This window comes from Kribbella sp. NPDC006257 (assembly GCF_040613535.1).
Classification (GTDB): Bacteria; Actinomycetota; Actinomycetes; order Propionibacteriales; family Kribbellaceae; genus Kribbella.
This window is the reverse complement of record NZ_JBEXSJ010000007.1, coordinates 228376-277716: the sequence shown is the minus strand read 5'-3', so window position 1 is coordinate 277716 and position 49341 is coordinate 228376. Positions and strand designations below refer to the sequence as shown.

45 protein-coding genes and 1 riboswitch (1 of these 46 only partly in view) are annotated in these 49341 nt (G+C 67.5%); of the genes, 29 read left to right on the top strand and 16 right to left on the bottom strand.

Going from position 1 to position 49341, the window contains the following annotated elements:
- Nucleotides 1–192: 192 nt before the first annotated feature.
- The gene (locus tag ABZ004_RS11775; protein WP_355679778.1) at nt 193–1038 is read right to left on the bottom strand and encodes a PAC2 family protein; all 846 of its coding nucleotides are present in this window, start codon (nt 1036–1038) and stop codon (nt 193–195) included.
- Nucleotides 1039–1241: 203 nt separating this feature from the next.
- On the opposite strand from ABZ004_RS11775, the gene ABZ004_RS11770 reads away from it, so the two are divergent.
- From ABZ004_RS11770 to ABZ004_RS11740, 7 genes are all read left to right on the top strand, one after another.
- Nucleotides 1242–1892, top strand: a complete 651-nt coding sequence (locus tag ABZ004_RS11770; RefSeq protein WP_355679770.1) for an HAD family phosphatase — start codon at nt 1242–1244, stop codon at nt 1890–1892.
- A gap of 105 nt (nt 1893–1997) precedes the next feature.
- Nucleotides 1998–3563: an ABC transporter substrate-binding protein gene (locus ABZ004_RS11765; protein WP_355679769.1), complete on the top strand. Its 1566-nt coding sequence runs from the start codon at nt 1998–2000 to the stop codon at nt 3561–3563.
- 240 nt (nt 3564–3803) lie between these two features.
- Complete coding sequence (locus ABZ004_RS11760) at nt 3804–4802, top strand: ABC transporter permease (protein WP_355679768.1); 999 nt, start codon at nt 3804–3806, stop codon at nt 4800–4802.
- A gap of 61 nt (nt 4803–4863) precedes the next feature.
- Nucleotides 4864–6624 (top strand): ABC transporter substrate-binding protein, encoded by a 1761-nt coding sequence (locus tag ABZ004_RS11755; protein ID WP_355679767.1) that lies wholly within the window; start codon nt 4864–4866, stop codon nt 6622–6624.
- A gap of 90 nt (nt 6625–6714) precedes the next feature.
- Nucleotides 6715–7728, top strand: coding sequence for an ABC transporter permease (locus ABZ004_RS11750; RefSeq protein ID WP_355679766.1), 1014 nt, complete (start codon nt 6715–6717; stop codon nt 7726–7728).
- Nucleotides 7725–8786, top strand: a complete 1062-nt coding sequence (locus ABZ004_RS11745) for an ABC transporter ATP-binding protein (protein ID WP_355679765.1) — start codon at nt 7725–7727, stop codon at nt 8784–8786. The genes ABZ004_RS11750 and ABZ004_RS11745 overlap by 4 nt, the downstream gene beginning before the upstream one ends.
- Before the next feature lie 52 nt (nt 8787–8838).
- Nucleotides 8839–9897 carry a dipeptide ABC transporter ATP-binding protein gene (locus ABZ004_RS11740; RefSeq protein WP_355679764.1) on the top strand — a complete coding sequence of 353 codons (1059 nt, stop codon included), beginning with the start codon at nt 8839–8841 and terminating at the stop codon, nt 9895–9897.
- Here the strand turns inward: ABZ004_RS11740 and ABZ004_RS11735 are convergent.
- Nucleotides 9863–12274 carry a tetratricopeptide repeat protein gene (locus ABZ004_RS11735; RefSeq protein WP_355679763.1) on the bottom strand — a complete coding sequence of 804 codons (2412 nt, stop codon included), beginning with the start codon at nt 12272–12274 and terminating at the stop codon, nt 9863–9865. The two genes, ABZ004_RS11740 and ABZ004_RS11735, sit on opposite strands and share 35 nt — an antisense overlap.
- Nucleotides 12275–12402: 128 nt before the next feature.
- Here ABZ004_RS11735 and ABZ004_RS11730 point away from each other — a divergent pair, with 128 nt between their 5' ends.
- Nucleotides 12403–12957, top strand: a complete 555-nt coding sequence (locus ABZ004_RS11730; protein ID WP_355679762.1) for a hypothetical protein — start codon at nt 12403–12405, stop codon at nt 12955–12957.
- Between the two features lie 84 nt (nt 12958–13041).
- Here ABZ004_RS11730 and ABZ004_RS11725 read toward each other — a convergent pair whose 3' ends face one another.
- From ABZ004_RS11725 to ABZ004_RS11700, 6 genes are all read right to left on the bottom strand, one after another.
- Nucleotides 13042–14193, bottom strand: coding sequence for a hypothetical protein (locus tag ABZ004_RS11725; protein ID WP_355679761.1), 1152 nt, complete (start codon nt 14191–14193; stop codon nt 13042–13044).
- Nucleotides 14190–14717 (bottom strand): SigE family RNA polymerase sigma factor, encoded by a 528-nt coding sequence (locus tag ABZ004_RS11720; RefSeq protein WP_355679760.1) that lies wholly within the window; start codon nt 14715–14717, stop codon nt 14190–14192. Before ABZ004_RS11720 ends, ABZ004_RS11725 begins: the two co-directional genes overlap by 4 nt.
- 103 nt (nt 14718–14820) lie before the next feature.
- Nucleotides 14821–15486 (bottom strand): response regulator transcription factor, encoded by a 666-nt coding sequence (locus tag ABZ004_RS11715; RefSeq protein WP_355679759.1) that lies wholly within the window; start codon nt 15484–15486, stop codon nt 14821–14823.
- On the bottom strand, nt 15483–16667 hold the full coding sequence (locus ABZ004_RS11710; protein WP_355679758.1) for a histidine kinase: 1185 nt from the start codon (nt 16665–16667) through the stop codon (nt 15483–15485). Before ABZ004_RS11710 ends, ABZ004_RS11715 begins: the two co-directional genes overlap by 4 nt.
- Before the next feature lie 27 nt (nt 16668–16694).
- Nucleotides 16695–17462 carry an ABC transporter permease subunit gene (locus ABZ004_RS11705; protein WP_355679757.1) on the bottom strand — a complete coding sequence of 256 codons (768 nt, stop codon included), beginning with the start codon at nt 17460–17462 and terminating at the stop codon, nt 16695–16697.
- Complete coding sequence (locus ABZ004_RS11700) at nt 17459–18181, bottom strand: ATP-binding cassette domain-containing protein (protein WP_355679756.1); 723 nt, start codon at nt 18179–18181, stop codon at nt 17459–17461. Before ABZ004_RS11700 ends, ABZ004_RS11705 begins: the two co-directional genes overlap by 4 nt.
- Before the next feature lie 223 nt (nt 18182–18404).
- Between ABZ004_RS11700 and ABZ004_RS11695 the strand changes: the two genes are divergently transcribed.
- Genes ABZ004_RS11695 through ABZ004_RS11685 form a run of 3 tightly spaced genes read left to right on the top strand, consistent with a single transcriptional unit; the run spans nt 18405 to nt 22570 of the window.
- Nucleotides 18405–19262: an MIP/aquaporin family protein gene (locus ABZ004_RS11695; protein WP_355679755.1), complete on the top strand. Its 858-nt coding sequence runs from the start codon at nt 18405–18407 to the stop codon at nt 19260–19262.
- Nucleotides 19263–19289: 27 nt separating this feature from the next.
- Entirely contained in the window at nt 19290–20807 is a 1518-nt protein-coding gene (glpK, locus tag ABZ004_RS11690) for a glycerol kinase GlpK (RefSeq protein ID WP_355679754.1), read from the top strand.
- Nucleotides 20808–20857: 50 nt separating this feature from the next.
- Complete coding sequence (locus tag ABZ004_RS11685) at nt 20858–22570, top strand: glycerol-3-phosphate dehydrogenase/oxidase (RefSeq protein ID WP_355679753.1); 1713 nt, start codon at nt 20858–20860, stop codon at nt 22568–22570.
- Nucleotides 22571–22707: 137 nt separating this feature from the next.
- On the opposite strand, the gene glpK (ABZ004_RS11680) is transcribed toward ABZ004_RS11685, so the two are convergent.
- Complete coding sequence (gene glpK / locus ABZ004_RS11680; protein WP_355679752.1) at nt 22708–24225, bottom strand: glycerol kinase GlpK; 1518 nt, start codon at nt 24223–24225, stop codon at nt 22708–22710.
- Nucleotides 24225–24983 (bottom strand): IclR family transcriptional regulator, encoded by a 759-nt coding sequence (locus tag ABZ004_RS11675; protein ID WP_355679751.1) that lies wholly within the window; start codon nt 24981–24983, stop codon nt 24225–24227. The genes glpK (ABZ004_RS11680) and ABZ004_RS11675 overlap by 1 nt, the downstream gene beginning before the upstream one ends.
- A gap of 262 nt (nt 24984–25245) precedes the next feature.
- On the opposite strand from ABZ004_RS11675, the gene ABZ004_RS11670 reads away from it, so the two are divergent.
- Nucleotides 25246–27882 (top strand): PKD domain-containing protein, encoded by a 2637-nt coding sequence (locus ABZ004_RS11670; RefSeq protein WP_355679750.1) that lies wholly within the window; start codon nt 25246–25248, stop codon nt 27880–27882.
- A gap of 102 nt (nt 27883–27984) precedes the next feature.
- Here the strand turns inward: ABZ004_RS11670 and ABZ004_RS11665 are convergent, their stop codons facing one another.
- Nucleotides 27985–29670, bottom strand: a complete 1686-nt coding sequence (locus ABZ004_RS11665) for a ribonuclease J (RefSeq protein WP_355679749.1) — start codon at nt 29668–29670, stop codon at nt 27985–27987.
- Between the two features lie 103 nt (nt 29671–29773).
- The gene (locus ABZ004_RS11660) at nt 29774–30661 is read right to left on the bottom strand and encodes a PD-(D/E)XK nuclease family protein (protein ID WP_355679748.1); all 888 of its coding nucleotides are present in this window, start codon (nt 30659–30661) and stop codon (nt 29774–29776) included.
- Between the two features lie 147 nt (nt 30662–30808).
- Here ABZ004_RS11660 and ABZ004_RS11655 point away from each other — a divergent pair, with 147 nt between their 5' ends.
- From ABZ004_RS11655 to ABZ004_RS11635, 5 genes are all read left to right on the top strand, one after another.
- Nucleotides 30809–31678: an intradiol ring-cleavage dioxygenase gene (locus tag ABZ004_RS11655; protein WP_355679747.1), complete on the top strand. Its 870-nt coding sequence runs from the start codon at nt 30809–30811 to the stop codon at nt 31676–31678.
- A gap of 199 nt (nt 31679–31877) precedes the next feature.
- On the top strand, nt 31878–33029 hold the full coding sequence (locus ABZ004_RS11650) for a site-2 protease family protein (RefSeq protein WP_355679746.1): 1152 nt from the start codon (nt 31878–31880) through the stop codon (nt 33027–33029).
- Nucleotides 33030–33258: 229 nt separating this feature from the next.
- Nucleotides 33259–34215, top strand: coding sequence for a tRNA (adenine-N1)-methyltransferase (locus tag ABZ004_RS11645; protein ID WP_355679745.1), 957 nt, complete (start codon nt 33259–33261; stop codon nt 34213–34215).
- Nucleotides 34216–34284: 69 nt separating this feature from the next.
- Nucleotides 34285–36030 carry a proteasome ATPase gene (gene arc / locus ABZ004_RS11640; RefSeq protein WP_355679744.1) on the top strand — a complete coding sequence of 582 codons (1746 nt, stop codon included), beginning with the start codon at nt 34285–34287 and terminating at the stop codon, nt 36028–36030.
- A gap of 430 nt (nt 36031–36460) precedes the next feature.
- On the top strand, nt 36461–36802 hold the full coding sequence (locus tag ABZ004_RS11635; RefSeq protein ID WP_355679743.1) for a hypothetical protein: 342 nt from the start codon (nt 36461–36463) through the stop codon (nt 36800–36802).
- Here ABZ004_RS11635 and ABZ004_RS11630 read toward each other — a convergent pair whose 3' ends face one another.
- The 4 genes from ABZ004_RS11630 to ABZ004_RS11615 all read right to left on the bottom strand — a co-directional run bounded on the left by ABZ004_RS11630 (nt 36803) and on the right by ABZ004_RS11615 (nt 39569).
- Complete coding sequence (locus ABZ004_RS11630) at nt 36803–37615, bottom strand: hypothetical protein (RefSeq protein WP_355679742.1); 813 nt, start codon at nt 37613–37615, stop codon at nt 36803–36805. It abuts the gene before it with no gap.
- Nucleotides 37612–38256 carry an RNA polymerase sigma factor gene (locus ABZ004_RS11625; RefSeq protein WP_355679741.1) on the bottom strand — a complete coding sequence of 215 codons (645 nt, stop codon included), beginning with the start codon at nt 38254–38256 and terminating at the stop codon, nt 37612–37614. The genes ABZ004_RS11630 and ABZ004_RS11625 overlap by 4 nt, the downstream gene beginning before the upstream one ends.
- 72 nt (nt 38257–38328) lie before the next feature.
- Entirely contained in the window at nt 38329–39072 is a 744-nt protein-coding gene (locus ABZ004_RS11620; protein WP_355679740.1) for a phosphotransferase, read from the bottom strand.
- Nucleotides 39069–39569, bottom strand: a complete 501-nt coding sequence (locus ABZ004_RS11615) for an NUDIX domain-containing protein (protein WP_355679739.1) — start codon at nt 39567–39569, stop codon at nt 39069–39071. The genes ABZ004_RS11620 and ABZ004_RS11615 overlap by 4 nt, the downstream gene beginning before the upstream one ends.
- A 73-nt stretch (nt 39570–39642) precedes the next feature.
- Between ABZ004_RS11615 and dop the strand changes: the two genes are divergently transcribed.
- The 12 genes from dop to der all read left to right on the top strand — a co-directional run.
- Nucleotides 39643–41163, top strand: coding sequence for a depupylase/deamidase Dop (dop, locus tag ABZ004_RS11610; protein WP_355679738.1), 1521 nt, complete (start codon nt 39643–39645; stop codon nt 41161–41163).
- Between the two features lie 58 nt (nt 41164–41221).
- Nucleotides 41222–41431, top strand: a complete 210-nt coding sequence (locus ABZ004_RS11605) for a ubiquitin-like protein Pup (RefSeq protein WP_112238945.1) — start codon at nt 41222–41224, stop codon at nt 41429–41431.
- Nucleotides 41432–41439: 8 nt separating this feature from the next.
- Complete coding sequence (gene prcB / locus ABZ004_RS11600; RefSeq protein WP_355679737.1) at nt 41440–42279, top strand: proteasome subunit beta; 840 nt, start codon at nt 41440–41442, stop codon at nt 42277–42279.
- A 48-nt stretch (nt 42280–42327) separates the two neighbouring features.
- The gene (gene prcA / locus ABZ004_RS11595) at nt 42328–43206 is read left to right on the top strand and encodes a proteasome subunit alpha (RefSeq protein ID WP_355679736.1); all 879 of its coding nucleotides are present in this window, start codon (nt 42328–42330) and stop codon (nt 43204–43206) included.
- On the top strand, nt 43203–43808 hold the full coding sequence (locus tag ABZ004_RS11590; RefSeq protein WP_355679735.1) for an NUDIX hydrolase: 606 nt from the start codon (nt 43203–43205) through the stop codon (nt 43806–43808). The genes prcA and ABZ004_RS11590 overlap by 4 nt, the downstream gene beginning before the upstream one ends.
- Nucleotides 43809–44127: 319 nt before the next feature.
- Complete coding sequence (locus ABZ004_RS11585; protein WP_355679734.1) at nt 44128–44868, top strand: class I SAM-dependent methyltransferase; 741 nt, start codon at nt 44128–44130, stop codon at nt 44866–44868.
- 5 nt (nt 44869–44873) lie between these two features.
- Nucleotides 44874–44966, top strand: a riboswitch (ZMP/ZTP riboswitch).
- Between the two features lie 30 nt (nt 44967–44996).
- Nucleotides 44997–45836, top strand: a complete 840-nt coding sequence (locus tag ABZ004_RS11580) for a bifunctional 5,10-methylenetetrahydrofolate dehydrogenase/5,10-methenyltetrahydrofolate cyclohydrolase (protein WP_355679733.1) — start codon at nt 44997–44999, stop codon at nt 45834–45836.
- 89 nt (nt 45837–45925) lie between these two features.
- Nucleotides 45926–46294, top strand: coding sequence for a chorismate mutase (aroH, locus tag ABZ004_RS11575; protein ID WP_355679732.1), 369 nt, complete (start codon nt 45926–45928; stop codon nt 46292–46294).
- Complete coding sequence (locus ABZ004_RS11570; RefSeq protein ID WP_355679731.1) at nt 46291–47361, top strand: prephenate dehydrogenase; 1071 nt, start codon at nt 46291–46293, stop codon at nt 47359–47361. The genes aroH and ABZ004_RS11570 overlap by 4 nt, the downstream gene beginning before the upstream one ends.
- A 10-nt stretch (nt 47362–47371) precedes the next feature.
- The gene (gene cmk / locus ABZ004_RS11565; protein ID WP_355679730.1) at nt 47372–48061 is read left to right on the top strand and encodes a (d)CMP kinase; all 690 of its coding nucleotides are present in this window, start codon (nt 47372–47374) and stop codon (nt 48059–48061) included.
- Entirely contained in the window at nt 48058–48786 is a 729-nt protein-coding gene (locus tag ABZ004_RS11560) for a lysophospholipid acyltransferase family protein (RefSeq protein WP_355679729.1), read from the top strand. Before cmk ends, ABZ004_RS11560 begins: the two co-directional genes overlap by 4 nt.
- A protein-coding gene (gene der / locus ABZ004_RS11555; protein ID WP_355679728.1) for a ribosome biogenesis GTPase Der crosses the window boundary here: on the top strand, nt 48779–49341 show its 5' end (the start). It continues 820 nt past the right edge of the window; 563 of the gene's 1383 nt are visible here — the first part of the coding sequence; its start codon is at nt 48779–48781; its stop codon lies off the right edge, out of view. Before ABZ004_RS11560 ends, der begins: the two co-directional genes overlap by 8 nt.

Genomic DNA, 49341 nt, shown 5'->3' with positions numbered 1-49341 from the left:
ACGGGGCTACTCGGGGCGAGCGGGTGAGCTTCGCCGTACGGGGCTACTCGGGGCGAGCGGGTGAGCTTCGCCGTACGGGGCTACTCGGGGCGAGCGGGTGAGCTTCGCCGTACGGGGCTACTCGGGGCGAGCCGGTGAGCCTCGCCGTACGGGGCTTCCCGGGGCGGGCGCGTGAGCCTTCGCCGTACGAGGCTACTCAGGCCGGTCGGTGTTGCGGCGGCGCAAGTAGCGTTCGAACTCGGCGGCTATCGCGTCGCCGGACGCTTCAGGGAGGTCCGTCGTTTCGCGTTGTTCCTCCAGCGACGCGACGTACTCGGCGACCTCGGGGTCTTCTTCACTGAGTTCGTCGGCGCCGCGTTGCCAGGCGCGGGCGAGTTCCGGGAGATCGCCTTCGGGAATTGGGAGGTCCAAAAGGGCCTCGATCTTGCCGAGGAGGGCGAGCGACGCCTTCGGGCAGGGGGTGCCGGCGATGTAGTGCGGGATCGCGGACCAGATCGAGACCGACGGTACGCCGAGGGTGCCGCAGAGGTCGGCGAAGACGCCGGTGATGCCGGTGGGACCTTCGTACGTCGACGGCTCCAGGCTCCAGGACGCCGTCAGCTCCGGGTCGGACGACGATGCGCTGACCGGGATCGGCCGGGTGTGCGGGGCGTCGGCGAGCAGAGCGCCCAGTACGACGACCAGCTGGGCGTTCGAGTCGTCGACCAGCTCCAGGAGTTCGCGGCAGAACCCACGCCAGCGCATGTTCGGCTCGATGCCGCGGATCAGCAGGACGTCGCGGCCGGTGTCGGTCGGCCGGGCGAGGAAGACCCGGGTGGTCGGCCAGGTGAGCCGGCGGACGCCGTCGGAGTCGAACCCGACCTGCGGCCGGTTGACCTGGAAGTCGTAGTAGTCCTCCGGGTCGATCGCGGTGACGAGCTCGGCGTCCCACTCGTCGATGAGATGGTCGACTGCGCCGGTGGCCGCCTCGGCGGCGTCGTTCCAACCTTCGAACGCGGCGATCACGACCGGGTCCCTCAGGTTCGCGAGATCTACCACTCCCGCCACCCCCTTGTCCTAGTCGTCTGTAGTGGCTCCCGGCCCGGCCGGGAGCAGAGTGCCAGCCTACGTCCATCGCCGAGCCGACGCGGGTGCTTTCACGAGGAGCGGAAGTGTCGCCGTACGCCGGGCAGGCGCGAGAAGGCCGGCCGGATCGCGGACCCGCTGCATCGCGCCCGACAGCAGCAAGGGAAACTTGGCGCATGACTCTGCGCGCTGTGCTCTGGGACATGGACGGCACGCTGGTTGATTCGGAGCCGGTCTGGGCGCGGGTTCAGATGGAGTTGCTGGGCAGCCTCGGTGCGACCTGGACGATCGAGGACTGCGTTAGCCTGGTCGGCAGCGACCTGAGCGACGCGGTCGACGCGTGGATGGCGCGGATCCCGGCCGGCGCGATCGAGCGTGACGAGCTCGCCGAGCGGATGTACGGCGAGGTGGTCGGCGTCCTGAAGCAAGAGGTCGTCTTCCGGCCGGGTGCGGTCGAGCTCCTCCAGGCACTCAAGGCCGAAGGCATCCCGTGTGCTCTGGTCTCGGCGTCGTACCGGGTGATGATCGACGCCGTGCTCTCGCACCTGCCGCCTGACCTGTACGACGTGGTGGTGGCCGGCGACGAGGTCCGCAACGGCAAGCCGCATCCCGAGCCGTACCTTACCGCAGCCCGCGAACTGAAGGTGGATCCCGCCGACTGCATCGTGATCGAGGACTCGCTGGGCGGCACGGCCTCGGGTACTGCGGCCGGCGCCTTCGTCCTCGCCGTACCGCAGTGGATCGCGATCCCTGCCGCACCGCGCCGGCTGGTCGCCGAGTCGCTCGAACCGTTCACGCCGCAGTCTCTGCGCGACCTGCTCGGCTGAACCCTCCCGCCGGTGGTGCGCCTGCCGCGCAGTACCGTCTTGGTGCGGAAGTCGCGTTGCGGGGTCGCACAGCGTGTTCGGTGCGAAGGCGAGAGGGTGGAATTGGTGAAAGCGGTGAAGCGCCGGGCGGTGGCCGGCGTACTGGTGGGGTCGCTGGTACTCGCAGGATGTGGCAAGAACGACCACCCGGTCGGCCAGGGCGGTTCACCCGCGGTGCCGAAGCAGATGGTCTTGAAGGTCGCCACCGCCGACACCGTCACCTCACTGGATCCGGCCGGGCCGTACGAGATCGGCTCGCGCACTCTGCAGGCGAACGTCTTCCAGACACTGCTCACCATCACACCGGACAAGCCGACGCCGGTGCCGGACGCGGCTGATTGCCAGTACGACGCTCCGACGATCTACACCTGCAGCCTGAAGAAGGGACTCACCTTCCCGAACGGGCACGAGCTGACGTCCTCTGATGTGAAGTTCAGCTTCGACCGGATGCTCAAACTCAAGACCCCTGGTGGCCCGGCCGGACTGTTCAGTTCGGTCGCGTCGGTGACGACACCCGATGAGCTGACGGCCGTATTCAACTTGAAGAAGCCGGACGCGCGACTGCCGTACCTGCTCACCACCACAGCCGCCTCGATCGTCGACGAGCAGTTCTATCCGACGACGAAGCTGCTGAACGACACGGCGATGGGCAGTGGGCCGTACGAGCTCACGTCGTACAAGGCGGGCCGGCAGGCCGTGCTGACCAAGTTCAAGGGGTACCGCGGTGCGCGGGGCGCGCTGAACGACGGCGTTGACCTCAGCTTCGTCCGCGACTCGGCCGCGCTGACCCAGGCAGTCAGTACCGGCAAGGTGGACCTCGCGCTGCACGGGTTCGGGCCGAGCGACCTCGCGAAGCTGCGGACCGGTGAGACGGTCCAGGTCGTCGAGGCCGAATCCGCGGAGACCCGGTTCTTCTCCTTCAACTTCAAATCGGCGATCGCCCGCAGACCCGCCGTACGCCGAGCCGTCGCGCAGCTCGTCGATCGCCCGGCGATCGTCAAGAAGGCGTACGCCGACAGCGTGACGCCCTTGTATTCCGTGGTGCCGCCGGGGTTCGGCGGCCATCTGGACTCCTTCAAGACGGAGTACAAGGAGCCGAACAAGGCGGCGGCGACCGCGATCCTGCGCGAGGGCGGGATGATCGGCGCGGTCACCTTGACGATCGGCTGGACCCCCACCCACTACGGGCCAGGGGCGAAGGCCGAGGCACTGGAGCTGAAACGGCAGCTGGACGCCTCGGGGCTGTTCAAGGTCAATCTGCGGGGGCTCGAGTGGCCGCAGTACCAGCAGCAGATCCGGGCCGGCGCGTTCGACGCGTATCTGGCCGGATGGACGCCGGAGTATCCGGACAGTGACGACTACCTGGTCCCGATCGTGCGCGAGGGCGCGGTGTTCCAGAACGCGTATCGGTCACAGACTGCGAACAAGCTGATGGATCAGGAGATCGCCGAGCAGAACCAGCTCGACCGGGAGCGGTTGCTGGAGAATCTGCAGGGGGTCCTGGCGCACGACGTACCGGCGTTGCCGACCTGGCAGGGACGGTTGACGGTGGTCGCCGGCCGGGACGTCGAGAACGTCGGCGCCACGCTCAATCCGCTGTCTTTCGTGTACTTCTCAGCGCTGCGGAAGTGACCCCGCGGCCACGCAGAATATGGCCCTGGATGTGACACTGCGCGAGCCGATCGCGACTGCCAGTGTCACATCACGCTGGAAGGCCGAATTGTCCACGATACGGGACGGTTTCCTAGTCATCACGATCGGGCAACGCACCCATTCCGGCGTTTGACTCCGCAACGTAATGGCGGCAGGTTTAGGCGGCAGCCGCTGCGTGCGGCTGGCGGACCAACACACTCGGACAGGGGTAGCTATCGCGTGACGACACCACTCGAGGTCGAGCCCGGGGGAGCGGCGGCGGGAGATCCGGAAGCCATCCTGCAGGGCACCACCCGGATCGAGGGACGTTCGCTGTGGCGGATCTCCTGGACGAGGCTGAAGCGGGACAAGGTCGCGATGGTCGGCGCCGTGGTGATCGTGCTGCTCATCCTGATGGCCGTCTTCGCGCCGCTGATCGTGAAGCTGCTCGGTGACCCGCCGAACGAGTTCCACCAGAACCTGATCGACACCAAGACCGGCACCCTGGCGCCGATCGGCACCTTCGGTGGGATCAGCTGGCACCACCTGATGGGCCTGGAGCCGGTGAACGGCCGGGACATCTTCAGCCGGGTCGTCTACGGCTCGCGGATCTCGCTGCTGATCGCCTTCTTCGCGACGCTGCTGTCGGTCGCCATCGGCACCACGATGGGCATCATCGCCGGCTTCTTCGGTGGCTGGGTCGACGCCGTGATCAGCCGCTTGATGGACATCTTCCTGGCCTTCCCGCTGCTGGTCTTCGCGATCGCGCTGGCCGGTGTGATGCCGGACGAGGCGTTCGGGCTGAAGGGCAACACGCTGCGGATCTGCCTGCTGATCTTCATCGTCGGCTTCTTCAACTGGCCCTACATCGGCCGGATCATCCGCGGCCAGACGCTGTCACTGCGCGAACGCGAGTACGTCGACGCGGCGCGGAGCCTCGGCGCCAAGCGGCCGTACATCCTGTTCACCGAGATCCTGCCGAACCTGATCGGCCCGATCCTGGTCTACGCCACGCTGCTGATCCCGACGAACATCCTGTTCGAGGCGGCGCTGAGCTTCCTGGGCGTCGGTATCCGCCCGCCGACGGCGTCCTGGGGCGGCATGCTCTCCGACGCCGTGAGCTTCTACACGATGCCGCACTTCATGTTGTGGCCCGGCCTGGCCATCTTCATCACGGTTCTGGCCTTCAACCTGTTCGGTGACGGTCTGCGCGACGCCCTGGACCCGAAGGCCCATTAGTTTCACCAAAAGTAGTCCCCGTTTGACCTAGCTCCTGAGAAGAAGGGGTGGATCGGAAACGATGAACACCAGACGAATCAAGACAGCGGTCGCCGCTACCGTGGTGCTCGCTCTGTCGTTGTCTGCCTGTGGGGGCAGCAACAACAACAGCGGCGGCTCGTCGGGCGGTGACACCGCGAAGGCCGAGTTCAACGCAGCGATGACGAAGGTGTTCAACGCCTCCGACAAGAAGGGCGGCATCGTCAAGTTCGCCGACGAGAGCGCCCCCGACTCGGTGGACACCGGTGACACCTACTACGCCACCCAGTGGAACATGGTGCGCCTCTACGCGCGCTCGCTGACCATGTTCACGGTCGCGCCGGGCGACGCCAGCAACAAGCTGGTGGGTGACCTGGCCGAAGGCCTCGGTACGCCGAGCGACGGCGGTAAGACCTGGACCTACAAGATCCGCAAGGGCCTGAAGTTCGAGGACGGCACGCCGATCACCTCCAAGGACGTCAAGTACGGCGTCTCGCGGTCGACCGACAAGACCGTCTTCCCCGACGGCCCGGCGTACTTCGACTCGATGCTGAACTGGCCGGCCGGTTACAAGGGCCCGTACAAGTCGAAGGGCGTGAACACGGACTCGGCGATCTCGACGCCGGACGACAACACCATCGTGTTCCACCTGAAGGCGCCGTTCGCCGGCTTCGACTACCTCGCCATGACGCCGCAGTCGGCGCCGGTGCCGGAGGCGAAGGACCAGGGCGCGAAGCAGAAGCAGCACGTCATCTCGTCCGGTCCATACATGTTCGCCTCGTACGCCGACGGCAAGAGCTACACGCTCAAGCGCAACCCGAACTGGGACCAGGCGTCGGACCCGAACCGCAAGGCGCTGGCCGACGGCTACGACATGCAGATGAACGTCGACGCCGAAGACATCGACAACCGGCTGATCTCCGGTGACGTGGACGTCGCGCTCGCCGGTACTGGTGTCACCGCGGCGACCCAGAGCCGGGTGCTGGGCGACCCGACCCTGAAGGCCCGCGCCGACAACCCGACGCTGGCCCGTCTGTGGTACACCTCGATCAACCCGACGGTGAAGCCGTTCGACAACATCGAGTGCCGCAAGGCGATCGAGTACGCGATGGACCGTACGTCGTACCAGACCGCGTACGGCGGCGAGTTCGCCGGTGGCGCGCTGGCGACGACGATCCTGCCGCCGGTGATCCCGGGCTACAAGCAGTTCGACCTGTACCCGACCAAGGACGGCAAGGGCGACCTGGACAAGGCCAAGGAGTCGCTGACCAAGTGCGGTCAGGCGGGCGGCTTCTCGACCAACATCTCCTACCGCAACGAGCGGCCGAAGGAGAAGGCGACCGCCGAGGCGTTCCAGCAGCAGCTGGCCAAGATCGGCATCAAGGTCACCCCGAAGGGCTTCCCGAAGAAGGACTACTTCTCGACGTACGCCGGCAACCCGCCGTACGTGGCGAAGAACGGTCTCGGCCTGGTCGTCAACGGCTGGGGCGCGGACTGGAACGACGGCTACGGCTTCCTGTCCCAGATCACCGACTCCCGGGTCATCCGCGAGACCGGTGGTTCCTCGAACACCAGTGTGCGGATCCCCGAGGTCGACCAGCTGCTGGACCAGGCGCAGGGCGAGCTCGACACCGCCAAGCGTGAGGCCGACTGGGCGACCATCGACCAGAAGGTGATGGAGCAGGCGGTCATCTACCCGGGCGTCTACGCCAAGAGCCTGTTGCTGCGGGGCAAGAACCTGTCGAACGTCTTCGTCAACACGCAGTTCGGGATGTACGACTACCTGTCGCTGAGCAAGCCGTAAGTCGTTCCGTCTTCTTCAGATTAGGTAGGTGAAGGCACTTGGTGGCCGGTCCGGAAGGCTCTTCCGGACCGGCCACCGACGCCGAGGTCTGTGATCACATACATCATCAGGCGGCTGATCGCCGCGGTCGGTCTGCTGTTCGTCGTGAGCGCCATCACGTTCTCGATCTTCTACCTGGTTCCGAGACTGGCCGGCGCGACGCCGGAGACTCTCGCGACCAGGTACGTCGGCCGGACGGCGACCGCGGAGACCGTCAAGCTGACGGCGCAGAACCTCGGCTTCTACGACCCGATCGTGGTGCAGTACGGGCACTGGGCGAAAGGCATCTTCGTCGGTGAGAGCTACAACATGGGCACCGAGATCGAGCACTGCCCGGCACCGTGCCTGGGGTACTCGTTCATCACCCGCCAGCCGGTCTGGCCGGATCTGCTCGACAGAGCGCCGGTCACCCTCTCGCTGGCGGCCGGCGCATCGATCCTCTGGCTGATCGGCGGTGTCTCGATCGGGGTGCTGTCCGCCTTGCGCCGAGGGTCGCTGTTCGACCGGGCGGCGATGACGCTGGCGCTGGCCGGTGTCTCGATGCCGATCTTCTGGACCGGCCTGATGTCGCTGACCTATCTCAGTTACAAACTCGGCTGGTTCAAGGCCGGTGGAAGTTATGTGCCGATCACCCAGAATCCGATCGAGTGGGCGCAGTCGCTGTTGCTGCCCTGGATCACGCTCGCGTTCCTGTTCTCCGCGCAGTACGCGCGACTGACCCGGGCCGGCATGCTCGAGACGATGAACGAGGACTACATCCGGACGGCCCGGGCGAAGGGTCTGAAGGAGAACGTCGTCGTGGTCCGGCACGGTCTGCGGGCCGCGCTCACGCCGATCCTGACCATCTTCGGTCTGGACCTCGGTCTGCTGCTCGGCGGCGCGATCCTGACCGAGAAGGTGTTCAGCCTGAACGGTCTCGGCAAGTACGCCGTGACCGGCATCTCCGATCAGGACATGCCGAAGATCATGGGCGTCACGCTGCTCGCGGCCTTCTTCATCGTGGTTTCCAACCTGGTCGTCGACATGCTGTACGCCGTCGTCGACCCGAGAGTGCGGCTCCAGTGACCGAGCAAAGCGCAGTACAGGACAGCACTGCCCGCAACGACGCGTTCCTCCAGGTGCGCGATCTGAAGGTGCATTTCCCGACCGACGACGGTGTGGTCAAGTCCGTCGACGGGCTGACGTTCAGCCTGGACCGGGGCAAGACGCTCGGCATCGTGGGCGAGTCCGGCTCCGGCAAGAGCGTCACCAGCCTGTCGATCATGGGCCTGCACAAGGCCGGTACGGCGAAGATCTCCGGCGAGGTGCTGCTCGACGGTCAGGACCTGATCAGCTCCAGCCGCGAGGAGGTTCGGCTGCTCCGCGGCAAGCGGATGGCGATGATCTTCCAGGACCCGCTGTCGGCGATGCACCCGTACTACACGGTGGGCGCGCAGATCATCGAGGCCTACCGGGTGCACAACAAGGTGACCAAGGCGGTCGCCCGCAAGCACGCGATCGAGATGCTCGACCGGGTCGGCATCCCGCAGCCGGACAAGCGCGTCGACGCCTACCCGCACCAATTCTCCGGCGGGATGCGGCAGCGCGCGATGATCGCGATGGCGCTGTCCTGTGACCCGGACCTACTGATCGCCGACGAGCCGACCACCGCACTCGACGTGACGGTCCAGGCGCAGATCCTGGACCTGATCCGGGACCTGCAACGCGAGTTCAACTCGGCCGTCATCATCATCACCCACGACCTCGGCGTGGTCGCCGAGCTCGCCGACGACATCCAGGTGATGTACGCCGGGCGCGCGATCGAGTACGGCACCGCGGAGGACATCTTCGACCGGCCGCAGCACCCCTACACCTGGGGCCTGCTCGGTTCGATGCCGCGGATCGACCAGGAGCGGACCGAACGGCTGATCCCGATCAAGGGCACGCCGCCGAGCCTGATCAACGTGCCGCCGGGCTGTGCGTTCAACCCGCGCTGCAACTACGCGCACCTGAACGGCGGCGCCAGCGAGACCGAGGTACCGCAGTTGCTCGACATCGGCGCGGGTCATCAGGTCGCGTGCCACCTGTCACCCGAGCAGCGCAAGCACGCCTGGGAGACCGACATCAAGCCGAAGTTGTCATGATCGAGCCTGTGCGAGCCATGACTGCCGAATCTGGGAACGACGGAGCGCCACTGTGACGACCACTGAAACCGCATCGGGCACCGCGACCGCGCCGGTGGGCGAGGAGCTGCTCGCGGTGACGGGGCTGAAGAAGCACTTCCCGATCCGGCAGGGCCTGCTGCAGCGGCAGACCGGTGCGGTCCAGGCTGTCGACGGTCTCGACTTCACCGTCACCAAGGGCGAGACGCTGTCGCTGGTAGGGGAGTCCGGCTGCGGCAAGACGACCACCGGCCGGCTGCTGACCCGGCTGCTGGAGCCCACGGACGGCACGATCATCTTCGAGGGCCGCGACATCAGCCACCTGTCCGAGGGCCGGATGCGTCCGCTCCGCAAGGACGTGCAGATGATCTTCCAGGACCCGTACGGGTCGCTGAACCCGCGGCATACCGTCGGCAAGATCGTCGGAGCGCCGTTCAAGCTGCAGCACGTGAAGACGCCCAACGGCACCAAGAAGGCCGTGCAGGAGTTGCTCGAGCTGGTCGGTCTGAGCCCGGAGCACTACAACCGCTACCCGCACGAGTTCTCCGGCGGTCAGCGGCAGCGGATCGGGATCGCCCGGACGCTCGCGCTGCGGCCGAAGCTGATCGTGGCCGACGAGCCAGTGTCGGCGCTGGACGTGTCGATCCAGGCGCAGGTGGTCAACCTGCTGGAGGACCTGCAGGAAGAGTTCAACCTGACCTACGTGATGATCGCGCACGACCTCTCGGTGGTCCGGCACGTGTCGGACCGGGTCGCGGTGATGTACCTGGGCAAGATCGTCGAGATCGCCGACCGGGTCAGCCTCTACGAGAGCCCGATGCACCCCTACACGCTCGCCCTGCTGTCCGCGGTACCGATCCCGGACACCAAGGGCAAGGGCGGTCGCGAGCGCATCCGGCTCACGGGCGACGTCCCCAGCCCGATCAACCCGCCCCCGGCCTGCCGCTTCCACACCCGCTGCTGGAAGGCCCAGGACATCTGCAAAACAGTCGAACCGCCTCTGTTCGAGCTGGCCCCCGGCCACCAGGCCGCCTGCCACTTCCCGGAGAACCAGCCGGCTACTGCTGTGGCAGACCGTCCAGAATCTGCCTGACCTGCTTGGCCGCGCCCTTGTTGCGGGGCTCGAAAAGCGCGAGAGCGTCTTCCAGATGCTCTCGCGCAAGTTCCGGATCCGCGGAGTTGGCATAGACCCTTCCGAGCTGAAGATTGGCCCTGCCCTGACGGACTGGGTCATCGGCCGTGATCGCGATCGCGAGTGCTTCCTCGCCGGTGTGAATCGCGTTCTTCGTGTCGCTCAGGCGGCCATAGGCATCGGACAGATCGATCAGGAGGTTGCAGAGGTTGAGGCGCATCCCGGTCCTCTTGGACAGCTCGGCCGATTGCTCGAGGTTGCGGACGGCTTCGTCGAGGCGGCCCATGTCCATGCTGGCGCAGCCGACGTTGTGCAAGGCCAGGGCACGACCGATCTGGTCGCCCGACTCGCTACAGAGCTCCAGGCTCTGGATGAAATAGTCGTAGCCGGTCTCAAAGGCACCGAGCTGACAGTGGCTCGCCCCGAGATTGTTCAGGGACAGGTTGGCAGCCTTCGCGTTGCCGATGGTCATGTTGACCTTCAGCGCCCGCTCGGCCGTGGCGATCGCCTCGACGAACCGCCCGCTCTCACTGAGCAGTCGCGACGCGTTGTTGAGGGAGACACCTTCGCCCAGGGGATAGCCGGCTTCCACGAATCCTGAGCTGGCCGTGTGGAAACTGGCCAGCGCTTGGTCGGGCTGACCAAGTTCAGCCTGGGCGATGCCGAGATAGCAATGCAGGATGGCTTGGAGGTCTTGTTGGGAGGTGCCCTGGAGAGCCTGCTGGACAAGGGTCGCGAAATCGATGAAGCGTCCGCCCGCCAAGAAGTAGTGGCCCAAACCGATCACCAGGCTCGCCAGCCGGTTCACGCGGCTCGTGCTATCCGCCGAAAGTTGCGTCGCCAGTTTGACGATGGTGTCGTGCTCGGACGTCAGCCACCGGAACAGCGCTGCTGCGTCTGTGATCGTGGGTTCGATTTCCGGATCGTCAGGCTTCTCCCAGTGCAGGCCGAAGCTCATCGGTTCGGCGATTCGGGTGGTTCGCCAGGCCATGGTCTCGTAGACATCCAGCAGCCTGTCCAGCGCCTGGTTCTGGTCCGCCGGCGACCAGCGTTGATCGGCAAGTTCACGCGCGTAAAGGTGCAGGAGATCGTGCAGTTGATACCGGGCAGGCCCCGGTGCCATCAGCAGGTTGGCATCGACCATCCGCTCGAGCACTCCCTGAGCTGCTCGTTGCTCCTTGCCGATGAGGCGAGCAGCCGCGACCGCTGTCAGGCTGGTCGCATCGATGAGGCCAAGGGCTGCGAAGGCGGCTTCGGAGAGATCGCCGGCCGGGGCCGGAGCGTCGTCGTCGCGCCCGAAGGACACCGCCAGGCTGGCGCGCACGGTAGCGTCCTCGACGGCCAGTTCATCAAGGCGATGCTGCTCGTTCCGGAGCCGGTCGACCAAGTGCTCGACCAGCCAGGCCGGTTGAGCGACCAACCGGCCGGCGGCGATCTGAATCGCCAGCGGGAGTCCGGCACAGATCCTGATCAGCTCCGCCGTCGCGTCAGGCTCTGCGTCCACGCGATCCGGACCGACGACAGAACGCAGCAGTTGCAGGGCGGTCGATTCGTCGAGGACATCGAGCTGGAGGTGACAGTTGGCTGGGAGGCGAGTGAGCCAAACTCGGCTGATTACGAGTACCGCGCAGGTCGGCGCGGCCGGGAGCAACGGTGAGACCTGCTCGATGTCGCTGGCATTGTCCAGAACGATCAGGACACGACGGCCGAACAATCTGCTGCGGAGCAACGAGCTGGCTTCGGCGCTGTTGACCGGAACCTCGGAGTCGGCCACACCGGTTGCCCGGAGCAATGAATAGAGGGCTTCGCTCTCCCGGAGGGACGGGGAGGGGCCGAATCCGCCAAGGTTCAGATACAGCTGACCATCGGGGAACTGGTCGGCGATCTCTGCAGCGACGGCGGCCGCCAAGGCCGATTTGCCGACGCCGGCCATGCCGTGAATCGCCACCACTGGCAGACTGCCGGAGGCAGCAGGTGTCGCAGTCAGCGCCTGGCAGGCCTCGTTGAACTCAGCATCGCGGCCGCTGAAGTGCGTGGGCACCAGAGGAAGCTGCTGGGAGACCGTCCAGTTCTGGCTCGGAGCATCCGAGGCCGGCGGTGGTTTCGGCCGGTTGTCTCGCTTCGGTATCGCGTTCAACAGGGCGGTCCGGGTGGGCTGGTCGAGCTTGAGAGCGTCCATCAGGCGATTCACGGTGGCTGGCTGCGGATAGCGGCGCTCACCGTGCTCGAGCAGCCTGATGGCCTGGTCCGACAGTCCAGCGAGTTCGCCCAGGCCCTGCTGGGTGAGACCTGCATCTCGTCTGAGACGACGCAACTGCGCTCCGAACGACTGCTCCACACTGACTCCCCAGGTTCGACTCGGACACCGGCCCGAAGTGTAGGGGCCAATCGTATGGTTTGTCGCTGGTCGATGATGTCGCTCCTAGTGACGATGGAGTCTCCGCCTGACACGAGGAGAAACACGACATGAGAAGTCGATCCAGAGGAATTCTGGCTGGGGCACTGGGGTGCCTGCTACTGCCGGTGACGCTGGCAGTGCCCGCCCACGCGACCGAGCAAGGACCGTGCGGCCCGGAGACCTACTACAAGGTGGCCGCCCTGGGGAGCACGACGTTCGCCGCGGTCGCGTCACCCGCGGGCAAGTACAACGATTCGCCCAGCACGGCGAACCTCTCGTACACACTGACAACGACGAAGACCTCTTCGTCGTCGGTCGAGGTGGGTGGGACGCTGACGATCGGGGGCGCCATTGCCAAGGTCGAGGCGAGCACCAGCTTCGACGTCACGAGCTCGGTCTCATCAGGAAAGTCAGTGACCGATACTCTCCCGGTACCAGGCCACTACCGTGGTTTCGACCAGCCGGGGGTCCTCCGGCGTCGGTTCCACATCACCAAATGGCACACCCTCACCAACTGCAGTGAGAGCCAGATCGAGGACTCCGGAACCTACAACATGATCGTCGGCTGGCCGTTCTTCGCGAGTTGCGTAACAACAGCGCCCTCCTGCACACCAAGGTATTAGTTCCGCGATAGTTCCAATCTTGGCTCCGAACAGCTGATAGAGAACGGCCGGAGAGCCCGCTCGGGTTCTCCGGCCGTTTTGTTGCTACTGGTTGAAGGATTGGCCGGTGGGGGCCTGCCAGCCGATCGGGATGCCGTCGTTGGACGGTGGGTAGGGCGCGAACCTGGGGACGGCGACGGTGCAGGTGGCGGTTCTGACCGAGCAGGTCATGAGGTCGAGTGGGGTTTTGTCCTCATCGTCCATGGACTTCATGCCGACGGTGGTGAAGCGGTCGTTGTCCAGCCAGGTGCTGAGGAACATCACGTCGTGCCCGGCGCTGTTCAGCTTGATCTCGCCGCCGCTGTCGGTGCCAAAGAGATAGGTCTCGTTGCCGGACTCCGAGAAGAAGTACTTGCCGTCGGGGGAGAGGTTGCCGTCGGTTTCGCCGGCGATGAGGTGCGATGAGCCGAGCTTCGGCGCCACCGCGATGCCGGTGATCGAGCCGCCGTGCGGGTCGTTGACGGTGTAGGCGAGTTGGCCGTTCGCGACATCGACGAGGGTCTGCGGGGAGAGACCGGGGCCGAGCAGGGTGTCCGTCGATTTGGCGATGTCCCAGCGGTGCAGGCCGTCGAGGGTCGCGAGGTAGGCCTGGTTGTTGTCGATGGCAATGATTCGCGGTTCGCGATCCGGGTTGGGCGGCTGGCCGGCCTTGTTCCCGGTCGGCGTGCGCGCGAGTTCCTCTCCGCTGGCGACGTCGTACAGGACGAACTGGCGGACCGGGGCGCTGGCGTCCACCCAGCCGACGACCGTGCCGTCGTCGTCGGCGGTGAGCTCCTGGCGTTTGTTGCCGGCGCCGATCTTGAGGTTGCCCCGGCCGGCGGTGAAGTAGACGGTGCCGTCGCTGGTCGAGAAGACGAAGCCGGCGTCGGTCTGGACGAACGAGCTGATCCGCTCCGGTCCGACCTTGATCACGTCGGCGCCGAAGTGGATCTGGCCGCCGGTCGCGAAGGTCGGCCGCCGCTCCTTGAAGCTCGGTACGCCGCCGGCCGGCGCCGGTTCCGGATCGGCGAGGTTCTTCGCGGTGACGACTCCACCGGCGAGAACCAGCGTGCCGGCGGCGACGACCGTGGTGATCGTGAGGGTGCGCCGGCGGCGGATCCGGGTGTTGCCGGCGCCGATGATCGCGTCGAGGTCGAGCGGGGGTTCGGTGACGGCTGTGGCTCGCTCGGTCAGAGTGTCCTTCAACAGGCCGGTCATTTCGCTACCACCATCTCCATGATCAGTACGGCGTCGGGGCCCAGCCGAGCACGTAGTTTCTTCAAGGCGTGTGAGGTCTGGCTCTTCACCGTGCCGACGGTGCAGCCGAGCACCCGAGCCGTCTCGGGCTCGGTCAGATCCTCGTAGTACCGCAGGACCAGGGCAGCGCGCTGCCGTGGCGGCAGCGCCTGGAGTTCCTCCCACAGCCAGACGCGTGCGGTGACGTCGTCGTCGTGATGGGCGGTGGGAAGTTCCGGTACGTCGTTCCGCGGCCGCTCCGCCTGCCAGGACTTGCGTCGCCACCAGCTGATGGCGGTGTTCGTGATCACCTTGCGGGTGTAGGACTCGGCGTTGGCCGAGTCGTCGAGCCGCTTCCAGGCGACATACGTCTTCGTCAGCGCCTCCTGCACCAGATCCTCGGCCAGCCCACGCTCACCGGCCAGCAGATAGGCATAGCGATACAGCGCCCTATGCCGACTGGTGGCGAACTCCACGAACCCCCCAGATTCGTCCCCGGTTGCCATCTGATTCCTCTCACCTGGTCAATGCCCCGCTTCTACTCGCCCTGACGCGATGAGTTCGATCAATGGTTGGCCGGGATCGCTGCCCGATCGGGCAGCTGGTCTTTCACCCGCAGCCGGGGCGGACGATGCCGGTTTCGTAGGCGTGGACGATGACCTGGGCGCGGTCGCGGAGGGCGAGTTTGGTGAGGATGCGGCTGACGTGGACCTTGACGGTCGGTTCGGAGATGAAGAGGTGTTCGGAGATCTCCCGGTTGGAGCGGCCGCGGGCGATCTCGAGGAGGATCTCGCGCTCCCGGTCGGTGAGGCCTTCGAGAGGTACTTCCGCGGGTGGCTGGAGAGGTTCTGGTAGGTGCGGGGTGAACTGTTCGATCAGCCGCCGGGTGACGTCGGGCGCTACTGCTGCGGCGCCGCCCGCGACTACCCGGATGCCGCTGATCAGGTCGGCGGGGAGCGCGTCCTTGATGAGGAAACCGGAGGCGCCGGCCCGCAGAGCCGCGTACACGTATTCGTCGAGGTCGAAGGTGGTCAGGACCAGGATCTTGGCGGGGGAGCCGGACGCGACGATCCGGCGGGTGGCCTCGATCCCGTCGAGGACCGGCATCCGGATGTCCATCAGGACCACGTCGGGCGCGAGCGTTCTGGTCAGCGAGAGCGCTTCCTGACCGTTTCCGGCTTCGCCGACCACCTCGAGATCCGGTTCCTGGCTGAGGAACGCGCGGAATCCGAGCCGGAGCAGGGCCTGGTCATCGGCCAGAAGAACCCTGATCATGACGTCACCTGCCCGAGATCGAGCGGGAGGTGGGCGTGCAGGTGCCAGCCGGTCGGCTGGAGCGGCATGGCCCGGATGGTCCCGCCGTACGCCGTGGTGCGCTCGGTGATGCCGAGCAGACCGTGGCCACCCGGGATCGGGGCGGAGGGCGGCGTACGGGCGCCGTCGTCGGTGATGTCGAGGTCCAGTCCGTCGGAAGTGCTTTGCAGGCGGACCGAGGCCTGGGCGGTGGGTCCGGCGTGCTTGAGGGTGTTGGTGAGGGCTTCCTGGACGATCCGGTAGACGACCAGGCCGGCGCCCGCGGAGAGCGCTCCCTGGAGTTCTCCGACGTCGAGCTCCACGGCCAGCCCGGCGTCACGGACCTGGGCGACGAGGTCATCGAGGTCGGCGATCCCCGGCTGCGGTGCCAGTGAATGACCATCCCGCAGTACGCCGACCAGCCGGCGCATGTCCGCCAGCGCGGCACGTCCGGTGCTGGACGACTGCCGCATCAATTCGGTCGCCTGACCGGGATCGGTCGCAGCCGTCGCGGCCGCACCATCGGCCAGCGCGACCATGACGGCCAGGTTGTGCGCCACCACGTCGTGGACCTCGCGCGCCAACTTGGTCCGCTCTGCCCCGACCGCGATCCGTGCCTGCGCTTCCAGTTCCTGTTGCCGGTGCCGGATCCGTTCCTGCTCGGCCTTCTCACGCAAGCGCAGGGAGATCGCCAGCAGGCAGACGACCGCGCCGATCGAGCAGATCCCGACCACGGTCGGCAACTGGCCGTCGGTGGTCAAGGTCGCGACAACCAGCGCGGTCAGCGCTCCTGCGAGCGCGGGCCACAGGTGGAACAACCGGGCGTACCGGGCAATGCCGTACAGGGCGAACAGTGGGGCGAAGACGAGGTAGACGCCGGCGACGTTCAGCAGAACGCAGAGGCCGACGAGGGTGAGGACCGACCAGAAGACGACGACCGGCGCCCGGCGCCGCCAGATCAGCGGCAGGTGGACGGCGGCGTACAGCAGCCACGTCGCACCGGTGATCCCCGGCCCTGATCCGACCGCCCCCGGTGCGGTCGAGCCGCCGACGCTCGCCGGGAGCAGGATCAGCGCCACCAACCCGGTCAGGCACGCGTCCACCAGTCGTGGCGGCTGGATCACCCACCGGCGGTGTGCCGGTCCACCCCATCGGCTGGTCAACGCAATGTCCTCCGGCTCGTCAACGGATCAGACGTCGCGGCGCCGGAGCAACGCTGCGGCCCACGCCAGCAACAGGATGACCCACCCGAGGACCACAGCGGTCGAGACGCCGGGGGAGAGCATCACGTCCGGCGCACTCCCGACCTGGACCATCCCCTCCGACACATTCCGGAACATGCCCTGCAACGCAAGGGTCGGAAAATACGGCAGTACGCCATGGAACGACACCGGCAACGCGGACAACAGCACCGACGGCAGAACAACCAAAAGGACGACGTACGCCGACAGGGCACCCGCCGTACTGCGGAGCAACGTGCCCAACGCGAGCGCCATCACCCCCGCGGCCACGGTCGCACCGACGGCCCCGAACAACGACCCGAGGATCCCCGGATCTCCCAGCGAGAGGCGGAAAGCGCTGTCGGTGAAAGCCTGATAGGTCAGGAATGCCCCGAAGTACGCAACCAGCAGGGCAGGTGTCGCCACCACGACCAGGACGATCGCCTTCGCCCACAACACCGGCAGCCGGCGTGGCACCGCGGTGAAGGTCGACCGGATCACACCGGACTGGAACTCGCCGGTCATCATGGTCAGCCCGAACACCCCGACCGCCACCGCGAACAGCAGGAATCCGCCGCCGACACTGATAGTCGCCGGCGTCGGACGCGCATGGTTGGTGTGCCCGATCCAGCCGGACATCGCGCTGAACACCACCGGCAACGCGATCAGTACGCCCCAGTTCGACGACGACAGTTTGGTCCATTCGGACCGGAGTACGCGCTGGAAGGCCAGACTCATCGCAGGCCTCCGGAGAACTCGACCGCGTCGCCGGTCAGCTGAAGGTAGGCCGCTTCGAGCGAGGCATGGCCGGCGGTGAACTCGGTCATCGGCAGATCGGCCAGTAGCCGCCCGCGCCCGACCACCACGAGCTGGTCCGCGGTCAACGCCATCTCGCTGATCAGGTGCGACGACACCAGGACCGTCCGCCCTTCCGCTGCCTGCGCCCGGAGCAGATTGCGCAGCCAGTGCACACCGGCCGGGTCGAGGCCGTTCGTCGGCTCGTCGAGGACCAAAGTGGCCGGCTCGCCCAACAGCACCGCCGCGATCCCCAGCCGCTGCCGCATCCCGAGCGAGAACTCAGCCGCCGACTTCCCAGCCACCGACGTCAGCCCGACCGTGGCGAGCACCTCATCCACCCTCGTCGCCGCAATCCCGTGCGTCTGCGCCAACGCCAACAGATACCGGTACGCCGTGCGCCCGCGCTGCACCGGAGTAGCCTCCAGCAGCGCCCCCACTTGCCGCAGCGGATCGCGCAACTCGGCGTACGCCTGCCCGTCGATCGTCGCACTCCCACTGGTGGCCCTGGCCAGCCCGAGCAGGATGCGCATCGTCGTCGACTTCCCGGCCCCGTTCGGCCCGAGAAACCCCGTCACCACCCCCGGCCGGACGGTGAAACTCAACCCGTCCACCACCGCCGCGTTCCCGTATCTCTTGGTCAAGTCCGTGATCTCGATCATGCCCCTGACGCTAGAAACTCCGGCCGGTCGGCACGTCCGGCTGACGTCTAGACCAGTCGCCACACAGGTACATCCAAAGACGTAGCCGGCGCGCCGGGGTGTCGCAGCCGGGCACCAGGGTGTTCGCGTTCGACAATGTCGAACGGAAGGCGTTGTGCCGCCTCGCAGACGCTCCTAGATTCCAGTTCTCCGTGGTCGTCACGGGGTGGAAGGGAGACCAAGCATGGCCACGACTGAGGCAGTCAAGGCGAAAACCCTTCTGGGGGAGTGTTCCGCCGAGCTCGCCGGTACGTTCATCCTGATCCTGTTCGGCTGTGGCGTCGTCGCCCAGGTCGTCGCCGGAGGTATCGGCGACCACGACTCGATCGCGTGGGCCTGGGGACTCGGTGTGACACTGGGTATCTACGTGGCGGGCCGGATGACCGGCGCGCACCTGAATCCGGCGGTGACGATCGCGCTGGCGGCGTTCCGTGGGTTCAGCTGGAAGAAGGTGCTGCCGTACTCGGTGGCACAGTTCCTCGGAGCGTTCCTGGCGGCGCTCGTAGTTCGCTGGAACTACACCGAGGCACTGCACAAGGTCGACCCGGGTCTGACGATCAAGACCCAGGGCGTGTTCTCGACCCTGCCTGGCAACGGCAGCATGGATCTCGGCGTCCACCTGTGGGGCGGCTTCCGGGACCAGATCATCGGTACCGCGATCCTGATGATGGTGATCCTGGCCATCACCGACCTGCGCAACACCTCCCCGGCGGCCAACCTGGCACCGTTCATCGTCGGCCTGCTGGTGGTCGGCATCGGGATGGCGTGGGGCACCAACGCCGGGTACGCGATCAACCCGGCCCGTGACTTCGGTCCGCGGCTGGCGTCCTTCTTCACCGGGTACGGCGGGGCGATGAAGGATCAGTTCGGGGACGTCTATTTCTGGGTGCCGATCGTGGCACCGATCATCGGCGCGCTGGTCGGCGCGGCCCTGTACGACCTGCTGGTCGGGCGCAACCTGCCGATCGCGGACGAGGACGAGGAACCAGGCCGGATTCCCGGGGGCGACCCCGAGACCGAGACCAGGGCCGCCACCGCATGACCACCAAGTGTGAGGAGAGGAAATTCCATGGCTGACTTCGTAGGTGCCGTCGACCAGGGCACCACGAGCACGCGCTTCATGATCTTCGACCACTCCGGCAACGAGGTGGGCAAGCACCAGCTGGAGCACGAGCAGATCCTGCCGCAGGCCGGCTGGGTGGAGCACAACCCGACGGAGATCTGGGAGCGGACCAGCTCGGTGATCCAGACCGCGCTGAACGCGAACGGGCTGCATGCGAGCGACCTGGCGGCGCTCGGCATCACCAACCAGCGCGAGACGGCCGTGGTCTGGAACCGCAAGACCGGCCGGCCGTACTACAACGCGATCGTCTGGCAGGACACCCGGACCGACCGGATCGCCTCGGCGCTCGAGCGGGAGGGCAAGGGCGAGGTGATCCGGCAGAAGGCCGGCCTGCCGCCGGCGACGTACTTCTCGGCCGGCAAGGTGCAGTGGATCCTGGAGAACGTCGACGGCGTCCGCGAGGCCGCCGAGGCCGGTGACGCCGTCTTCGGCAACACCGACACCTGGCTGCTGTGGAACCTGACCGGCGGGACCCAGGGCGGCGTCCATGTCACCGACGTCACCAACGCCAGCCGGACCATGCTGATGAACCTCGAGACCCTCGACTGGGACGACGAGCTCATCTCCTTCTTCAACATCCCCCGGCAGATGCTGCCGGAGATCCGGCCGTCGTCGGATCCCGACAAGTACGGCGAGACACTCGCGAACGGCCCGCTCGGTGGCGTCGTCGCGCTCACGGGTGACCTCGGCGACCAGCAGGCCGCGACCGTCGGCCAGGTCTGCTTCAAGCCCGGCGAAGCCAAGAACACCTACGGCACCGGCAACTTCATGCTGCTGAACACCGGCACCGAGCTGGTCCGTTCGAAGGCGGGCCTGCTCAGCACGATGTGCTACAAGTTCGGCGACGAAGACCCGGTCTACGCGTTGGAGGGATCCATCGCCGTCACGGGTTCCGCGGTCCAGTGGCTGCGTGACCAGCTCGGCATCATCTCCGGTGCCAGCGAGACGGAGACGCTGGCTCGTCAGGTCGCGGACAACGGCGGTGTGTACTTCGTACCGGCGTTCTCCGGCCTGTTCGCGCCGTACTGGCGGTCGGATGCCCGCGGTGCCATCGTCGGTCTGTCCCGGTTCAACACGAACGCTCACCTGGCGCGCGCAACACTGGAAGCGATCTGCTACCAGAGCAAGGACGTGGCGGACGCGATGGAGAAGGACTCCGGCGTGAAGCTCGACGTACTGAAGGTGGACGGCGGTGTCACGGCGAACGAGCTGTGCATGCAGATGCAGGCCGACATCCTGGGCGTACCGGTGAGCAAGCCGGTCGTCGCGGAGACCACGGCACTCGGTGCGGCGTACGCGGCCGGGCTGGCGGTCGGGTTCTGGAAGACCAAGGAAGAGCTGGTCCAGAACTGGAACGAGGACAAGCGCTGGAACCCGGAGTGGAACGACGAGCAGCGTGCTGCCGGGTACAAGGGCTGGGAGAAGGCCGTGAAGCGCACGCTCGACTGGGTGGACGTCGACTAGTTCGGTCGTAACCCCGTAGTACAAGGCAAGAAAGACGGAAGGAAAGCACAGTGGGCGCAGTGGCTCTGTCACCGCAAGCGAGGTCCGAGGCCATCGACGCGATGGCGGACGGCCGGGAACTGGACATCCTGGTGATCGGTGGCGGGGTGGTCGGCACCGGGTCGGCCCTCGACGCCGCGACCCGGGGCCTGACCACGGGGTTGCTGGAGGCTCGCGACTTCGCGAGCGGGACCTCCAGCAGGTCCAGCAAGCTGATCCACGGCGGTTTGCGCTACCTGGAGATGCTCGACTTCCGTCTGGTGCACGAGGCGCTGCAGGAGCGTGGTCTGCTGCTGCAGCGCCTGGCACCGCACCTGGTGAAGCCGGTGCCGTTCTTGTACCCACTGCAGCACCGGTGGTGGGAGCGGTTCTACGCCGGCTCGGGTGTGGCGCTGTACGACGCCATGGCGCTCAGCTCCGGGCTAGGCGCCGGTCTTCCGATCCACAAGCACCTGACGCGTCGGGGTGCGATGCGGCTGGTTCCGTCGCTGAAGAAGTCCGCCCTGGTCGGCGCACTCCAGTACTACGACGCGCAGGTCGACGATGCCCGGCACACGATGGAGCTGGCCCGTACGGCGGCGTCGTACGGTGCTCATGTCGCCAACCGGGTGAAGGTGACCGGGTTCCTCCGGCAGGGTGAGCGGGTGACCGGCGTCCAGGCGAAGGACCTGGAGAGCGGCCGGGAGTTCGAAGTACGGGCCAAGCAGGTCGTCAACGCGACCGGGGTGTGGACCGATGACACCCAGGCGATGGTCGGTGAGCGCGGGCAGTACCACGTGCGCGCGTCGAAGGGCATCCACCTGGTCGTGCCGAAGGACCGGATCCAGTCGAGCACCGGGATGATCCTGCGGACCGAGAAGTCGGTGCTGTTCATCATCCCCTGGGGCCGGCACTGGCTGATCGGCACGACGGACACCGACTGGAACCTGGACAAGGCGCATCCGGCCGCGACCAGCAAGGACATCGACTACCTGCTCGACCACGTCAACGCGGTGCTCACCACGCCGTTGACGCGGGAGGACGTGGAAGGCGTGTACGCCGGCCTCCGACCCCTTCTGGCGGGGGAGTCGGAGAGTACGTCGAAGCTCTCCCGCGAGCACGTGGTCGCACATGCGGCCCCGGGCCTCGTGGTGGTTGCCGGTGGCAAGTACACGACGTACCGGGTGATGGCCAAGGACGCCGTCGATGCGGCCGCGAACGCGCTCGACGGGCGGGTGCCGAAGTCGGTCACCAAGAACACGCCGCTGGTCGGCGCGGACGGGTACCACGCGATGTGGAACCAGCGGCACCTGATCGCGCAGCGCTCGGGACTGCACGTGGCGCGCATCGAGCACCTGCTCAACCGGTACGGCGCTCTGGTCGACGAGGTGCTCGCGCTCGTCGAGAAGGATCCGTCCCTGGGTGAGCAGCTGCCCGGGACGCAGGACTACCTGAAGGCAGAGGTCGTCTACGGCGCCACGAACGAAGGCGCCCGGCACCTGGACGACATCCTCGCCCGGCGGACCCGGATCTCGATCGAGGCCTGGGACCGGGGCGTGGAGGCGGCCGAGGCGGCTGCCCGCCTGATGGCCCCGGTCCTCGGCTGGGACGAAGCGACGATCGAGCGCGAGATCTCCTTCTACACCCAACGCGTCCAGTCCGAACGCGACTCCCAGGACCAACCCGACGACGAGTCCGCCGACAAGGTCCGCCTGGAGGCACCGGACATCGTCTCCCCGGCCTGAGCTTCAAGCCCCTCGAGGATGCTCGAGGGGCTTCTGCTTGTGCCCCATGACGGTGCCGATCAGTGCGGTGCCGGGCGCGGCATGCTCCGGGCCGGCTTCGAGATCAGCTACGAACGCCAGAACTGGATCTGGCGCCCTCAAGAGTCCGGGGCATCGGGCCGGATCCAGCCGAAGGTTCGCTGCACCGCGGCCTGCCAGTTGGCGTATTCGGTGGCGCGGCGGGTGGGGTCCATATTGGGCAGCCACTGGCCGGCCCGATGCCAATTGCTCCGGAGACCTTCGAGGTCGGGCCAATAGCCGACCGCGAGACCCGCGGCGTACGCGGCGCCGAGCGAGACGGTTTCGGTCACCATCGGCCGGACGACCCGCACGTCCAGAAGGTCGGCCAGGAACTGCATGAGCAGGTTGTTCGCAGTCATCCCGCCGTCGACCTTGAGCGCGGTCAGCGCAATGCCGGAGTCCGCGTTCATCGCGTCGACCACCTCGAGCGTCTGGAAACCGGTGGCCTCCAGCACGGCTCGGGCCAGATGGCCTTTGGTGATGTACGACGTGAGGCCGGCGATCACCCCACGGGCCTCGCTGCGCCAATGCGGTGCGAACAGACCGGAGAAGGCGGGCACGATGTAGGCGCCGCCGTTGTCCTCGACGGTTCGCGCGAGCGTCTCGATCTCGGCGGCGGTATGGATCAGGCCGAGCCCGTCGCGGAACCACTGCACGAGCGACCCGGTGACCGCCATCGAGCCTTCCAGCGCGTACGCCGCGGGCTCGGAGCCGATCTGGTAAGCGACCGTGGTGAGCATCCCGTGCGTCGACCGGACGATCTCCTTGCCGGTGTGCAGAAGCAGGAACGACCCGGTGCCGTAGGTGCACTTCGCCTCGCCCGGGCTGAAACACGTCTGCCCGAACAAGGCGGCCTGCTGATCACCGAGAGCCGCCCCGATCCGTACGCCGGGAAGTACCTCGGTCGCGGTCGCGAACACCCCGGACGACGGGCGGATCTCCGGCAGCACCGAGCGTGGAACGTCGAACGCCGCGAGTAGTTCGTCGTCCCATTCCAGCGTCTCGATGTTCATCAGCATCGTGCGGCTGGCGTTCGTCACGTCGGTCGCGTGCAATCCGCCGTCGGGGCCGCCGGTGAAGTTCCAGATCAGCCAGGATTCCATCGTGCCGAAGAGCACCTCGCCACGTTCGGCCCGCCCGCGCAGGCCTGGGGTGTGGTCGAGCATCCAGCGCAGTCTGGGCGCCGAGAAGTACGTCGTCAGTGGCAGGCCGCAGAGATCGGCGAACCGGTCCGGGCCCTCGTCGCCGGCCAGCTCCTTGATGAGCCGGTCCGTCCGGGTGTCCTGCCAGACGACGGCGTGCCCGATCGGCTGGCCGGTGCGGCGGTCCCAGAGCAGGCTGGTCTCCCGCTGGTTGGTGATGCCGATGGCAACGATCTGGGCCGGCTCGGCGTCGATCTGGCGGATCGCGGACGGCACCACCCGGGTGACGTTGCGCCAGATCTCGGCCGCGTCGTGCTCGACCCAGCCCGGGCGCGGGAAGTACTGCTTGTGCTCGCGCTGTGCGACCGACACCAGCCGCCCGCGCCGGTCGAACAAGATGCACCGGGTCGAGTTGGTCCCCTGATCCACCGCCGCCACATACTGCTCAGCCATCAGCGGTCCTCTCGGAGGTCGCGGCCGATGGCTTCGGCGGTGGCCCGGACCATGGTGACCAGATCGGTCCGGTGCCGGAGCCGGCTGTCGCAGATCCGCTCGATCCGGCCGGTCAGCCCGACCGCGCCGACCACGAGCCCGCCGAGCCCACGGATCGGCGCCGCGATCCCCGCCAGCTCCACCGTATGCTCCTCGAACTCACCCGCCCAGCCCTTGGCCCGTACGGCGGCCAGCTCCTCCAGCAACTTGGCAGGCTCGACAACCGTCCGAGTCGTGTACGCCTCCAGCTTGCGGGGCTTGGCCGTCCCGGCCGCATCGAAGGCGAGTACCGCCTTCCCGAGCGCGCAGGCGTGCGGCGGCAACGTCGTACCGACATCGAGGTCCTGGTCGCTGTCGTCGGGCCGGAAGACGTGGTGGACCACGACCACCTTGCCCTCGACGAGCCGGCCGACGCGGACGACCTCGCCGCTGCGGGAGGCGAGCGAGTCGGCCCAGTTGATCGCGCGGCTGCGGAGCTCGTTCGGGTCGAGGTAGGTCTCGCCGAGCCGGCCGAAGGCGTCGCTCAGCCGGTAGTGCGCGCCGGTGCGGTCCTGCTCCACGAAGCCGACCTGGTGCAGGGTGCGGAGGATGCCGTGCACGGTCGCCTTGGCCAGCCCGAGCGCGTTGGCGAGATCGGCGACGCCGAGTCCGTTCGGCGCCGTGGCCAGCAGTCGCAGCACGGCGGCAGCTCGCTCGATGGATTGCACGCTGCCCGGCACACCCCGCAGGCTACCGGTGAATCCCTTTCCTGGCTCCGGTTCGCGGGCGGTGGCGCCGCTCGTTCGGTCCCGATCGCCCGCCGTACGTCGAGGGCCGCTGCAGGGCGTGACCGCCGCACTACAGCGAAACTCCGATCGCCCGATCGGACCGAGCCCGCGACCCGTTGACACCCGGCCCGGGGCAGAGCACCTTCAGGGGAGAGGTCACCGAGGGGAACAGGCGAAATCTCGCCAGGGGGTGACCTCGGGGGGTTCTATGAGCATGTCCAGATCTGTCCGTGTTCGACTGTTGTCCGGCAGCGTGGTGGCGCTGCTGGTGACACCGTTGATGCTGTTGTGGTCGGCAACGCCGGCCGCCGCGGCGAACGTGACCGCGACCTTGGTCCGAACGGTGCTGACCTCGAACTTCAATCCACCCGCACCCGATCCGTCCGGCATCACCTACAACAGCGACCGCGACACCCTGCTGATCTCCGATGCCGAGGTGGACGAGGTCAGCATCTTCCACAACGTCAACCTGTACGAGACCAGTCGCCTCGGGGTCTTGCAGGACACCGGCGTCACCACCTCCTACACGCACGAGCCGGCCGGCATCGGCTACAACCCGGCGAACAAGCACGTCTTCTTGTCGGACGACGACCAGGCTCGGGTGTACGAACTGGCCGGCGGACCCGACGGTCGCTACGGAACGAGCGACGATGTCCGTACGACGTTCAGTACAGCGGCCTTCGGCGGCGGGGACTCCGAAGATGTCGAGTACTTCCCGCCGACCAACGAGGTGTTCGTCCTCGAAGGCGCGGACACCGATGTCCATCGGGTCTCACCCGGACCGGACGGGCTGTTCAACGGTGTCGCACCGGCCGGCGACGACATCGACACGGAGTTCGACATCGGCCAGTACGGCGTGGACGACCCGGAGGGAATCGGCTTCTACCCGGGCCGGAACACGGTGCTGGTCGTCGACAGCGCCTCCGAAACGGCGTACGAGTTCAACCGGAACATGCAACTGGTGAACAAGATCAACATCGCGGCCTCGAACCAGGTCTTCGCGGCCGGGATCACCGTCGCTCCGGCGACCAACGATCCGTCCCGGTGGGATCTGTACATCGTCGACCGCGGCGTGGACAACGACACGAACGCCTCGGAGAACGACGGCAAGCTGTACGAGATGTCGGTGAATCTGCCGCCGATCCCGAACCTGGCGCCGGTGGTCACGGTGGGACCTGATCAGCCGACCCATGTCGGCGAACCGCTCGCCTTGCAGGCCGTCGTACGGGATGACGGGTTGCCCACTCCTTCGACGACAGTCGACTGGGAGATTGTGAGTGGGCCGGGGACGGTCACCTTCGGGTCGCCGCAGTCGGCCCAGACTTCTGCGACGTTCAGTGCGGCGGGCACTTACGTCGTACGGGCGGTGGGTAGTGACTCCGCTTTGAGTGGGTCCGACGATTTACGCGTCAGCGTCGTCGCGCCTGGTGGGGCGCTGCCGCTGGATACTCCGGTGCAGCGGGCGTTCGACGATGTCGAGCAGCGTCCGACCGGGTATGCGGACTGGGTCGGTACGACGCTGAACGTGCCGAATGCCGGTGGGACCACGCAGACGATCGGGCTGCGGTTCGACAACCTCGACGTGCCGCAGGGGGCGACCGTCACCGAGGCGTGGATCCAGTTCACTTCGGCGGGAGCGAACTCCGGGACGACGGCGGTCCAGATCTACGGCATCGCGGAGAACGACACTCCGGCCTTCACCACGGCACCGACCGGTGTCACGTCGCGTCCACGAACGGCGGCGCGGTCGACGTGGAATGCGGCTGCGTGGACCGGGACCGGTCAGGCGGGGACTACGCAGCGGACGTCCGATTTGAAGGCTGTGGCGCAGGAGGTGCTGAGTCGGCCTGGGTGGCGTCGGGGCAATGCGTTGGGATTCTCCATGAGCGGCACGGGGGAGCGGCGTGCGTCGTCTCATGACGGGCCTGCTACTCCGGTGTTGCACTTGGCCTACACGGTTGCCGGTGGCAACAGTTCGCCGATGGCGGCCTTCACGTCCAGTTGTACCGGGTTGTCCTGCAGCTTCGACGGCTTGGGGTCGTCCGATGCTGAGGGGCCGCTTGCTGGGTATGCGTGGGACTTTGGTGACGGCGGTACGGGGTCGGGAGTTCAGCCAAGTCACACCTATGCGGCGGCCGGCACCTACACGGTCGCGCTGACGGTGACCGACTCGGGCGGGGCGACTAACCGGGTCACGCATGCGGTCACGGTGAGTTCGACCACCACTGGGATCTCTTTCCGCGGCGCGAACGGTTTCGTCGGCAATGCGACGACTCCGGCTCTCACGGTGCCGAGCACTGTGCAGGCGGGCGATGTGCTGATGCTGTTCGCGACGTTGAATCTGACGACGTCGTCGGTGAGTGGTCCGTCGGGTGTTACCGGGTGGACCGCTGTGGAGAACTTCGTCGTCGGGTCGCAGCGGACGATGGCGTGGTCGAAGATCGCGTCCGCTAGCGATGCGGGGTCAGCTGTCCGGCTGACCTTTGATGTCTATACGAAGGTCGCTCTTCAGCTGACCGGGTACGCCGGTGCGTCGCTGGGGACGGTGGCGCAACGGTCGGACGCGACAGCCGCGACGGCTCACGTAACTCCGGTAGTGAACGTGACGACCGGTGGATCGTGGCTGCTGTCCTACTGGTCCGACAAGTCGTCGACGACCACCAACTGGACGGAACCGGCCGGTGCCGTCGCCCGAGACGAACGAATCGGATCGGGCAGCGGGCTGATCGCGGCCCTCGTCGCGGACAGCGCTGCCCCAGTACCGACCGGCACCGCCGGCGGCCTAACGGCAACAACGAACGCCACCAGCCGAGCCGGGATGATCAGCATCGTGTTGACCCCGTCGGGATAGCGAGAGGGCGCGGCGCCGGACGCTCGTAATACGGGCGCTTGGTGCCGCGGTCCGAGGGCGGCGCTGGGTGTGAACCCGGCGCCGCCTTGCTCGACGGTGGGATCAGGCGTCGATGACGACTGGGATGATGACTGGGCGGCGGCGCCAGTGGCGGTAGGTCCAGTTGCCGACGGCGCGGCCGACGAGTTCTTCGAGTTGGTGCACCTCGCCGATGCCTTCGTTCGCCGCCTTGGCGAGGGTGTCGGCGATGATCGGCTCGACCGCCTTGAAGGTGGTGTCGTCGTGGACGAACCCGCGGGCCAGGAAGTCCGGCGGCTCGGCCAGCTTGCCGGTGTGGGCATCGACCAACAGGACGACCGTGACGACGCCTTCCTCGGCCAGCGCTCGCCGATCCTTCAGGTTCGCCTCGGTAACGCCGCCGACAGTCATCGCGTCGACGTACACGTACCCGGCGTCGACCTTGCCGGTGATCCGTGCGCGACCCTTGTCCAGGTCCACGACCACGCCGTCCTCGGCGATGATCACCCGATCAGCCGGTACGCCGGTGGCGACGGCGAGCGCCGCGTTCGCCTTGAGGTGCCTGTACTCACCGTGGATCGGCATCACGTTGCGCGGTTTGACCAGGTTGTAGCAGTAGACGAGCTCGCCGGCGCTGGCGTGACCGGAGACGTGCACCTTCGCGTTGCCCTTGTGGACGACGTTGGCACCCCACCGGATCAGGCCGTTGATGACCGCGTAGATCGCGTTCTCGTTGCCGGGGATCAGCGAGCTGGCCATCAGCACGGTGTCGCCCTCGCCGATCCGGATCATGTGATCGCGGTTCGCCATCCGGGACAGCGCGGCCATCGGCTCGCCCTGCGACCCGGTGCAGACCAGCGTGACCTTGCGGTCGGGGAGCTTCTCCAGCTCCTTCAGGTCGACGATCAGGCCCTTCGGGATCTTCAGGTAGCCGAGATCACCGGCGATGCCCATGTTGCGGACCATCGAGCGGCCGACGAAGGCGACCTTGCGGCCACCGGCCTTGGCGGCGTCGAGGACCTGCTGGATCCGGTGCACGTGGCTGGCGAAGCTGGAGACGATGATCCGGCCGGGCGCCGTCCGGAAGACGGTGTCGATGGCCGGGCCGAGGTCCTTCTCGGCGGTGGTGAAACCGGGCACCTCGGCGTTGGTGGAGTCCGTCATGAACAGGTCGACGCCTTGCTCGCCGAGCTTGGCGAATCCGCGCAGGTCGGTGAGCCGGCGGTCCAGCGGGAACTGGTCCATCTTGAAGTCGCCGGTGTGCAGGACGACGCCGGCCCGGGTCCGGATCGCCACCGCGAGGCCGTCCGGGATCGAGTGGTTGACGGCGAAGAAGTCGCACTCGAAGGTGCCGAGCTTGCGCCGGTCGCCCTCCTTGACCTCGATCGTCTCCGGGCGGATCCGGTGTTCCTTCAGCTTGGCGGTGATGAACGCCAAGGTCAGCTTCGAACCGATCAGCGGGATGTCGCCGCGTTCCTTCAGCAGATACGGGACGCCGCCGATGTGGTCCTCGTGGCCGTGCGTCAGCACGATGCCGTCGATCTTGTCGAGGCGGTCGCGGATCCAGCTGAAGTCCGGCAGGATCACGTCGACGCCCGGCTGGTGCTCCTCCGGGAAGAGCACCCCACAGTCCACCACCAGCAGCCGGCCCTTGTGCTCGAACACGGTCATGTTGCGGCCGATCTCGCCGAGCCCGCCGAGCGCGACGATGCGCAGGGCGTTGTCCGGCAGGCGGGGCGGTGTTCCCAGGTCGGGATGCGGGTGACTCATAACCCGGACGGTATCGGAGAGTGGTGGTTGAACGTGGCACCGACCGGTACAAACAGGACCTCAATCACACCTGCTAGGCCCTCAGCCGGTACGCCGTATGCGGTCATCCGTCTACTCCGACCAGGTCTACGCCGGCCGATTCCTGGGCGACTTCTTCGACGGAGCGGGACGGGAGTGGCGGGGGAGTACCGCCCCAGGCCGGGCAGAGGGCCTTGTGGTCGCACCAGTCGCAGAGCGGACCCTTGCTCGGGCGCCAGTCGCCGGACTCGAGGGCCCTGGTGATCGCGCTCCACAACGCGGTGACCTTGCGCTCGCAGGCTCTGAGGTCCGCCTCGTCCGGCACATACCGGACGATCTCGCCGTTGCCCAGATACACCAGTTGCAGCATCGCCGGAACGACACCGCGCAGCCGCCAGAGCACGAGGGCGTAGAACTTCATCTGGAACAGGGCTTTGGCCTCGAAGAACTCCGACGGCGACCGCCCGGTCTTGTAGTCGACCACCCGGATCTCGCCGGTGGGCGCGACATCCAGCCGGTCGACATACCCCCGCAGCGTGAGCCCGGACTCCAGCTCGGTCTCGACGTACAGCTCCCGCTCGGCCGGCTCCAGCGCGTTCGGATTCTCCAGCGTGAAGTACTTCCCGAGCAGTTGATGTGCCTCGGCGAGCCACTTCGCGAGCTCCTCACCCTCGGCATCCTCCGCGAACAGCTCCGCGACCTCGGGCTCGGCCTCCAAGACGTGCTGCCACTGCGGCTCGAGCATCTCGGCCGCCCGCTCCAGCGTCCGCTCACCGGCGGGCAGATCGAAGAGTCGCTCCAGCACGCCGTGCACGACGGTCCCGCGAACAGCCGCCGACGAAGGTTTCTCCGGCAGCCGGTCGATCACCCGGAACCGGTACTTGAGCGGGCAGCTCATGAAATCCGCCGCCCGGGACGGGGACAGCGCCCCGCGCGGGTGGCCGTGCACATCAACTGCCGCTGCAACACTCATACCGGAAGGCTAGGCGAGACCACCGACAGTCCGCTCGCACGCCGCACCTCACCTGTGGACAACTCACAGCGGACTCCCAGCAGACTTTCGGCAAACCATCGGTCCCGCTCGCAATCCTTGGGTGAACCACACCTGGAGGAGACCGCCATGACCCAGCCGCACGAACACGATCTCGGCCTCGTCCACGACCTCGGAACGCTCCGCCGCCGCAACGTCCTCCGCCTGATCGCCGGCGCCGGCCTCGCCACATTGGCCGGCTGCGCGGACGCCACCGACACCGCCGGTACGCCGAACAGCTCGGCGACCATCCCGAACAACTCGGCGACGACCTCGGGTACGCCGACGACCAGCCCATCTTCGGCCAGTACTCCGAGCAGCACCGCGGCCAGTTGCGCCGAGGAGATCCCGGAGGAGACCGCTGGTCCCTACCCGGGCGACGGGTCGAACGGCCCGAACGTGCTGACCGAGTCGGGGATCGTGCGGAGCGACCTGACGAAGTCCTTCGGGTCCGCCTCCGGGGTCGCCAAGGGAGTACCGCTCACCGTGCAACTCGTAGTACAGGACAGCGCCAAGTGCACTCCACTGGCTGGTGCTGCCGTCTACGTGTGGCACTGCGATGCAGAGGGCAGGTACTCGATGTACGACGACGAGATCGGCGACGAGAACTACCTGCGCGGAGTACAGGCGGCTGATGCCCAGGGCAAGGTCACCTTCACGACGATCTTCCCTGCGGCGTACCAGGGACGCTGGCCGCACATCCACTTCGAGGTGTACGCATCGCTGTCCGAGGCAACGGCTGCAGGGAAGATCAGTGCGACCTCCCAGCTCGCACTGCCCGAGGAGACGTGCAAGACGGTCTATGCGACGAGCGGGTACGACGGGAGCACGCAGAACCTGGCGCAGACCTCACTGCAGCGCGACATGGTGTTCGGAGACGACGGCGGCGTACGGCAGCTCGCTACTGTCACCGGCAGCGTGCAGGACGGATACACGGCCCGCCTCACCGTGGGTGTTTAGTGCCCCGCGTCGGAAGTTCTTTGGCGCTTGCGGCGCCCAGGCACGCACCTCACGGCAGCGGAGAAAAGGCCACGATGGAAAGCATCGAGGCCTTCCCTCCGCCACCGCGATGCACGCACCTGACCACCGCAATCACTCAAACAACTTCCGACGCGGGGCACTAGCTGGGTGTTACCGGTCGACCAGTAGCGTTACCTCGATGTCTGAGCCGCGCGATCCCCACAGTCCCGTCCAGCCTGCCGGTCCTACCCCCGGCACCTGGGTCCTCGGGCGTGTCAAAGGGGTCAAGCTCACCATGCGCGTCACGTGGCTGCCTGTCGCAGTACTGCTCGCGCTGGGCTTCTCCACTGTCATCGGCGAGCAGTTCCCGGAGCTGGGCAGCTGGCGGTACGTCGCGTCGTTCGCGTTCGTGGTCGCCTTCACCTTGTCGATCCTGATCCACGAGCTGGCGCACGCGCTGGTCGCGATGCGGTTCGACATTCCGGTGACCGAGATCAACCTCGGCTTCTTCGCGGCCGGTACGCACATCGAGGGTGAGCGGAAGAGCCCGTTCGAGGAGTTCGCGATCTCGATCGTCGGGCCGCTCGCGTCGCTCGTGGTGGGTGGGCTCGCCTATCTCGGTTCGCGGGCCATCGACGAGGGGGTCGGCTACGTCGCGCTGTTCGAACTGGCGCTGGCGAACCTGATCGTCGGGGTCACAAACCTGTTGCCCGGGCTGCCGCTGGACGGCGGCTGGGTACTGCGCGCCTTCGTGTGGAAGCTGACCGGCAACATGCATACCGGCACCATCGCCGCCGCGTGGGCCGGCCGGCTGATCGCGATCTCCGTCCTGGCCGCGCCGGTCATCCTCGAAGAGGTCTTCGACCGGCAGCCGACGATCATCGACTTCGTGATCGCGCTGCTGGTCGGCTTCTTCCTCTGGATGGGCTCGACGGCGTCGCTCATGCAGGCCCGGTTGCGCCGCAAGCTGCCCGCCTTGCAGGTGCGCACGATGGCGCGCCGGGCGATCGCCGTACATTCCGGTACGCCGGTATCGGAGGCGGTCCGGATGGCCTCGGAGCAGCGCGCCGGTGCTGTCGTCGTGATGGACGGCGAGGGCCGGCCGCACGCGCTCGTCTCGGAGTCGGCCGTCAACGCGGTCGCCCCGAACCAGCGCCCGTGGACCACCGTCGGCGAGGTCTCCACCCGGATCGTCGCGGGCCACATCATCGGCGTCAACGACACCGGCGAAGAGATCCTCACCACCCTCCGCAAGAACCCCGCCTCGGAGTACCTCGTCCTCGACCCCGAAGGCCAGGTCTACGGCGTCCTAGCCACCGCCGACATAGAAGCAGCCTTCCGCACCCGCTGAGCCAGCTGCCCCAGCTGCCCGGCCGCCCCCAGCTGCCCCGGGCTGCCCCGGCTGCCCCGGCTACCCGGCCGCCCCCGGCTGCCCCGGCTGCTCACGGCTGGAGGGTTTTTCGCCCACTGACGCGCCTATTTCGCGGCATCGGCCGAACATCGCGTCAGTGGCCGTCCTCTCAAGAGAGGGAGAGCACGATGCGGGTGGTGGATGGGGTGGAAGTTAGGGTGAGCGCCTTATGTCTGATCTTCGTGATTTTCCTGATGCTTCGTTCTCCGGGGTGCACCATGGGCCGCTGCAGGCGGGGGAGTGGATCACTCTCTCGGACTCGAAGGGCCGGCGGCACTCGGTTTTTCTGGAGCGGGGGAAGGTCTTCCACACCACCAAGGGCGGGATCGAGCACGACGAGCTGATCGACGGGCCGGATGCGGTGGTGGTGCGCTCCAAGGGCGGAGTTGAGTACCTCGCGCTCAGGCCGTTGATGGCGGACTACTCGGTGTCGATGCCGCGGGGTGCCGCGGTGATCTACCCGAAGGACACCGCCCAGATCGTGACGATGGCCGACATCTTCCCGGGCGCCAAGGTCGTCGAGGCCGGCGCCGGCTCGGGTGCGCTGACGACCGCGTTGCTCAGAGCCGTCGGTATTCACGGCCAAGTGATCTCCTTCGAGCGTCGCGAGGACTTCGCCGAGGTGGCCCGGAAGAACGTCACCGGGTTCTTCGGTGCCGAGCACCCCGCCTGGACGCTGAATGTCGGCGACCTGGTGGAGTCGCTCGAGGAGGAAGACGTCGACCGCGTCGTACTGGACATGCTTGCCCCCTGGGAGTGCGTGGACGCCGCTGCCGGTGCCCTGGTCCCGGGAGGCGTCTTCTGCGCTTACGTGGCCACTACGACCCAGCTGAGCCGGGTGGTGGAGACGCTGCGGGCTCACGGCGAGTTCACCGAGCCGCGGGCCTGGGAGTCGCTGGTGCGCGACTGGCACGTCGAGGGACTGGCGGTCCGGCCGGGGCACCGGATGCAGGGTCACACCGCCTTCCTGGTCACCGCGCGACGCATGGCGCACGGCGTACAGGCGCCCCGGAAGAAGCGCCGGCCGGCGCCTGGTGCGTACGGCGACGACTATTCCGGCCCGCGGAAGTCCGATACACCCACCGACACGCCGGAAGCAACGGATTCATCCGCAACCGACACGTGATGGGATTCAGCTTGCTCGGCGTGCTTTTCTGGGTAAGGTCCATAGGGTCGAGCCCCACATGGTGAGGTGATGATCGTGGCTGGAGACGAGAGTCCTACCGCGGCAGAGCTGCGTAACCAGGTCAGGTACCTGGAGGCCGAGGTCGCAGCGTTGCGGCGGAGGTTGTTGGAGCACCCGGCAGACAGCCGGTCGCTCGAAGGCAGACTGTCCGAAACCCAAGCGTCGTTGGCGAGCGTGACCGCACAGAACGAGCGGTTGGCGGAAACGCTGCGCGAGGCGCGCGAGAAGATCATCGCCCTGAAGGAGGAGGTCGACCGGCTGGCGCAACCGCCATCCGGTTTCGGGACCTACCTGGGCCGCAACGACGACGACACGCTGGACGTGTTCACCGGGGGACGCAAGCTCCGGGTCGCTGCGAGTCCGTCAGTTGACTTGGACGCGCTCAAGCTCGGCCAGGAACTGATGCTGAACGAGGCGTTGAACGTGGTCGAGGCCTGCGACTTCGAAGTCGTCGGCGACGTGGTGATGTTGAAGGAGCTGCTGGCCGACGGCGAGCGGGCGCTGGTGATCGCGCAGGCCGACGAGGAACGGGTCGTCCGGCTCGCCTCGCCACTGCTCGACATCGCGCTGCGGGCCGGTGACTCACTGCTGCTGGAGCCCCGCTCCGGCTATGTCTACGAGAAGATCCCGAAGTCCGAGGTCGAGGAGCTGATCCTCGAAGAGGTCCCGGACATCGACTACACCCAGATCGGTGGCCTGGCCGGCCAGATCGAGCAGATCCGGGACGCGGTCGAGCTGCCGTACCTGCACAAGGACCTGTTCCTGGAGCACGAGCTCAAGCCGCCGAAGGGCGTCCTGCTGTACGGCCCGCCGGGCTGTGGCAAGACGCTGATCGCGAAGGCGGTGGCGAACTCGCTGGCCAAGAAGGTGGCCGAGCGGACCGGGGTGGAGGGGCAGAAGTCGTTCTTCCTCAACATCAAGGGCCCGGAGCTGCTGAACAAGTACGTCGGTGAGACCGAGCGGCACATTCGCCTGGTCTTCCAGCGTGCTCGCGAGAAGGCCTCCGAGGGGATGCCGGTGATCGTGTTCTTCGACGAGATGGACTCGCTGTTCCGCACCCGCGGCTCCGGTGTCTCCTCCGACGTCGAGAACACCATCGTGCCGCAGCTGCTCAGCGAGATCGACGGCGTCGAGGGCTTGGAGAACGTCCTGGTCATCGGTGCCTCGAACCGCGAGGACATGATCGACCCGGCGATCCTGCGGCCGGGCCGGCTGGACGTGAAGATCAAGATCGAGCGCCCGGACGCGGAGTCCGCGCGGGACATCTTCTCGAAGTACCTGACCCCATCGCTGCCGCTGCACGCCGACGACCTCGGCGAGTTCGGTGGCGACCGGCGAGAGTGCGTCAACGGGATGATCCAACGCACGGTCGAGCGGATGTACACCGAGGCCGACGAGAACCGCTTCCTCGAGGTCACCTACGCCAACGGTGACAAGGAGGTCCTGTACTTCAAGGACTTCAACTCGGGCGCGATGATCCAGAACATCGTCGACCGGGCCAAGAAGATGGCGATCAAGGCCTTCCTGGACGACAACCAGAAGGGTCTGCGGGTGCAGCACCTGCTGCAGGCGTGCGTCGACGAGTTCAAGGAGAACGAGGACCTGCCGAACACGACCAACCCGGACGACTGGGCCCGGATCTCCGGCAAGAAGGGCGAGCGGATCGTCTACATCCGCACCCTCATCTCCGGCAAGCAGGGCACCGAACCAGGTCGCTCCATCGACACAGCGACCAACACAGGTCAGTACCTGTAAACAGCATTCCCAGAGCCGCCCCGGTCCCCTTCGGACCGGGGCGGCTCTTGCGTACTCCGTGACGCGGCTCCTCGTCGTACGGGCCGGTGTGAGTGCTGCCCGGGATACGTCTGAAGCTCCGGTACGCCCAGCAGCCGCACGGCGTACGGCTCAACCCCGGTACGCCGAGCAACCAGCCGCTCGGGCGAACGGCGAGAGGCGGCCAGGTGGGACCCGTCGGCACGCAGATGTGCCGGAGCATGGGGCGCTGGGGATTCGCCAAGCTCGAGGGGAGCGGTGGTGCTGCCGATGTGTGCAGGCGCCCGCTCTAACACCATCGCGGGGAAGTTGCCAGGGAGGTGGGTCTACCTGGTCCCGGGTTGGCGGACGGGGCGGGGGTCAGGGTTTCCCCTGATCCGGGGTGGGGTCTGGGCGGCGTACGGTCGTCGGTATGGCGACGGAAGAGATTCGCAAGGACCTGCGTGCGGCGGTGGCGGCGCGTCAGGAGCTCGGGCCGGACTACGAGCCCGAGATCATCGAAGGGTTCCTCGCGAAGCTCGACGCGCAGACCGCGCAGCATCTCGCCGCGCCGCCGGTGCAGGCGCCCAAGCCGGTCCGCGAAGGCGACCCGGGCGGCCTCGCGCTGGCGATCATCTCGGTCACCGCCGGCATCCCGATCACCGCCATCGCCGCCGCCCAGGAAGGCGTCGTCGCCATGTTCGTCTGCTGGGGCGGCCTCGTCGGCATCAACCTGGCCCGCTCCATGTCGCGCTTCATCAGCCGCCAGCAGTAGTTACTTGCTCAGCGGCACCTGACGACCGCGGTTGTCGAAGGCCCGGAACTCGCGCACCTTGCCGGGTCTGTCCGACTTGCTGATGCTGTCGGCGGCGTCCGCATAAGCGATCCCGTCCTTGACCACGCCCTCGTACCACGGGCCGGCACCACCCGACCAGACCAGGCGTGACTGGATCCGGGCGATCTCGGGACGCACCTTGTACATCCCCCAGAACTCGTCGACCGAGACCGTCGGAGCGCCGTTCGGCGGCATGCCCGTCTCGATGTAGTTCAGCTCGTCGATCGCGAGGATGCCTTGAGCCGGAGTCGGTTCGGCTGTCCAAGCGCTGTCCAGGACATCATGGCCGGAACCGGTCGCAGTGCAGAAGAGGATCCCCAGGCTGCGGCCGGGCTGGGCCTTGGGCTGCGACACCTTCATCAGGGCCACCACGCCGGTCCGGTTCTTCTCGTTGCTGATACTCGCGAACCGCTTCACCTTGCGGCTCCAAAGGATTTCGTCCCCGGTCTGGCGCAGAGCGGTCTGACAGGTCCGCTGCACCTTGGCCAGCTCGGCCGGGCTCGCCGGTCCGAGGTCGATCTTGATTGCGTCCGGGACGACCGAATCGGTCACTGCTGGTGCGGTGTTGTCACCCTGGTGACTGATGAGGGTCGCTCCGGCGATGACGGCGGCGACCGCGGTCACCGCGGCGACCGGGACGGCCCAGGGACGTGGCGTACGCCGTACGGGGGATTGCATGACGCGCCGGCGCAAGCGGGCGCGCTGCTCCACGGACAGCGGGGGGATCGGGGGCGGGTCCAACCTGGTGGTCATGAGAGCTCCTCGGAGAGCGCGATGCGGGAGAGCAGGTTGGGGAAGCGGCGGCGGGTTCGGTGCAGCCGGGCTTTGACGGTGCCGACCGGTACGCCGAGCGCGTCGGCGGTCTCGGCCAGCGTCAGCCCGGACCAGACGACCAGCTCGAGCGTCTCCCGTTCGTGCCGGGGAAGTTTGGCCAGCGCTTGCCGGATGGCGGACATCTGGCGTTCGTCGTCGAGCCGGCGGGCGACCTCGGCCGCGTGATCGGTCTCCGGGGACGGATCGGGCAGGCGCTCCACCAGGCTCCGGAACCGTCGGGTGGTGCGGAACAGGGAACGGCATTCGTTGCCTGCCACCACCAACAGCCAGCCACGGGCGCTCGGTGCGGTCAACGGGCCTGGCGGGTTGCGCTGGAAGCGTCGCCAGGTGCTCAGGAAGGTCGCCTGGACGACGTCCTCGGCGGCGGTCCAGGAGGCGGTACGGCGGAACGCGAAGCCGTACACGTCGTCGGCATAGCGGTCGAACAGTTCGCCCAGCGCGGACTGGTCGCCGGTTCGCAGACGGTCCCACAAGTCGGCGTCGACGCTCGGCACCGTCGCTCCGTCAACGCTCGGCACGGTCGCTCCGTCCGGAGTCGGTGCTGCAGATCCGGCGGCCATGGGCGGCTCCGTCTCGTCGGTCAGGGTGATGTTCACATCGGGGAGTGGCCGCTCACCCCGCCGATGGTTGCATCAGAGCCGGTCCAGAATCCCTTCGAGCGCCTCGTCGACCTCGTCCGGCAGGTCGAGCAGCAGTCCGCGATGGACGGCGCACCAAGGTCCGAGCCGATGCCAGTCGAGAGCGCGCTCCCGCAGCTCAGCCGTCACCTCGTAAGTCTGCGAGACCCCCTCGGCAACGACCGCCGGAGCGCCGTTGAGCAGCCAGGACAGGTCGAGCGCCGGATCACCGATCTCCGCGTCGGTCCAGTCGATGATCCCGGTGATCCGTCCGTCGCGTACCAGCAGGTGATCAGGCCCGAGATCGGCATGGATGAGCGCTGTCCGCACACCCTCGACGCGGTCCAGCAGAGCGGCGCCCGCAGCCTGATTCGCAGTGGGGAGGAGCGGAAGCACCAGCTCCCGAGCCTCAGCGAGAAACCTGTTCTTGTCAGCAGCTGCAGTGGAGGCATCGACAGCGCCATGCTCGACAGCCGCGACCGGGTCGACCCCATGCAGAGCCTTGAGAAACGCCCCGAGCTCGCGGCCCAGCGCAGTACTGGCTTGTGACAATGGCTCACCAACCAACAGTCGATGCCGTACGCCGTCCGCAGTGGGCTCCGGAATCGGTACGGGCAAGGGCAGCTGTGGTGCGAGCCAGGGGAGGAGCCGTGCTTCGGAGAGAAGACGTGGGCGGACCTCTTCGCGACGAGGAGCCCTGTGGAGCCAGTCGCCCTCCAACCAGGCTCTGCTGTCCCAGCCGTTGTCCGTGATCGTCATACAAAGCTCCGTACCAGCGGCCCGAGCAATGCGGCCGTGTCCGGCATCACCGGCCACGACGGGTCATCCAGCTTCGCGGCAAGCTCAGCAGGCGACATCCAGGCACCCCAGGCGACCTCCTCCGGCTGGTGTTCGATCGGCCCGTTCCACACACAGGTGTAGAGATAGGCGTGGTACGACGTGTTGTCGTCGGCGTAGTCGCCTTCGGGCAGCTTCACCAGGTCGGCCCCGACGATCCCGAGCTCCTCGGCCAGCTCGCGCACCACCGCGTCGTACGGGTCCTCGCCGGCCGCGACGACGCCACCGGCTGCGAAGTCGTAGTACGAGGGATAGACGTCCTTCGTGGCGGTCCGCTGGTGGACGTAGATGTCGCCGGAGCTGTTGCGGACCAGTACGCCGGTCGCCGCGTGGCGCAGGTTGTCCCTGCGCATCACCGAGCGTGGAGCGCTACCGCACACCCGTCCCTCGGAGTCCAGCAACGCCACGAGTTCGTCCATTTGGGCAGTCTCACACGTAACCCTGTGGACACGTCCACACCTTTAGTCCCCGGTACCGCGTAGGCTCGAAGCCATGAGTGTTCGGCGGATCATGGGCACCGAGACCGAGTTCGGGATCTCGGTGCCGGGCCAGCCCGGGGCGAACCCGATGCTGACCTCCAGCCAGGTAGTGAACGGCTACGCCCAGACGCAGCCACTGGCGCGCAAGACGAGGTGGGACTTCGACGAGGAGCACCCGCTGCGGGACGCGCGCGGCTTCGACCTGAGCCGGGAGGTGGCTGATTCCAGCCAGCTCACCGACGAGGAGACCGGGCTGGCCAACGTCATCCTGACCAACGGCGCGCGGTTGTACGTCGACCACGCCCACCCGGAGTACTCCGCGCCGGAGTGCACCAATCCGCGCGACGTGGTGGTCTGGGACAAGGCCGGCGAGCTGGTGATCATGGAGGGCGCACGGCAGGCCCGGCAGATCCCGGGGGCGCCGCCACTGAACCTGTACAAGAACAACACCGACAACAAGGGCGCGTCGTACGGCTCGCACGAGAACTACCTGATGCGCCGGTCGACCCCGTTCGCATCGATCGTGCGGCACCTGACGCCGTTCTTCGTCAGCCGCCAGGTGGTCACCGGCGCGGGCCGGGTCGGGATCGGCCAGGACGGTAACGCGCACGGCTTCCAGATCAGCCAGCGGGCGGACTACTTCGAGGTCGAGGTCGGCCTGGAGACGACGCTGAAACGGCCGATCATCAACACCCGCGACGAGCCGCACGCGAACCCGGACCGCTATCGCCGGCTGCACGTGATCATCGGCGACGCGAACCTGTCCGAGATCTCGACGTACCTGAAGGTCGGTACGACGTCACTCGTGCTCGCGATGATCGAGGACGGCTGGCTGACCGACGACCTGAGCGTCGACCGGCCGGTCACCGCGCTGCACGAGATCAGCCACGACCCGACCTGCACGCACCTGATGACGCTGAAGGACGGCCGCAAGATCACCGCCGTCCAGCTCCAGGTGGAGTATCTGGAGCAGGCCCGCAAGTACGTCGAGGACAAGTACGGCGACGACGCGGACCGGCAGACCAAGGACGTCCTGCAACGCTGGGAGAACGTCCTGGACCAGCTGGCCACCGACCCGATGAAGCTGGCCGACCAGCTCGACTGGGTCGCCAAGCTGAAACTGCTGCAGTCCTACCGCGATCGCGACGGCCTGGACTGGGACGACTCCAAGCTGCACCTGGTCGACCTCCAGTACGCCGATCTGCGACCGGACAAGGGCCTGTACTACAAGCTGGTGAAGGCCGGCCGGATGCAGCGCCTCGTCACCGACGAGGAGATCCGGATGGCCGTCTCACACCCGCCGACGGACACCCGCGCCTACTTCCGCGGCCGCTGCATGCAGCAGTACGCCGGTCAGGTGGCGGCCGCGTCCTGGGACTCGGTGATCTTCGATCTGCCGGGCAAGGAATCGTTGCAGCGCATCCCTACTTTGGACCCGTTGCGCGGTACCAAAGCCCATGTTGGGGCCTTACTTGACCAGTGCGACACCGCGAGTGACCTGGTTCGCACCATTACTGGGGGTGCCGCCGGGTAGGGTCGCTATAGAGAGTCGGTTGGGCGGCTTTCCACTGCGGTTCTAGGAGGTGTGTGCCATGGCGAAGGACGGCGGGCAGCAGCACAAGCAGCCGAAGCGTTCGACGACCGAGGAAGAGGTCACCGAGGTCAAGTCGACCGAGGATGCCGCCGAGCGCAAGGAACGGCTCGACGACGACGTGGACTCGATCCTCGACGAGATCGACGAGGTGCTGGAGGAGAACGCGGAAGAGTTCGTCCGCGGGTTCGTTCAAAAGGGTGGGGAGTGAACCGCTAGATGACATTCGATGCCTCCGGCCGGTTGCCGGAAGCCTTCCTGGTCCCAGGTGGCTCGTCCTTCATGGACTTCATCGCCGGGCACGCGCCCGACCTGTTGCCCGGACGACGCTCCCTGGGGTCGGCAGATTTCTCCGCCGACGTCCCGCACGGTACGACGATCGTCTCGGCCACCTTCCCCGGTGGCGTGCTGATGGCCGGCGACCGGCGGGCCACGATGGGCAACATCATCGCCCAGCGTGACATCGAGAAGGTCTTCCCCGCCGACGAGTACTCCGCGGTCGCGTTCGCGGGCTCGGCCGGATTCGGGATAGAGATGGTCCGGCTCTTCCAGGTCGAGCTGGAGCACTACGAGAAGCTCGAGGGCACCACGCTCAGCCTGGACGGCAAGGCGAACCGGCTCAGCGCGCTGATCCGGGGCAACCTGGCGATGGCGATGCAGGGCCTGGCCGTGGTGCCGCTGTTCGCGGGCTACGACGAGGACATCAAGGGCGGCCGGATCTTCTCCTACGACGCCACCGGCGGCCGGTACGAGGAGCATTCGTTCCACAGCGTCGGCTCGGGCTCGCTGTTCGCCCGGGGCGCGCTGAAGAAGCTCTACCGGCCGGACCTGTCCGAGTCGGAGTGCGCGACGGTCGCGGTCCAGTCCCTGATCGACGCGGCGGACGACGACTCGGCGACCGGCGGGCCGGACATGCTGCGCCGGATCTTCCCGGTGATCGGCGTGGTCACGGCCGACGGCTACCGGCGCCTGCCGGAGGACGAGGTGGCGTCGATCGTCGACGCCGTCTGGGCCGCCCGGCACGAGCGGCCCGACGGCCCGGCCTCCTCGCTGACCTGATGGTCTCGCTGACCTGAGCCCGCCCGCGCTTCGACGACAAGGACTTTCATGAGCGTTCCCTTTTACGTCTCTCCCGAACAGCTGATGCGGGACCGGGCGGACTTCGCCCGGAAGGGCATCGCCAAGGGCCGCAGCGCGATCGCACTGCAGTACGCCGACGGCATCCTGTTCGTGGCGGAGAACCGGTCACCCGCCCTGCACAAGGTGGCCGAGATCTACGACCGGATGGCGTTCGCCGCGGTCGGGCGGTACAACGAGTTCGAGAACCTGCGGATCGCCGGCGTCCGGCTGGCCGACATGCGCGGGTACTCCTACGACCGGCGGGACGTGACCGGCCGGGCACTGGCGAACGCGTACGCGCAGACGCTCGGTGCGATCTTCTCCTCCGGTGGCGAGAAGCCGCTCGAGGTGGAGATCCTGGTCGCGGAGATCGGCAACACGCCCGCCGCGGACCAGATCTACCGGCTCACCTACGACGGCTCGATCGCGGACGTCCGCGGGTACGCCGTGATGGGTGGACCGGCCGAGCAGGTCGCGGACTACATCGGTGAGCACTACGCCGAGGGGATCTCGCTCGCGGGCGCGCTCCGGCTCGCGGTCGATGCCCTCGGCCACGACGGCACCGAGACCCGGCAGCTCGAGCCGGACCAGCTCGAGGTCGCCGTGCTGGACCGGACCCGCTCGCAGGTGCGCAAGTTCAAGCGGATCTCCGAGGAGACGCTGGCCCGGATCCTGTCCGAGTCCAGGCCGGACACCTCGCCGACCACCGAACCGGGCGCGCACACCGAGACGCCGGAGTCGGTCAACGGCGGCAACTACGAAAGCGCCACCACGGACGGAGCCGACGACGCCCCGGTAGCACCGCCCGTCGAGGACGACACCCCGATCGCACCACCAGAAGACCCGGACACCAGCAACCCGCTATGACGGCTGAATCTGCGGCTGCCGGGGAATCATCTTCCCCGGCAGCTCGGCCTGCTGATCCGTTGCCGTGGGAGCTGATCGGCGAGAAACCGGCGTACGACGGATTTCTGACCGTCAAACGCAGGCGCTATCGGTTGCCGGACGGGCGTGAGGTCGACTGGGATGTTTTCGGGCCGGAGCTGAACTCCGGCTTCGCATCCGGGGTGACCGTACTGCCGTTGACTCCGGAGGGCCGGATCGTCACCGTCCGGATGTTCCGTGCCGGCCCGGATCAGGTGGTGACGAACCTGCCGGGCGGGCTGGTGGATCCGGGGGAGGAGCCGGCCGACGGCGGCCGCCGGGAGCTGGAGGAAGAGACCGGCTACACCTGCGAATCCATCGAGATCGTCAGCTGGTTGTGGGCCAGCTCGTCATCGGTCTTCCGCAAATACGTCGCGATCGCCCGCGGCTGCCGACCCGACGGCAAGCAAAACCTCGACGAGACCGAAGACTGCGTCCCGGTAGAACTCACCGTCGACGAGCTCCGCGCAGAACTCCGCAAACCAGGAGCCATGACCGGCACCGACGCGGCGTACGTGGCAATGGACCACGCCGGCCTCCTCTAATCCGCAACCTCGAACACCCACCCACCCGGCCGTCCGGTCACCAAATACCCCTCTCCAACCCCCGACAGCATGTCCGAACCTCCCGAACATTGCCCCGACCCCCGACGTCCTGGTGTGGAGGGTCTGACACCCGGGTCGGGGGTCCGGTCAGGAAATTCCCCTCCCGAACACCTGGTCGGGGGTCCGGTCAGGAAATAACCCCTCCTGAACCTCCGGGTGCCTGTCCGGGCGGCCGGGTTGTTGACCGGATCTCTGGGTTGGTGTCCGGGCTGGCGAAAATTTGTCGCGGCGGACGTGGGCCGGCGCTAGCGTTCAGCAAATGACTGATGACCCGTACGGCGATGAGCGGTTGGTCGGCCTCTACGACCTCGACAACCCGGATGGCATCGATCACGCGTACTTCCGCGCGCTGGCCGACGAACTCAAGGCGACCAAGATCGTGGACCTTGGCTGCGGCACCGGGCTGCTGACCAGAAGCTTCGCAAAAGAAGGTCGTGAGGTGATCGGGGTCGACCCGAGCAAGACGATGCTGGACTACGCGCGGAAGCAGCCGGGCGCGGAGGCCGTCACCTGGATCGACGGCGACGCGAGTGCGATCGAGCAGAGCGGCGACGCCGGGCTCGTCATCAGTTCCGGCAACACGATGATGCACATCAGCAACGACGACCTGCCAGGGGTGCTCACCTCGGTCGCCGGAGCCCTCAAGCCAGGCGGCGTCTTCAGCTTCGAGAGCCGCAACCCGGCCGCGCGCGCCTGGGAACAGTGGGGCCGCGACGCGACGTACGGCGAGCGCGACACTCCCGTCGGCCGCCTGATCGAGTGGATGGACGTCCTCGAGGTCGATGAAGGCAGGGTCGTCTTCGAAGCACACAACGTCTTCGAGGACGGCAGCGATGCGGTTTCCATCACCACCCTGTACTTCCGTACTGCGGAACGCCTCACCACCGCTCTGGAAAAGGCCGGCCTCACCGACATCACCATCCACGCCGGTTGGCAAACCGAGCCGTTGACCGACACCTCCCGGCTGTTCGTTTTCCGGGCCACGAAGCCGGTCGACTAAAGTAGGCGGCGGATCGCGACTGGCGTTCGGGTGGATCACCACCGGGGAGCGGTCCGCCGGAGGACCTCCGGCCGAAGCCGCGCGCCTGGGTGACCGACCTGTTCGTCGACGCCCGAAGGAGCGCGTGTATGACTGCCCAGCTGATGATCGGTACCGACCTCGCCGCCGAGATGGTGGCCAGAGCGGCCGAGCGAGCCAAGAAGCTGCAGGACGAGACCGGCGTCCAGCCCTGCCTGGCGACCGTCCTGGTCGGCGACGACCCGGCCTCGGCGACGTACGTCCGGATGAAGCAGAACCGGAGCAAGAAGGCCGGCATCGGCTCGCGCAGCGTCGTACTGCCCGCGGAGACCACCACCGAGGAGCTCGTCGCCGAGCTGACCAAGCTCTCCGAGGACCCGTCCGTGCACGGGATCCTGCTGCAGCACCCGGTGCCGGCCCAGATCGACGAGCGCGCCGCGTTCGAGGCGATCAACCCCGAGAAGGACGTCGACGGCGTCACCATGCATGCGTTCGCCGCGATGGCGTTCGGCGAACCGGGCTTCCGGTCCTGTACGCCGGGCGGCATCCTCCGGCTGCTCGAGGCGTACGACGTCCCGCTGGAAGGCGCCCACGCCGTCGTCATCGGACGCAGCCCGATCCTCGGCAAGCCGGTCGGAATGTTGCTGCTGGCATCGAACGCGACCGTCACCTACACGCACTCGAAGACCCGCGGCCTGGCCGACATCGTGCGGACCGCCGACATCGTGGTCGCCGCCGTCGGCAAGGCGAACTTCGTCCGGGGCGACTGGCTCAAGCCCGGTGCAGTGGTGATCGATGCCGGATACAACGAAGGCAACGTCGGGGACGTGCACTTCGAGGAGGCCGCCGAGGTGGCGAGCCTGATCACCCCGGTGCCCGGCGGGGTCGGCCCGATGACCATCTCGCTGCTGCTGGAGCAGACCGTCGACGCTGCGGAACGGCAGTCGTAGGGGCAGAATGCGAGACAGCTGGGCGCCGCTACGGCGAAATGGTTAGGGTTGACGTGAGCAAGTAAGTGGCGAACTAGGAGGCAGGCACTGTGGCGGTACGGGCGATCCGGGGAGCCACCCAGCTCGAGAAGGACGAGCGCGAGCACCTGCTCGAGCGGTCCGCCGAGCTGGTCCGGGCGGTGCTGCAGGCCAACGACCTGGAGTCCGCGGACCTGATCAGCATCCTGTTCACGGTCACCCCGGATCTGCGGTCGGAGTTTCCCGCGGTGGCCGGCCGGCAGATCGGGCTCACCGACGTACCGCTGATGTGCATGCAGGAGATCGACGTACCGCACGCGCTGCCGCGGGTGGTCCGGATGATGGTGCACGCGGAGTCGCCGCGTTCGCGGGAGAAGATCCAGCATGTCTACCTGCACGGCGCCGTCAAGCTTCGCCCCGACCTGACGGGTGCTCAGTGACCGAGCTGCGCGGACCGGTCCGGATCGTCGGCACCGGACTGATCGGTACGTCGATCGGCCTGGCGCTCGGGCGGCTCGGCGTCGTCGTGGAGCTGGTCGACGCCGATCCCGACAACGCCCTGATGGCGGAGCGGATCGGGGCCGGCTCGCGGCTGGTCCAGATCGAGCCGCAGCTCGTCGTCGTCGCCGTACCGCCGGATCACGTCGGCGCGGTGGTGGCCGAGCAGCTGAAGCAGAGCGACGCGATCGTCACCGACGCGGCCAGCGTGAAGTCGAAGCCGCTCACCGAGGCCCGGGCGCTCAGTTCGGCCGAGGACCTCACCCGGTACGTCGGCAGCCACCCGATGGCCGGATCGGAACGCAATGGCCCGCTCGCAGGCAGGGCGGACCTGTTCGACGGCGCAACCTGGGCCGTCACTCCGCACGAGACCAGCTCGACCGAAGCCGTCGAGCTCGTACGCCGGCTCGCCGAGGCAGCCGGTGCGCGCACGGTCGAGCTGTCCGTCGAGGACCACGACCTGGCCGTCGCCCGCGTCTCGCACCTGCCGCAGCTGATGTCGTCGCTCGCGGCCGGCACGCTGGTCGACGCGCCGGCCGCCCACCTGGAGCTGTCCGGCCAGGGCGTTCGCGACGTCACCCGGATCGCGGCCAGCGATCCCGGCCTGTGGACCCAGATCGTCTCGGCCAACTCACCGGCCCTGAGCGGCCTGCTGGAAGGGATCCGGGACGAACTCGACCGGCTACTCATTGCCCTGGGCAAGGAAGAGGCGGCCGACGAGGTGACCGCGGTGCTGAACCGCGGCGTCTCCGGCGCGGTCCGGGTGCCCGGCAAGCACGGCGCCCCGCACATCGAGCTGGTGCCGGTGCTCGTCACGATCCCCGACCGGCCCGGCCAGCTGGCCCGGCTGTTCAACGACGCGGCCGCCTCGGGCGCGAACGTCGAGGACCTGCGGATCGACCACAGCCCCGGTCGCCCGGTCGGTGAGGTCGAGCTGGACGTCAAGCCGGACTCGGTGGACCAGCTGGTGCGGGTACTGACCGAGCGGGGCTGGGCCGTACACCGGTAACCTCTGGCCCATGATCATCGCTGTCGACGGCCCGAGCGGTTCCGGTAAATCGAGCACGGCCCGCGGGGTCGCCACCAGGTTGGGACTGCAGTACCTCGACACCGGTGCGATGTACCGCGCGGTGACCTGGTCGGTGCTGGAGCACGGGATCGACCCCGCCGATCAGGACGCGGCCGCGAACCGGGCCCGCGAGCTGCAGCTGGCGATGTCTACGGACCCGCAGCACCAGACCGTCGGAGCCGACGGGACGGACATCACCGAGGCGATCCGGGATCCACGGATCAGCGAGAGCGTGAGCAAAGTAGCCGCCACCAACCTCGCCGTACGGGCTGAGCTGATCGCCCGGCAGCGGGCGATCATCGCGGCTGCTCAGCCGACCGGCGGGATCGTCGTGGAGGGCCGCGACATCGCGACCGTGGTCGCTCCCGAGGCCGAGCTGAAGGTGGTCCTCACCGCCGACCAGGAAGCCCGGATGGCCCGCCGCAAGGCCGAGCTGACCGAGGGTGCGGTATCCGCCGAGCAGTTGCGGGACCAGATCGTCCGGCGGGATGCCGACGACTCGACCGTCGCCCAGTTCCTGGTGGCCTCCGACGGGGCCGTCACCGTCGATTCCACTCACCTGTCACTGGAGGAGGTCATCGAAGTGATCTGCCGTCTGGCGAAAGAGGCCGAGGCCGCCCCTCGCGACCGGGAGTCATGACCGCCGAGCTCACCGGCCACCGGGAGCTGCCGCGGACCGACGACCTGGCCCCTTTGCCGTACCGGCTCGGCGTGCCGCTGCGGCTGGTGGTCCGCCAGTACTTCCGCCGGCGCTACGACCTGACCGTGCACCGCGAGGACCTGTTCCCGCGCACCGGCCCGGTGTTGATGGCACCGAACCACCTCGGTCTCCTCGACGGCCCGCTGCTGGGCGCGATCGCACCCCGGATGGTGCACCAGCTCGGCAAGATCGAGGCCTTCACCGGGTTGCAGGGCAAGGTGCTGGTCCGGGTCGGCCAGATCCCGATCGACCGGTCCGCGTACGACGTATTGGCGATCCGCCGCGCGATCCAGGTGCTGCGGGCCGACCGGGTGCTCACCATCTATCCGGAGGGCAGGCGGGGACCGGGGGACTTCCGACGGATGCGGACCGGGGTCGCCTACCTGGCCGCCGTGACCGGTACGCCGATCCTGCCGGTCGCGCTGCTCGGGACCAGGCAGCCGGGCGGTGACGTGGAGCGCTTTCCGCCCCGCGGAACCCGGCTGGATGTGGTGTATGGCGAACCTTTCACCGTCGAGCGCGTACCATTTCCGAGGAGGCACTCGGATTTACGCGTGATTGCCGACCAGATCGGCGACGTGCTGCGGGCCCATGTGCAGGCGGCCGTCGCAGCCACCGGCAACCCGCTTCCGGGGATGCCAGACCAGAAGGATCCTGATGAGTGACCTGCCCACCGGCTACGAGTTCGCCGCGGAGCCGACCCACGAGCGCGAGGACACCGGCCCGCTGCCCGTGGTCGCGATCGTCGGCCGGCCCAACGTCGGCAAGTCGACGCTGGTGAACCGGATCATCGGCCGCCGGGAAGCGGTGGTCGAGGACACTCCGGGGGTCACCCGGGACCGCGTCTCGTACGACGCCAACTGGGCCGGCCGCGGCTTCACGCTCGTCGACACCGGCGGCTGGGACCCGGACGCGGTCGGCTTCGCGGCCCTGGTCGCAGCGCAGGCCGAGGTGGCGATCAGTCTCGCGGACGCCGTGATCTTCGTGGTGGACGCGACCGTCGGGATCACCGACTCCGACGAAGCGGTCGTCCGCGTACTGCGGAAGTCGGGCAAGCCGGTCGTGCTCGCGGCCAACAAGGTGGACGACCAGCGGGTCGAGGCCGAGGCGATGAACCTGTGGAGCCTCGGGATCGGTGAACCGTTCCCGATCTCCGCGATGCACGGGCGCGGCACCGGGGACATGCTGGACGCAGTACTGGCTGCCCTGCCGGACGCACC

Excerpts from the sequence above, each read along its gene's own strand:
- ABZ004_RS11770 (WP_355679770.1), top strand. The coding sequence starts at position 1,242 with ATGACTCTGCGCGCTGTGCTCTGGGACATGGACGGCACGCTGGTTGAT.
- ABZ004_RS11755 (WP_355679767.1), top strand. The coding sequence starts at position 4,864 with ATGAACACCAGACGAATCAAGACAGCGGTCGCCGCTACCGTGGTGCTC.
- ABZ004_RS11730 (WP_355679762.1), top strand. The coding sequence starts at position 12,403 with ATGAGAAGTCGATCCAGAGGAATTCTGGCTGGGGCACTGGGGTGCCTG.
- ABZ004_RS11725 (WP_355679761.1), bottom strand. The coding sequence starts at position 14,193 with ATGACCGGCCTGTTGAAGGACACTCTGACCGAGCGAGCCACAGCCGTC.
- ABZ004_RS11720 (WP_355679760.1), bottom strand. The coding sequence starts at position 14,717 with ATGGCAACCGGGGACGAATCTGGGGGGTTCGTGGAGTTCGCCACCAGT.
- ABZ004_RS11715 (WP_355679759.1), bottom strand. The coding sequence starts at position 15,486 with ATGATCAGGGTTCTTCTGGCCGATGACCAGGCCCTGCTCCGGCTCGGA.
- ABZ004_RS11705 (WP_355679757.1), bottom strand. The coding sequence starts at position 17,462 with ATGAGTCTGGCCTTCCAGCGCGTACTCCGGTCCGAATGGACCAAACTG.
- ABZ004_RS11700 (WP_355679756.1), bottom strand. The coding sequence starts at position 18,181 with ATGATCGAGATCACGGACTTGACCAAGAGATACGGGAACGCGGCGGTG.
- ABZ004_RS11695 (WP_355679755.1), top strand. The coding sequence starts at position 18,405 with ATGGCCACGACTGAGGCAGTCAAGGCGAAAACCCTTCTGGGGGAGTGT.
- glpK (WP_355679754.1), top strand. The coding sequence starts at position 19,290 with ATGGCTGACTTCGTAGGTGCCGTCGACCAGGGCACCACGAGCACGCGC.
- glpK (WP_355679752.1), bottom strand. The coding sequence starts at position 24,225 with ATGGCTGAGCAGTATGTGGCGGCGGTGGATCAGGGGACCAACTCGACC.
- ABZ004_RS11670 (WP_355679750.1), top strand. The coding sequence starts at position 25,246 with ATGTCCAGATCTGTCCGTGTTCGACTGTTGTCCGGCAGCGTGGTGGCG.
- ABZ004_RS11665 (WP_355679749.1), bottom strand. The coding sequence starts at position 29,670 with ATGAGTCACCCGCATCCCGACCTGGGAACACCGCCCCGCCTGCCGGAC.
- ABZ004_RS11660 (WP_355679748.1), bottom strand. The coding sequence starts at position 30,661 with ATGAGTGTTGCAGCGGCAGTTGATGTGCACGGCCACCCGCGCGGGGCG.
- ABZ004_RS11655 (WP_355679747.1), top strand. The coding sequence starts at position 30,809 with ATGACCCAGCCGCACGAACACGATCTCGGCCTCGTCCACGACCTCGGA.
- ABZ004_RS11650 (WP_355679746.1), top strand. The coding sequence starts at position 31,878 with ATGTCTGAGCCGCGCGATCCCCACAGTCCCGTCCAGCCTGCCGGTCCT.
- ABZ004_RS11645 (WP_355679745.1), top strand. The coding sequence starts at position 33,259 with ATGTCTGATCTTCGTGATTTTCCTGATGCTTCGTTCTCCGGGGTGCAC.
- arc (WP_355679744.1), top strand. The coding sequence starts at position 34,285 with ATGATCGTGGCTGGAGACGAGAGTCCTACCGCGGCAGAGCTGCGTAAC.
- ABZ004_RS11635 (WP_355679743.1), top strand. The coding sequence starts at position 36,461 with ATGGCGACGGAAGAGATTCGCAAGGACCTGCGTGCGGCGGTGGCGGCG.
- ABZ004_RS11630 (WP_355679742.1), bottom strand. The coding sequence starts at position 37,615 with ATGACCACCAGGTTGGACCCGCCCCCGATCCCCCCGCTGTCCGTGGAG.
- ABZ004_RS11625 (WP_355679741.1), bottom strand. The coding sequence starts at position 38,256 with ATGGCCGCCGGATCTGCAGCACCGACTCCGGACGGAGCGACCGTGCCG.
- ABZ004_RS11620 (WP_355679740.1), bottom strand. The coding sequence starts at position 39,072 with ATGACGATCACGGACAACGGCTGGGACAGCAGAGCCTGGTTGGAGGGC.
- ABZ004_RS11615 (WP_355679739.1), bottom strand. The coding sequence starts at position 39,569 with ATGGACGAACTCGTGGCGTTGCTGGACTCCGAGGGACGGGTGTGCGGT.
- dop (WP_355679738.1), top strand. The coding sequence starts at position 39,643 with ATGAGTGTTCGGCGGATCATGGGCACCGAGACCGAGTTCGGGATCTCG.
- ABZ004_RS11605 (WP_112238945.1), top strand. The coding sequence starts at position 41,222 with ATGGCGAAGGACGGCGGGCAGCAGCACAAGCAGCCGAAGCGTTCGACG.
- prcB (WP_355679737.1), top strand. The coding sequence starts at position 41,440 with ATGACATTCGATGCCTCCGGCCGGTTGCCGGAAGCCTTCCTGGTCCCA.
- prcA (WP_355679736.1), top strand. The coding sequence starts at position 42,328 with ATGAGCGTTCCCTTTTACGTCTCTCCCGAACAGCTGATGCGGGACCGG.
- ABZ004_RS11590 (WP_355679735.1), top strand. The coding sequence starts at position 43,203 with ATGACGGCTGAATCTGCGGCTGCCGGGGAATCATCTTCCCCGGCAGCT.
- ABZ004_RS11585 (WP_355679734.1), top strand. The coding sequence starts at position 44,128 with ATGACTGATGACCCGTACGGCGATGAGCGGTTGGTCGGCCTCTACGAC.
- ABZ004_RS11580 (WP_355679733.1), top strand. The coding sequence starts at position 44,997 with ATGACTGCCCAGCTGATGATCGGTACCGACCTCGCCGCCGAGATGGTG.
- cmk (WP_355679730.1), top strand. The coding sequence starts at position 47,372 with ATGATCATCGCTGTCGACGGCCCGAGCGGTTCCGGTAAATCGAGCACG.
- ABZ004_RS11560 (WP_355679729.1), top strand. The coding sequence starts at position 48,058 with ATGACCGCCGAGCTCACCGGCCACCGGGAGCTGCCGCGGACCGACGAC.